The sequence below is a fragment of the Staphylococcus canis genome (assembly GCF_016238445.1).
GTDB classification, from domain to species: Bacteria; Bacillota; Bacilli; order Staphylococcales; family Staphylococcaceae; genus Staphylococcus; species Staphylococcus canis.
Map to the genome: position 1 here is coordinate 1 of NZ_JABANU010000004.1, position 57671 is coordinate 57671.

Here is a 57671-nt window from a genome sequence, read left to right on the forward strand (position 1 = left end):
ATATATAATTAATTATATATGATATAAAAATAAAAGGAATAAAAAACCCATTTTTTTTTTGACATATTGTTGTATTTGTCATTTTTTTAATGTATGATGAAAACGTTACCACCCTATGAACAGGAGGAAAATATATGAAAAGTCTTTTATTAAAAGGGTATCAAAATTATACATCTGCTTCAGAAATTCAAAAAAGTGCAATTGATAACAGTGAATTAGGTAATGTTGGAACTTCGCTTTCATTAAGTGTGACATATTCAGCATCTGTCTCTTGGACAGTTACTTGGAGTGTTTAATTTAGCGTATAAGTTTAATATCTAAAATTTTAATAGGGTGGTGACGTTTTGATTAATATAAACAGAGAAATATTTGAAATTTTAACGGATTCTAAAGTAGACCATAATCGACTAAAACGAATTATCTCTTCACAAAAAAGTCAGATAGAGTTTAAACAACTTATAAACATCATTACAATGATGAAAACTGGAGAGGTAATCTTTGAATTTAGTAAAAAAGACAATCAAATAATTATAAGAGATGGTAACATAGAGGGTCATTTAGATATATATGTAGATGAAAATGGGTTGCTGGATAAAATGCTTATATTTCCCCATACAGAACCTATATACAATATAAAAAGTTTCGAGCAATCCTTAAAATGCATAGATGTAGATTATAGCATTTTATTTTTACATAATAATTTAATATTTGAAAAAGATTCTAAAAAATCTATGGCTGTTTCTTCTATGATAAAAGTTATTCTTGCTGATTTAATCTATAGAAAAATTAAAGAAGGGGATATTTATCTAACAACAGAAGTATATATTTATGAAGAAGATTTAAGTGTTCTTAGTTCTGGTATTACTAAAGACGATGTTGGAAAAAAGTTAACTTTGAAAGATTTATTATTTAACATGTTAATAATTTCAGATAATACCGCAATGGATATATTGATAAGGTTACTATTAGAAATGAAGGAAAATGGAGATACTATCGGAATTATACCTACCAAAGAAATATATGGTAATGCTTGGTGCTACGATAATCAACATGAAAAAGTTTGGCGATTAAGAGCTTTAAGTGACGTGGCTTGGCATAAAGGTTTGGATTACTTTTTATCTTTAGAATCAATAAATAGTTCTCTGGATTATATATTAAAACAGGATTGGCTTCCTTGGGATGAACTAGATATAGATAATAATATAATTTATAAAGGAGGTTCTGCTCCAGGAGTATTATCATGTGCATGGGCCAATAGAGATTTTAAACAAAAGTTTAGATTTTTATTTTCTATCAATAGAACAACATCTTTCTCAATGATCGAGGAACTGTACATTTTTGATTGCGCTAATAAATTTATTCAAAATTATGTGAAAATAAATGAGGTGGAATAATATCATGCAAAGAAATCAACTTCGAGATGGAAGAAATATAACAAGTGTTGAATTAATAGACGGTAAGAAGTACTTTAAAAAGAAAGTTGTAGGTGTAGAAGAAGATGCGTCTAAAAGATATCAAAACCTTATAAATTGGGAAGAATTAAAACAATTTAACACAAATATACATAGTCCATCTTTATTGAAGAAAAATAAAGAGAAAAAAGAATTGGTTTATGAATATTTAGAAAATACAATATCACTTGAAGATATAATGGATAATAAAAACTCAGATAGCCTATTCTTAATTCGTAAAGCAACACAAATTTTAGTTGACTTACATAGTTTTGATTTTTCAAGAACAAATATTGAAATAGAAGTTTCAAAGGTTAATCGAAGAGACAATATACTTAATTTAAATAAATATGAATATGCTAGCTTTACGGGTGCTGAAATTGAACTGTTTAGTTTACTTCAAAATGATAAAGAGTTTATAAATGTTATTGATAAAAAAATTGATAATGAAAATTATACTTTTTGTCACGGGGATATTAGATTAGATCAATTTCTATTCGACAATGAAAAAAATATGTGGATTATTGATTTTGAAGAAATGTGCATAGGAGATCCAATGAGAGATTTGGCTGGAATAATAGGTTCCTTATACTTTAATAGTTTGCTTAAGACTTTCTCATCAACAACACAAGAAACATCAAATATAGCTGAAGTAGAAAGTCATTTTATTGATAAAGGAACTGTATATATAGAAGAGACTAAACCACTGTTAAAAGAGATTTTATCAACCTACTCTAATAATAGAGAAATTGATAAATTGAAATTATACACAAATATTGGATGGTTTATTATCGAAAGAATAATCAGTAGAGCGAAGTTTACATATCGGATGTCTCCCGTAGACAAAGCGATTTTAGGTATAGGAAGGGAAATCATAGTAAATCCATTAGAACTTGAAGATATGTTTAATTAAAGGAGGATCTATATGTATAAAAGTGTAAATTCTTTTGAAAGTATTGTGAAAAATATACAGTTAAAAGCAGATTTAGATGTAATTGAGATAAATGATAGTTACTACAAGGGAGTTTTAGAAAGACCTAAAGGTGAATTAATACAATGGTTATATTCAAATCTTCATATTGGAAATGAGAAGAAAAATGATTTTAAGAAAGTAAATAACCTTGACGGTGATATTTATAAAAGAATTAATGATCCTGGGTTAAAAGTAGATGCAACTTTGAAAAATATAAACGGAAATGATTACGTAGAGGTTCACGGTATTTTATTAAAAGAAAATATAAATAAGGATGGTACTGTAACATTACCTTGTTTTAGACCTAATTTAACTCCTGGTTTCTTTATGTTTGTACATACTAAAAATGGAATGCATAAAGGTGCGGTTACTCGTCATTATGTATATTCTGATAGTTCTGATTATGCTGTTGAATTATGGGTAGACTGTTTACAAGAATTAATAGATAAAAATATTGATTTTTCTGCGAAGATATTATCATCTGAAGAAAGTTATCCAAGGAATGATGCACTCGTTTTTTATAGTAGTGGTGATTCTGATGTTGTAGAAGAAATACTAAAGAAAAAAGTACAAAATAATTTTAAAACACCAGACAATCCGTCATTACTTGCAGAGACTGTTACAAAAAATTTATCGAAAGCCGATGAACCAATAAAAATAAATGGTATACAACAAAGCTTTGGAGAACATCGTTGTAATGCCATTGCAGATGCTATTCAAGACCATTTTGTTACAAGTGTAGATTTTGAATTGCTGCTAAAGCAAAGATTAAAAGCTTATAAAATTGATTTAAATAACCTATCTAAAAATACTGTTGAATAAAGGAGCTTAAAATATGGATTTAAAAATTTTAATACCTATAGTTATAATTGTTATTTTATATTTGATTTTCTTCTTTGCAGATTTAATAAAAGTTAAGAATACCAAGTATCTTCCTAAATGGGGATGGGGAATTATTATATGTATTTCTATTCCTCTAGGGGGAGTACTTTATCTTTTATTCGGAAAAGATAATGTGAGTGATTTACATGAATAATATCTTAGAAGTTAACAATTTAACAATGAGTTTTAAAAAGTTCAAAGCACTAAAGAATGTATCATTTAAGATATCAAATCATAATCAAGTTATAGGGTTGATAGGCCCTAATGGAGCAGGGAAAACTACTTTAATAAATACTATTTTAGGACAATTAAAACCTACTAAAGGAGATATTTGGGCAAATCAAGAAGATATTGCTTTTTGTCCCGATGTACCAATATTTGAGCCATATTTGACACCTATAGAAGTAATTCAACAAACATTAGAACTAAATGGAAAAAAATCTAGAAAATATAATCCAGAAATTCATACTATTTTAGAATCTGTAGGTTTGAAAAGATATAAAAATAAATTAGTCGGTCAATTTTCTAGAGGGATGAAGCAAAGATTAGGGATAGCTTCTTCTTTAGTTTTAGAACCTAAAATTATATTTTTAGATGAACCTACTAGTGCACTTGATCCATTTGGTCAACGAGATATATTAAATCTAGTAAGAACTATCTCAAAGGATAGAATTGTCATCATCTCGAGTCATAATTTAAGCGATATAGAAAAAATAGCAGAAAATCTAATTGTTTTAAGTCAAGGAACATTAATTTACCAAGGTCCTGTCAATGAGTTTGTCCAAAATGATAAAGAATACGTTTATTTAACATTATCTGAAAATGAAAATATCGAGGAAGTTAAAGCCGTCTTTAAAAATAATGATATAAAATACAATTTGACTAGCGATATGAATTTTCAATTAAAATCATCTGAATTACAGAAAATTTTTCTACTACTAAGTAAATACCCCAACATAATGAAAAAAATAGAAAGAGATAGTTTAGATTTGGATGAAGCATTTGAAAAAAGAGTAAAACAATTAATCGATTCTGTATAGGAGAGTTATTATGCTGAAATTAGAAATGTTATCATGGATCAGAAGTAAAAAGTATTTAATTATATTATTTATATTTATCTTTTCTGGCTTTTCATCTCCTCTAATCGCTTATTATTCTAATGACATTATCTCAAGTTTTAGTGGAAATGAATCTACTAAAATTATTGCTATGGACCCCAAATGGCAAGATTTAATCTCCTCTTATTTTAAGAATGCATCTCAGTTGGTTATGTTTATATGTGCTTACATAATTGCTGATAAATGTAGAATGGGAAAAGATAAATCAATTCAACTTTATTATAAAACAAGAGCAAAAAACTCTAGTAAAATATTTATCCCTAAATATTTTACTAGCATATTTATTTTAGCAATAAGTGGTATCATCGGTGGAGCGTGTGTTTTATATGTTACATGGGTCTTTTTTGATAGTGATATAGATTTCAAAAAAGTCATAGTTGCTTTAATAGTTCAATTAATTGGTGTATTAATATTCTCTACTATAAGCGCAACAATATCTTTTTGGATCAATTCGGCTTTTATATCTGCACTAATCGTAGAGGCTACCATACTTCTCGCTATTTTTTTTGATAGTATAGAAAAGTTTAAAGACTGGTCACCGACTTCATTATTAAAGCCTAATGATATACTTTTTAACAAAATAAATTATGAATTATTATTACAACATGTAGGTTTAGGGATTTTAATTAGTTTAGTTTGCATAGTGACTGTGTACTTTAAGCCGTTAAAGGTAAAAACAAAACGTAAGGAATGATACGATGATTGCCAGATTATCAAATGTCAAAAAGGAAATCAAAGGCCGACATATCATTGATGATATCACGTTTGAGTTAGAAGCGGGTTCGATTCATGTGATTTTAGGGCCTAATGGAGTCGGGAAAACGACAACGATTCGTTTAATGACAGGCTTACTAAAGCCAGATAGTGGAGACATCGAAGTATTACAACATAATAGTAAGCATCATGATTTTGATCGTGTGAGAAAGCATATCGGGGTACAAAATGATGGAAATCTTTATGAGAATTTGACTGTGCTCGATAATTTAAACTTGTGGGCTGAGTTTTATGAGGTCCCTAACGACAAAAGAGATCGAAATATCAAAGAGTTATTAACATTATTTGACTTAGACGATAGAAAAGATTCTCAAGTCGGAACGTTGAGTAAAGGGATGAAACAAAAGGTCTCTATCATTAGAGCGTTAATTCATGAACCACAATTGCTCATTTTAGACGAACCGACGTCTGGTCTAGATCCATCGACGTCAGAATTGTTAATCACACATATTCAAAAGATAGTGAGAGAAAAAGGAACGACTGTGTTCATGTGTACGCATCATTTACATGGACTTGAAGAAATTGCGGACCACATTTACATCATGTCTAAAGGGAACTTTATCGCTGATGGAGCGCCTAACGCTTTATTAAGAGAAGCATGGCCATATCACGAATTCGATATTGAAACAAGTGACATTCAAAAGACTGTCGACGATCTTAAAGATACATACACATTAGACGCTAATGAGGAATCAGTACGAATTCGACTAGACCAATATCGTGATATTTCGCAAGTGATTCGATACGTATTAAACCAAAACATTGAAGTCTATACGGTTATTCCAGTACAACATTCTATTAAAGAATACTATTTGAAAAAGTTAGGTGATCTCAATGCGCATCAAGTTTAACCATGTCAAAACTATCATCAAAAAAGATCTATTGGAGATGAAAAAGGATACTGGCACGTTGGCACCACTCTTAGTTATTCCATTTATATTTAGTGTGGTACTCCCGCTTTTAATCATTTTAGGAGGAAGTAGTAATGCGATGCTGAATTTTATCGGCGGTGTGCGCTTATTTACTGAAAAAGTTCCTAGTAGTATTTTACCAGCGGGATTAGATAGTAATGACAAAATTATTTATGCGATTTTGATGTATTTCTTTGTCCCTTTCTTTTTGTTAATTCCGGTTATTATCTCAACGGTATTAGCGGCATCAAGTTTAACGGGAGAAAAAGAACGTAAAACTTTAGAAGGGCTATTGTATACGCCAATTAATAATAAAGAATTGATGCTCGGTAAAATTTTAGCTGCAATGTTGCCAGCAGTTATAATCACTTGGATAGCGTTAATTGTGTACGGCATAATCCTTAATAGCTATTCATATAAAAGCTTTGATCAACTGATATTTCCAAATACAAATTGGATCATTATTGGGGTATTACTAGCGCCTTTAATTACATTTCTTTCAATCACGTTAGTATTATTCATATCTCACAAAGTTAAAACAAGTAAATCTGCACAATCTGTATCAATGTTATTAATGTTGCCCATCATTGGGGCGTTAATCTCACAAGCAAGTGGTGCGATTTTATTCGGTTACAAATTATCGCTCATTTTATTTATCTGTTTACTGATTATTGATTTAATCGCATATGTGCTGGTTTCTAAACAATTTAATAAAGAGAAGTTTCTGACTAATATGTAAAGGGAGGATTATATGAAATCATTAGCTATTGTAAATACAAACTTAGTTTCAAAAGAAGATGTATCGATGTTACCGACAATAAAGATTGCTGATTCTTCAGTTTCATGTGCTATAGTAGATGTCAAAAAGCCTAGTTTTGATAGTGTGAATGTAAAAAATGAAAATTATGTTTTAGTGAAAGTTGATGCTTTCTCGTGTAATTATAGAGATAAAGCTATTATTTTAAAGTCTGCTCTTAAAATGCAAGGAGATTTAAACTTTCAAGCAGCGCCGTTTTCATTTTTTGGATCTGACTTCGTTGCTACAATAATTGATAAAGGAAAATCAGTAACGGAATTTGAAATTAATGATAGAGTTATTCCAAATTGTGCATATCCGGAATCACCATTTCCTGGGGTAGCTCCAGGAGTAGTCACAAATGAAGCATCAAAAGGTTGGTTGCGTTTACATAAGTCGAAATTAATTAAGATACCTAAGGAAATGTCAAATGAAATTGCTGCTGGGTACTCTATAGGAGGTCAAACTTCTACTAGTATGGTAAGAAAGGTGAACTTACAAGATAATGAAAAAGCGTTAGTTCTAAGTGGTCGTTCAAATACGTCGATGTTTATTATTGATAAACTTTTATCTAAAAAAATTGATACAACTATATTAACAACATCTGATTGGACAAATGAAGAGAAGGCACTAGTATATCCTGCTAAAATTGTACATGTATCTAAAGGTGATACAAGATGGGATGAAAATTATAATTTAGATAAATATGACGCTGTGTTTGATCCGTTCTTTGATTTACATCTTTCAAAAGCTATAAAAGTTCTTAATAAAGGAGGAAGATACATTACTTGCGGCTACAAAAATCAGCATCATTATTTTAAAGAAAATATAGATAAATACCATAAAAATGATTTAAATGATATTATGTTGAAAGTAATGATTAATAATATTTCTCTTATAGGTAACTGTATTGGTACATCAAAAGATCTAGAAAACTCTCTGGAATCTTTTAATGCACAAACTTCTAAAGTACCTGTTGACAGTGTCTTTTCTATAGAAAAAGGTAATGAATTTATAGAAAAAACATATAATAATAATAAACGACTCGGTAAATCTATTATGATTTATTAACTATTAAGTATCACTTGATTTTTCATCAAATTTTTATACTAATTTAAATTTGACACGAAGATATTAAATATTATATAAATAACAGTGTTGAAAGTGAGAAGTACTAAGTTACTATTTTTTAGTGATTTAGTACTTCTATTAATTTAACTACTGAAATAATCGAAATCCAATATAAATAAAATAGGGATGCCTATAATAGCGATACTTACTAAAATTTGTCGAGATAATATTCATAAAGAGAGAGGTTTTATATGAAGTCCAAAGGATTTAATAGTATTTTACTTGGTATCAGTGCTCTAATTTCAGTATTGTTAAGTTTATTTATCGTAAAGAAAGTCAATAGTGGCAATCTGATGAATATGGTGATTACTTCAATAATTGCTATAGTAGTATTCATCATTATTTACGGTGTGTTGAATTTATTATTTATTCATTGATGTAAGAGTTGTATATGTGGTGGGAGGCTATAGACGGTGTTTCAAAAGCAGAATTATCGGTGGAACTCCACATCTTGATAAAATCAAACTACGATTTTACAAGCTGTTACGTTCTACTCTAATTCTAACCGCTTTTTCAACAACCTTAGTGATAGACGGAATTTCGAGAGCTGAATTCTCAACAGAACTTCGCAACGTGCAGGTGTTAAATGAACAAATGCGCTTAGACGCATTTGTAAGACCCACTAACGTCTGGAGGCTTAATATGGTTGGTGACCTTTAGATAAGAGACTCCATCCGAAGTGGTTCTTTAGAATTCAAAGCGCTCTCTCAATGACCTTTTATATGCGGTGGGAGGCTATAGACGGTGTTTCGGAAGCAGGATTCTCGACAGAATTCCATGAGACGCTAAAATTAAAAACCAATTTTTGCGTCTCTTTCCATTCTGCTTGAATCCTAACCGCTTCCTCAACAACCTTGTGCCATATGTAGTGGGAGGTGATGAACGGCATTTCGAGAGCTGAATTCTCAACAGAACTTCGCAACGTGCAGGTGTTAAATGAACAAATGCGCTTTTACGCATTTGTAAGACCCACTAACGTCTGGAGGCTTAATATGGTTGGTGACCTTTAGATAAGAGACTCCATCCGAAGTGGTTCTTTAGAATTCAAAGCGCTCTCTCAATGACCTTAGATGATATGCGGTGGGAAGTGATAGACGATGTTTCGGAAGTAGCGTTCTTGACAGAACTTTCGCTTCGCTTCAAAACTAAAAATCAGTTTTGAGCGTAGCTGTCGTTCTGCTCAAACGCTAAGCACTTCCTCAACAACCTTTTTTACTCGTCTTTGTGGTGCTTTTTGTGTTCGAGTGTGTGTTTGAACAGTGTGATTGTGCAGCCGACAATGATTGGAGTGAACAGTTGGTCTATTAGGTGATTCAACATGGTGTTCCCTCCTCTTTTTATTTCGTTTCGGAAATAAAATAGACGATACTGTATTTTATACTGAAGGGGTTGTGTGGGCAATGTGCGTTTTGTTTTTTAAATCTGTTAAATACATAGAAATACCATGGTTTGATGGCATTTCTATGTGAGATTGTTGATGTTGTGTATGATTTATACATTTTTTGGGGTTCATTATTGCTTTACTTTTTTAGCGAGTGCAGTGATGTAGTTGAAGAAGGCATCGTGCTCAACGTGGTGGATCAGGTTGATTGGACGACCGTGTTTATCGTCTTTGTATGTTCGACCTTGACTTGGACCCTTTGTATCTACAGACGCATATACTTGTTCTTTTTTTACGAGTCCTGGTTTTCCAACGTACGCTGTTGTAAGGACGTCCCATAAGAAATAGGTTGAGTTGGTTTGGAAATGGGTGAGGGGTGGGACTGCTGCGTAACTGACCCCTAAAAAGTCGACACCTGGATATTGGCGCTCATCTGCCCACATTTGACGAATGTCTAATGTGAGTGGGACTTGATTGGTGCTTTCTAGGGCGACCATATCTATTGGGATGTCAGTGTCAAATACAGTTTTTACAGCGTCTGGATCCCAAAAGGCATTCCATTCTGCAGTGCCGTCGTGTTCGGGTTCTTCAACGTTACCGCGTTCTAAAAAGGTACCGCCCATCCACACTAGGCGTTCAATGTTAGAGGTAATCGTTGGATCCATTGTGATGGCTTTGGCTAAGTCTGTGAGTGGTCCTGTAAAGAGTAATGTCACAGGAGTTGTTGCGTGTTTCACTTTCAAAATAATATCTTCATACGCTTGGTGTGGTGTTACTTGAGATTTTGTGCTTACACGTTCATTTAAAATAGGTAAAGCGTCCATGAAGAAAGCGTGCATGCGCCATTCTTTTGGAAATGGGTTTTTACCGCGTTCTTCTGAAATGGCCACATCGATAGGATAGTGCGAGAAGCGGTTAATGATTTTACGTGAAGCGCTTTCTGATGGTTCTACATAACAATCTGCTCCTATTGTACTGACGCCAATCAGTTTGATGTCTTCCATTTGTAGTAGTAAAAACAATGAAACAAGATCATCGACGCCACCGTCGTGATTGAAATAAATGTGATGCATAATTGCGTCTCCTTTTCATAATGTTCACTTCTATTGTAGGGAATTATTGTAAAAAGGGAAATCATTTCATGGAAAAAGAGATTGAGACGCTAATAAACGGAGGTCTCCATTATGTTTAGGCCTCAATCTCATATCAATGAGTTATTTAGTTTGAAGCGTTGTGTTGACGTTGAACGACTTGGTCTATCCATGCCACAATGTCAGATAAAATGATTTGATTGTAGCTGCTTTCGTTTAAAATTTCGTGAGCAAGCCCGTCATAAATACGTAATGCTTTATGTTTTGAGGCGATTTCAGAGTAGAATTGAATCGAATCTTTTGGATTAACAATGCCGTCGTCTTGACCGTGTAAAATTAAGACGTCATCTGTAAAGGCTTCAGGATGTTCTTTTAACTCAAGCACACCATCAATAATGGCATAAGTTAAGCCCATAGAGAAAGATTCTGGAACATAAGCATCTTGTGCGTAAAGTTCACGAATGACAGGGTCTGTACATACGCCGTCTCCTAATGCATTCGGAATATACGTATCACGCGGTGTTTCTCTATCACCATATGCTTCGGGCGCAAATTGATTATTGTCACGTGTTACAGCGCCTGATGTAATGATACCGTCTACATTCCCAGGATGACGTGTACCGTACATTGCGACTGTGTAACCACCCATACTATGACCTAATAAAAAGACTTTTCCTTCAAATGTTGCTTTAACATAATCCACAATTGCTTCTAAATCTTCAATAATTTGGTCTTTATTATCGTAATACATGGAACGGCCTTCTGAACGACCATGACCACGTTGGTCGTAACGAATAACATTATAACCACTTTCACTTAAAAATTGAGCCACATGATCATATCGATCAAGGTGTTCCGCTAAACCGTGAACGACAATAACGTTGACGGGTTCTAACGGGTCAGCGATACCTTCTAATGGTCGAGGTGGGTTCACTTTCGTGTACAGTGTTGTCCCATCTTGAGATTTTATATTTTGTAAGTAATTCATTTTAAAGCCTCCTTTAAACTTTATCCTACTTTTTATTATACGTGACAATGTTTGAAATGCGTAATAATAGAAGTCCTCAAAGTATCAATTAATTCAATTTTTAATAGAATGAATAAGCATAGTAAAAGCAAGTAAGGTATAATGGTTTGTGTATAAGGAGGTCATGAGAGATGCAGTTAATTTTTGATCCTAATGTGAACTTAATCTATCGTATTATTAGTGGTAGTTTCTTTGTGATTAATATTGTATTAGCATTTATTATTATCTTTTTAGAACGAGATCGTCGAGATGCAACGTCGACTTGGGCGTGGTTATTACTATTATTTATCATGCCAATTTTTGGTTTCTTTTTATATTTATTCTTTGGACGTGCGGTTGAACTTAAAAAGCATAAAGTGTATGGAAAAGAGATTGATGATGCGAAAGAACGTGTAAAATCTCAGAAGAAAGCGTTCCATAATGGGACATTTCATTCTGATCACACAGTTGTTCAAAATCAATCCGATCTTGTCCAATCGTTATTAGTTCGTGAGTCTAACTTTTTAAGTGAAAATAACCATGTGCGTTTGTTTACAGATGGCCATGAATTATTTGACCAAATGAAGCGTGACTTACGTGCTGCGAAAACATATATTCATATGGAGTTTTATATTTTAAATATGGATGGGCTCGGTACAGAGATTTTAGAGATTTTGCGAGAAAAAGCTGAAGAAGGATTAGAGGTCAAGTTACTGTATGATGCAGTAGGATCGAAACAACTGCGCAAATCGAAACTGAAAAATTTAACTGAAGCGGGTGCGAAGGTTGAAGCCTTTTTCCACGCAAAAATCATCCCATTTGTGAATTTCCGTGTTAATAACCGAAATCACCGCAAAAATGTAGTGATTGACGGTGATATTGGCTATGTTGGCGGGTTTAATGTAGGTGATGAGTACTTAGGATTAGATCCAAAAATGGGTTATTGGCGCGATACGCATTTACGTATTCAAGGTGATGGTGTGGATGCCTTACAATTAAGTTTCATTCACGACTGGAACTCTCAAGTTTCAAAAGAAAACGCGTTTGATTATGATGAAAAGTACTTTCCTAAAAATGCGCGTAAAGATGGCAATGTTGCCATGCAAATTGGGTTGAGTGGACCGAATGTGACGTGGCCACAATTAGAATTTGCGTATCTCAAAATGATCATGAATGCGAAAGAGACGATTCATATTCATTCGCCTTATTTCGTACCAGATATTGGCTTTGTTAATGCATTGCGCATTGCAGCTCAGTCAGGGGTAGAAGTGAATGTGATTGTACCGAATAAACCAGACCAGCCGTTTGTACATTGGGCGACGTTAACGACAGTGGCGCAACTGATGTATGATGGGGTTAATGTGTATACGTATGAAAATGGTTTTATTCACTCCAAAATGATGGTCATTGATGGTGAAGTCGCATCAGTAGGGTCTGCAAATATGGACGCGCGTAGTTTCAGATTAAACTTTGAAATTAATGCCATCTTATATAATCGTGACCTCGCAGCGACTTTAATTGAGCGATTTAATGAAGACTTAAAAGTATCCAAGCGTCTCACGCCAGAAGTGTACGAAAATCGTTCGAATTGGGTGAAGTTTAAACAGTCTATCGCAAAGCTTGTGTCGCCGATTTTATAATTATGAGTTGTGGCATCACTGTTGTTTTCGTGTCGTATTCATGCTAGTATGAAATTGTAACAATTTTATAAATTCTGCTAGGGGTGCTTGTATAAGCTGAAAGGAGCATCATGCTTCAACCCTTTGTACCTGATCTAGATAATACTAGCGTAGGGAAGCAAAGACGACCATGACGTATTCAGATATCTCATTAAAGTAAGTGGAAGGTCCATATCTTTAATTGAGGATATTTGTTCATATACAATCGTTTCCGTACGCATTCAGAGTAAGACTGAATGCGTTTTTTGATGGCATTCTATCATGGTGAAACCGTATACATAATGACAACGCTCGTTTGCGCTTAATACTTTAGTTCAGTCTACAAAGGTCGCTTATCATCACGCTAGCACATTTTAGGAGGCTAATGATGAAACAAGAAGAGATTGAATTAAAGAAAAATTTTCCAGCGAGTCGACGCATTTATAAGCAAGGTGAGGACGCAGATATTCAAGTGCCGTTTCGTGAAATTGAACTGTCTGAAACGATGACAGACAATGAAGTGCGTCAAAATGAGCCATTCGTTGTCTATGATACAGCAGGGCCATATCATGATTCGTCTTATGAAGTGGATGTGACAAAAGGATTGCCGCAACTTCGTAAAGATTGGATAGAAGACCGCAATGATGTGGAATATTATGAAGGGCGCCGTGTACAGTCTATTGATAATGGTTTTAAAAATGAAGGACATAAAAATCTTGTTGAACACCCATTTAAATATCAACCAAGACGAGCAAAAGCAGGACAAAACGTGACACAAATGCATTATGCCAAACAAGGCATCATCACAAAAGAAATGAAGTTCATTGCGACACGTGAAAATGTTTCTGCAGAATTTGTACGTGATGAAGTCGCAAGAGGTCGCGCGATTATCCCTAATAACATTAATCATCCTGAATCAGAACCGATGATTATTGGAAAAAATTTCCAAGTCAAAATTAATGCGAATATCGGAAACTCAGCCGTATCTTCGTCTATAGAAGCGGAAATTGAAAAACTTGTATGGGCTACTCACTGGGGTGCTGATACAATGATGGATTTATCGACAGGTAAAAATATCCATGCGACACGTGAATATTTAATTCGTAACTCGCCTGTACCAGTTGGAACGGTGCCAATTTATCAAGCACTTGAAAAGGTGAATGGTATTGCTGAAGATTTAACCTGGGAAATATTTAGAGATACTTTAATTGAACAAGCAGAACAAGGTGTTGATTACTTCACAATACATGCTGGGGTGTTATTACGTTACGTGCCGTTAACTGTAGACCGTTTAACAGGGATTGTGTCACGTGGTGGATCAATTATGGCACAATGGTGTCTTGCACATCACGAAGAAAGCTTTTTATACACGCACTTTGACGAGATTTGTGAGATTTTAAAACGCTACGATATCGCCATTTCTCTAGGTGATGGATTACGTCCAGGTTCAATTTATGATGCCAATGATGAAAGTCAAATTGCAGAACTGAAAACATTAGGAGAACTTACAGATATCGCGTGGGAACATGATGTTCAAGTGATGATTGAAGGACCAGGTCACATTCCAATGCATAAAATTAAAGAAAACCAAGATCTAGCAGATTACTATTGTAAAGAGGCGCCATTCTATACATTAGGGCCTTTAACAACTGATATTGCGCCAGCTTATGACCACATTACATCAGCAATCGGAGCAGCACAAATCGCAAGTCATGGTACAGCAATGTTATGTTATGTCACACCTAAAGAACATCTAGGTTTACCCAATAAAGATGACGTAAGAGAAGGCGTTGTAACATACAAAATCGCTGCACATGCAGCTGACCTTGCGAAAGGATTACCAGGCGCATCAGATCGTGATGATGCGATTAGTAAAGCACGTTTTGAATTCAGATGGATTGACCAATTTAATTTATCTTTAGACCCTGAACGCGCACGTGAGTATCATGATGAAACGTTACCAGCAGAATCGGCGAAAGTAGCACATTTCTGTAGTATGTGTGGACCAAAATTCTGTTCAATGCGCATTTCACACAATATTCGTGGTGAACATAAAGAAAAACTTGAAGGTATGAAAGAAAAAGCAGCTGAATTTAAAGCACAAGGCAGTAAAATTTATCATTAGAGTATAAAAACCATTCGAATCTCTCCATATTGTAAGCGAAATGATTTTGTTTAGTCAGATGGGGTATAATAGCTATAAGGAAAAGCGTCTAGAATGATAAAGAGGTAATATAGCTATTGAAATAATAGGAATGGATAGAGGGGTTAGACTACCGGCAACGTTCCAGGCAGTCTGACCTCTTCTTTAAATTAACTTAAGCATAGAGGAGTATGACATGAGCAAAGAAACACGTGACCTCATCATAGGTGCTGTCATTGCAATCATCATCGTTTTCATATTAAACCGATTTGTAATAACCCCGTATACTGTGACGGGTGAATCTATGATGCCAACTTTTCAAACGAATGATAAGGTGCTCGTGAGTAAACTATCGCATTATTTTTCGGATATTAAAGAGGGCGATATTATTGTATTTCACGAAGATCATAATCAAGACTTTATCAAGCGTGTAATTGGTAAACCAGGAGATACCATTGAATATCAAAATGACCAATTATATGTGAATGATAAACCAATTGATGAACCGTATTTGAATGAAAACAAACGTCATCGTAAATCTGAATTTTTAACGGAGAACTTTGATGTAAGTGATATTGAAGGTGCACATCACCAGTATCGTATTCCAAAAGATCATTATTTAGTGCTTGGGGATAATCGCATGAACAGTATCGATAGTCGACATCCCAATGTGGGTCTTGTCCCACAAGCGCACATCGTAGGTAAAGTCGTTATACGATTTTGGCCATTGAGTCGACTGACTTTTCGTTTTAATCCTGGCACTTTTGAGCTAGGTTACGTGTATTTTTATCATCAAAATGAGATTGTCATATTTTAAAATCTTAAATTTTGTATTTTTCTGATAAATCAGGGTAAGATAAATATAATAGGAGTAGAAAGGAGGAGATGATATGCGTAGAGAGGCACTGAGACAATTCAAAAATCGAAATGTCGTCGTTACCGGTAAAATCGAGTACGTGTGCTTCAAAAATAAGCTAGACCGTGAACATCGTTGCAAACGTAACGTTAAAATACTACTTAAAAACGTCCTTATATCAGGAGTAAAAGTCGATCATGTATGGTTACTGGAACAGAATAAATATTACGACACATCCCAAGAAATGTTAGGACATGAAGTGAAATTTAAAGCTAAAGTCATACCATATGTTAAATCACGACATGGTATATATGTGGAAGACTATGGCATTGAGCGGTCGAGTAAACTTTTACTTAAAGAAGTCTATGAAAAAGCTTGTAACTTAGGCGCTTGGCCTAAATATTCATTTTAAAATAATGGAGTATCAAATATGAAAAATCGAATGCGAGATAAAGCGTACATCGATTGTGAAGTATGACAATTTGTCTAAGTCACAATGAGGATGTACGCTTTTTTGTTTCATGTGAAACAACGACATGTCACGCTTAGGTCATTATTTAAGCGTTACGAAGTTTACATTTTTTTAATATAGCATTAACTTCTAGTTGATAAATCTCTAATAAAATGTAGTTGAAAATATGATATTAGGGAGTTAGTGAACAATGACATTTAAAAATCAATTATCTAAAGTGACACTTGCAAGCACATTAATCGCATCTTCATTACTAGGTGCTGTACAACCTTCATTTGCATCAATTTCTGATCAAAATGAGGCACAATCTCAAGATACAGTTGCAGCGTATGGTAACACGAAAAATCCTAAGAACGTCATTTTCATGGTGGGTGATGGTATGGGTCCATCATTCAACACGGCCTACCGTTATTTTAAAGATAATCCGGATACTAAAGAAATGGAATCAACAGTGTTTGATGACTATATTATCGGGACACAACGTACATATTCAGACGACCCAGAAGACAATGTAACAGATTCAGCAGCGGCAGGAACAGCATTAAGTACGGGCCACAAAACATACAATGGCGCGATTGGTGTAGATACTCAAAAACAATCATTAGAAACAGTATTAGAGCGCGCTAAAAAAGTAGGAAAATCAACAGGACTTGTTTCAACAGCAGAAGTAACAGACGCAACACCAGCTGTATACGCAAGTCACGTAGATGATCGTGACAAGAAAAATGAAATCGCGCAACAATATTACGACAATCAAAACGTCGACGTTATCTTAGGTGGCGGTGCAAAATACTTTGGTTCAGAAAACAATAATTTAAATCAAAAATTTAAAAAAGCAGGCTATGATGTAGTCACTTCCAAAGATGCATTAAGTCAAGCTAAAGGGAATAAAGTATTAGGGCTATTCTCAGATAAAAATATGCCACTTCAAATCGATGCGCCTCAAGATGACCCGAGCTTAACAGAAATGCAAGATGCAGCGTTAAAACGTTTATCACAAAACGATAAAGGGTTCTTCTTAATGGTTGAAGGTGCATCTATCGATAAAGCAGCACACGCAAATGACGTTACAGGTGTCATGTCAGAAATGGACGGATTCGCGTCAGCATTTGATAGTGCTATGGCCTATGCGAAACAACATCCGGATACACTTGTTGTCGCAACAGCAGACCACTCAACTGGTGGATTTAGTATTGGTAAGGATGACAAATACAAATGGGATCCAAAACCAATTCAAAATATGAAACATTCTGGTCAATGGATGACAGACCAAATCGCAAACGGTAAAGATGTTTCTGAAACAATCAATGCAGGTTACGGTAGTGCATTACCAGCTAAAACAATGAAAGCCATCGAAAAAGAAGCGAAAAAATTATCTAAAATTAATAAAGAAGATGAAAAATACGACGCACAACGTCAAAAATTACAAGATGCTATTCAAAAATCAATCAACGATCAATCTCTTACAGGATGGACATCATACGGACATACTGGTGTTGATGCAAACACATATGGTTATGGTCCAGGTTTAGACGCATTCAGAGGCAATATTGAAAACACAGACAATGCAAAAAATATCTTTGATTTCTATAATCAAGAAGGTCAAAAACAATAATAATAATTAAAAGTAAGTTCCATTAGAAACTAACGAAAGCTAAACTAAAGTGAAACTGGGCAATGGCATGATGACCATTGTCCAGTTTTCTCATATTCACTTTCCAATGGCAGCGTTCTAAGCTATAACCTCATCCTCCTCAAATCTTTTCAAGATTTAGCGGAGGCTTCTGTTATAGTACGAACGCTAACCGCCATTGTTCAGTTTTCTTTTTTTACTCGGCTTCTGTGATGTCGTTTGCGATGTCGTTGTAGTCGAGTTTTTTGTTAAGGTAGGTTGGATCGGTTGGTAGGTGTTGTTCGTAGATGTGGCAGTTTTGGATGCCGATTTCACCGTGTTCGATTTCGAAGTCTAGGATGTGTCCCATAAATGTTCCATCATCTGACATGAAGTGTGCGTGGAACCCTGCTGTGCCGATACCGTGATAGATTTCTGGTGTGAAGATTGCGACGATTGTGCCATCTACGTTATCACGTTCGAATTCTGGTTGTTTACGCGCAGATTCAATGAGTCGTGTGTATGGGGGTTCTTGTTTTGGTAAGATACGCATTTTCATGTGTTTGAATGCGCCTTTAACTTTAACGACAGAGAATAAGTTTTCGCTTAACATTTTAGAACGAATAGTGTCATACAGTTCATCAATTGTTGCGCCTTCTGTTTTGAAAAAGGTTTCAGGATCATATTTTGTAACGGTTGCATACGGTGATTTTTCTGAGCCAGTTAATGGTACCACTTTACCGTCTTTAGCATTAGAATGGAATGCTTTACCATCAATGAAAATGACTTCACCATCTCCACCTTCTAACGTGCCAATTCCATGATCTCCTTGTTGTAACAATTCATCGATTGTTGCTGTGCCCTCTAAAGCACCTGCCATTAATGTTCCTAATGTACTGTGTTGGTATAAAACATGATTAGCCACAAAAGTCCCTCCTAATATGGATAAAATAATTGTATATATCACTTTAATTGTAGGATTTTCCCTCATATAGCTCAAGTTTAAACTTTTAGATGGATCATTTATAATGAAAATAAGATTATTGCATTAGAAAAGAGGGAGACTAATGAAGAAACAAATTAGAGTAGTCGGTGCGGTGATTTTTGATGGGCATCACGTACTTTGTGCACAACGTAGTGAAACGATGAGTTTACCGCTAATGTGGGAATTTCCAGGTGGTAAAATTGAACAAGGGGAAACAGATGTCGAAGCGCTCAAACGTGAGATTCGTGAAGAAATGAAATGTGATTTAGAAGTGGGTTCGAAAGTAACAACAACAACATACAAGTATGATTTTGCGACGATTGAATTAACAACGTATCGATGTGCATTAAAAGATACGTTGCCAACTTTAACTGAACATAAGGCGATTAAATGGCTCGATGCTAAAGATTTACATCAACTTGAGTGGGCACCAGCTGATGTTCCTGCTGTTGATATTATCGTTAGTGAGGGGTAGCGTATGGAAAATTTAATACAAGATATTAAAGATTCATTACATAAAGGGTTCATCAACAAAGCGATTGAAAAAAGAGGGCGTTTTTTACCTAAGTTATTGATTAATACTGAAAGTGAAAATGTCTTAGCAACGATTATTGACGAATTATATAAATGTAAATCTTTCTCGATATCTGTAGCGTTTATTACAGAAAGTGGTTTAGCAAGTTTAAAAATGCATTTATATGAACTGGCACAAAAAGGTGTAAAAGGGCGCATTTTAACGTCGAATTATTTGTCATTTAATTCACCCAAAATGTATCAAGTATTATTAAAGTTAGAGAATGTAGAGGTACGCGTGACACGTGTGAGTGGTTTTCATGCGAAAGGTTACATTTTCGATCATGAATATCATACGTCTTTAATCGTAGGAAGTTCAAATTTAACGTCGAATGCGTTAAAGGTGAATTATGAACATAATATTTTATTGTCTTCTCATCGTAATGGGGATATTGTGGATAAGGTTAAAGATCAATTTGATCATTTATGGAACGAAAGTGATGTCTTAACACCAGAATGGATTGAATCGTATCGTCCTATTTACCGACCACGGACGTTCGAGAAAGTTCTAGAGGTTGAAAAGCAACAAGTCGAAATTCAACATCAAATTCAAACGGCACAAAAAATTGTGCCAAATCTCATGCAGGAAGAGGCATTAAAGTCGTTAGCAGAATTACGTGCACAACATGAAAAACGCGCCTTGATTATTTCAGCGACAGGTACAGGGAAAACGATTATGTCGGCGCTAGATGTCCGAGCATATCGACCAAAACGCTTTTTGTTCATCGTACATAATGAAGGGATTTTGCGTCGTGCGATGGAGGATTATCAAAAAGTACTGGCAGATGAACCGGCTTCAGCATTTGGTTTATTGACAGGCGGTCGAAAAGACTTAGATGCGAAATATATTTTTGCGACGATTCAAACGATATCAAAGCAAGAGATACATGAACAGTTGGGTCCAGATTATTTTGATTATATTGTGTATGATGAGGCACATCGTATAGCGGCTGAATCATATGGTCGTGTATTAGAGTATTTTAAGCCTAATTTCTTACTCGGTATGACTGCAACGCCTGAACGTAATGATACATTAAATATTTTCGAGTTGTTCCATTATAATATTGCATATGAAATACGATTACATCAAGCACTAGAAAATGACATGTTATGTCCGTTTCATTATTTTGGTGTCACTGATTTTGTTCTAGATGACATAAAGCGGGATGATACGGAGATGCTACAATATCTTACCTCTGATGAAAGGGTGCGTTACATTTTAGAACGTACACATTATTTTGGTTACTCTGGAGAGCGCTTGCAAGGATTAATATTTGCGAGTAATGTTGATGAAGCTGAAAAGCTTGCGACAAAACTGACAGAATTTGGATATCCTACTGAATATTTAGTTGGGAAACATACACAACAACATCGTCAAGAAGTCATACAACGTCTAAGATCTGGAGATATTAGTTATATTATTACAGTTGACCTCTTTAATGAAGGTATTGATATACCAGAAGTCAATCAGGTTGTCATGTTACGTGCAACGGAATCAAGTATTGTCTTTATTCAACAACTTGGAAGAGGATTGAGAAAAAGTGATAATAAAGATTTTGTGACTGTGATTGATTTTATCGGAAATTATAAAAAAAATTACTTAATTCCGGTTGCGTTATCTGGTGACCAATCACAAAATCGTGATAATTATCGTAAATTTTTGACGGATACGACAGTATTGCAAGGTGTTTCGACGATTAATTTTACAAACGTAGCAAAACAGAAAATTTTTGATGCGCTAAATGAGGCTTCATTAGATCATAAAAATGTATTAAAAGAAGCGTATATCACGGTCAAAAAACGTATCGGACACATGCCAATGTTAATGGATTTTATTCAGCAAAATTCGATCGATCCTATGGTTATCCTTCAGAAATACGGGAATTATCATAAATTTTTAATTGAAATTAATAAGACTAAGCATGTATTACCAAAAGACGCTGAACAAAATTTAACATTTTTATCTAAAGAACTTGGGTCAGGACTAAGAATTATAGAACAAGTGATGATTCGATATTTATTAAACGGCCCAGCAACTAAAGATGAGATTTTAAGACATGCACAGCAATTTGATAGCACTTTTTCTATAAAGGATATTGAAGGCGCTATTCGTATTTTAAGTTATACATTCTATGGTAAAGGGTTTAGTAAAACCAATGGTCCACCTATTATTGAGATTGAGGATGAAACACTACATCTGAATCAAGTTTTAACAAGTAATATGAAAAACCCAATTTTTAAACGCTATTTTGATGATATTATGAATTTCATCGAATATCATTATCATCAACGTCAATTAGGATTGAATCAACTTATCTTATATAACAAATACTCTAGATATGATTTTACACGAATCATGAATTGGGAGAAAAATGGCTCGAGTTATGTTTTTGGTTATACTGTTAAAAATAATGCCGTACCTATTTTTATAACGTATCATAAAGGTGAATCTTTTACTGAAACAACACGCTATTTAGATACGTTCTTAAATCAAAGCGAATTAAAATGGTATACAAAGTCTAAAAGGACTATAGAAAGTAATCAAGAAAGTCAAATTATTAATCATAAGGACAATAATTTAACACTTTATATTTTTGTGCAAAAAGAAGAAATGGAAAAAACAGATTTTTACTACTTAGGCACAGTACAAGTCATCGATAGCACAGTGGAAGAAACAACTATGGTTAATGGGGATGCGGTTGTAACGATGCACCTGGCTTTAGATACACCTGTACGTGATGATATTTATCGCTATTTAATCGAAAAATAACAAGGGGTGAGTGTGATGGCTGGTACGATTGAAGCATTGATGGTAGGTCATGTTAAACACCTAGGTCGTCCAGAAGCGAAAGATAAGCTTGAACAACCATGGACAACAGGTGCGTTTAAGACTAAAACGGATGAAGCGGTATGGCTGACATATGATGGTCTTGAAGGGGATGCTGTAGCGGATACACGCTTTCACGGTGGGCGTGAAAAAGCGTTGTTTGCTTTTGCGGTGTCACGTTACCCTATTTTAAGTGAACAGTTCGGACAAGAGATTCAAATTGGCAGTAATGGTGAAAACGTTGCGGTTAATGGTATGGATGAAACGACGGTAAATATCGGTGATGTTTATCAAATTGGAACAGCACGTGTTCAAGTGTCTCAACCTAGACGACCATGTTGGAAGCCTGGACGCCGGTTACGTTTGATTGAATTTGGTGCACACTTACAAAATACAGGCTATACAGGGTGGTATTTTCGTGTATTAAAAGAAGGTATGATTCAAAAGGGAGACACATTACAGCTACTTGAACGACCTTATCCGGAATGGTCGATTCAACGGATTAATCAATGTTTATATCACCAAACGACTATGAAAGATTTAGAATTGCTCTATCAAGCTCCATTTTTACCTGAAAACTGGCGCCTTGTGATAGAAAATAAGATAAAAGGTATACCCTCTGATGATTCACAACGATTGTACGGCCCAAATTTATAGTGCGAAATGACCTCAATAAATCGAGCATTTATTGGGGTTTTTTGTTGCTTCTCAAAATAAATATTTATTCATTTTATAAGAATAAAAATGCGCTATTAATAAAGTTAAATAAATTATTAACGTTATTAATGTAGTTTATAATAGCGTTTTATAGACGTTTTAGAATTGAGAAAAGTTATATATATTCAAAAGTAGCAAATAACACATATGTATGAAATTTGCATTAAAAATTATTTTTAGATAATGTTAAGCATGTATAAAAATGTGATTGAGTCCAGAACATTGTATTAGGGATTTAAAATAATATTTCGTACAAGGGGTGTTTTATTTTGCAAAAAAAGTCTAATCAAATGGACTGGTTTGTCTTTTGTGGTGCGGCACTTGTGTTACTCATCGCAGTTATACCGATGATGGTCTTTCCAGATCAAAGTCGCTCTGTCGTTATCGCAATGAATGAATTTGTGACGTCAAAACTTGGGGCTGTATACTTAGTTCTTGGTTTAGCCATTTTTGCTTTTGTAATGTATATCGCATTCGGAAAATATGGTTCTGTCACATTAGGCCGTGCAAGTGATAAACCAGAATTTAGTGACTTCGCATGGGCTTCCATGCTTTTTTGTGCAGGTATCGGATCGGATATTTTATACTGGGGTGTCATTGAGTGGGCGTACTATTTCCAAGGACCACCACATGGCGCAAAACCATTAAGTGATACAGCATTAGAATATGCGACAATGTACGGTATGTTCCACTGGGGACCGATTGCTTGGTCGATTTACGTTTTACCGGCGTTACCGATTGCGTATTTAGTATTCGTTAAAAAGCAACCAGTGTTCCGTATTAGTGAAGCATGTCGCCCAATTTTAAAAGGGCAAACAGATAAGTTTTTAGGTAAACTTGTCGATATTTTATTTATTTTTGGACTGATTGGTGGTACAGCTACATCACTCGCTTTAGGTGTACCTATGATTTCAGCAGGTCTTGAAAAGTTATTTGGCATTGATGGTCAAAGTATGCTCGTGAAAAGTATCGTATTAATTGGTATTACTATTGTCTTTTCATATAGTTCATATCAAGGACTCAAAAAAGGGATTCAAGTATTAAGTGACTTGAATGTGTGGTTATCATTCGTACTACTCGGATTTATTTTTATTGTAGGGCCAACTGTTTTCATTATGGAAACAACAGTCACAGGTTTCGGGAATATGTTGAAAAACTTCTTCCAAATGGCAACTTGGCTTGAGCCTTTCGGAGGATTAGGTAATCGTGAAGAAACAGGCTTCCCACAACAATGGACAATTTTCTATTGGGCTTGGTGGCTCGTGTATTCACCGTTTATTGGTCTGTTTATCGCCCGTATTTCAAAAGGACGTACGTTAAAAGAGGTTATTTTAGGTACAATCGCATATGGTACATTAGGGTGTGTGCTATTCTTTGGTATCTTCGGTAACTTTGCGGCGTACTTACAATTATCAGGTCAATTTAATGTCATTAACTATCTAAACCAATACGGCACAGAAGCAACAATTATCGAAGTAATTAATCACTTACCATTCTCACCTGTGTTAATAGGATTATTTGTCTTATCAGCGTTCTTATTCTTAGTGACAACATTTGACTCTGCATCATATATCGTAGCTTCAGCAACACAATTATCAGTTGACGAAGAACCATTACGTTGGAACCGTTTATTCTGGGCGTTTGCGTTATGTTTACTCCCATTCTCATTAATGTTAGTCGGAGGAGAAGAAGCGTTAAGTATCTTACAAACGGCTTCTATCGTCGCAGGTGTACCACTTATCATCATATTCATCATGATAATGATCTCATTTATGTACATCCTGTCAGGCGACCGCATCGCACTACAAACACGTGCAGAACGATTCAAACGTATCGAACGTCGCTCACTACGCATCCTTCGCGTAGGAGAAGACAAAGAAGACGATAATCTATAAAGAAAACTGGACAATGGCGTTTAGCGTTCGTACTATAACAGAAGCCTCCGCTAAATCTTGAAAAGATTTGAGGAGGATGAGGTTATAGCTTAGAACGCTGCCAGTGGGAAGTAGACAATAAAAGAAAATGGAAGAAAGGCGTTTAGCTTGCGTAGCCTAACAAACTTTACGCAATAAATTCGTCAAGAATTTTTGTGGAAAGCGCGTTAGGCCATAGCAAGTTGCCTTTCGTACATAGACAAAAGAAAACTGGACAATGGCGATTAGCTTTGATTTAAAGGTGAACGCATACAAAAAACGCTAGTGCGAAACTAGCGTTTTTTTTGATTTGAAATAGATTTATTTATTGTTATCACTGAATAAAAGTAATACGAAAAATAAAAACGGTATAATTTGAAATACACGTACGCTGAAATCATTGTGACCTACAATTTGAGGAACAATAATATAAAAAATAATTGCAGTAATCATCAATAAGACAAGATAAATTTTTCGTTAAGACAAGATAAATTTTTCGTTTTATACGCATACAATAACCTCAATGTGTCATGTAGAATTACGATTCATCTTTCTCAATTTCTGGAATTGGAAAATATTTGAAAATCTCACCAGTTTGAACAGCTTCGCTAATACGATCTAACCACTCATAATAGACGCGTGAGTGTTCCATATGTGATTTAATCGCAATCGCTTCTGCTTTTGTGTCAGCATCAACATCGTCAGCATTAATAATATGATCTATAATAGCTTCCGATTCACGTAAAGCGGCCATGTTAATCGTACTTTCACGCTTCCATTTTTGCGGGAAGAAGTTACTGAAAAACTCAAAGAAATCTTTTTCGGCTTCGAAGTGTTGTTTACGACTGCCTCTTGTAAAACGTTGCTTGACGATATCGAACTCTTGTAATTTTTTAACACCTGCACTCATGCTAGGTTTACTCATTTGTAGTTCATTGCGCATTTCATCTAAAGTCATACTATCTTCAAATAGCATGATACCGTATAAATTACCGACACTACGGTTGATACCATATAAGTCCATTGTTTCTGCAATTGAGTTAATTACGATATCTTTAGCTTCGTCGAGTTGAGCTTCATAAGATGATTGACGTGTCATTCTTACACCTCCTTAATTTCATCATAATCATTATTTAAATGCATTGTAGAAAAATGCGACATTATTAACATTCTGTCTAAATTAAATATCATTACTCATCGATTTTACAACTTTGTTAACAAAAAATAAAATGTTTTTAAGAGATTTAACGATAATTTCTTACATATCTAGGTTGAAACACTAGAGTTGACAGTTCAGAAATTCATGTGTTAGAGTTAGTTCATCAAATTCGTTAAATAAAAATTTAACAAACTTAACGGAGGTATCTTGATGGAACTTGTAAAGAATTTATCTCGTCGTCAATTCATTGATGGTGAGTGGGTAGAAAGTAGCAATAAAGCCACACGTAAAATTATTAACCCTTACAATCAAGAAGTAATTGTAGAAGTAGCGGAAGGAACAACAGAAGATGTTGAACGCGCAATTTTAGCTGCAAGACGTTCTTTTGATGACGGCGAATATGCGAATGAAACAGGCGAAGTCAAAGGTCAAAAAGTACGTGCAGTAGCAGACAAAATTAAAGAACACCGTGAAGAACTTGCAAAACTTGAAACATTGGACACAGGTAAGACGTTAGAAGAATCTTATGCCGACATGGATGATATCCATAATGTATTCATGTACTTTGCAGGATTAGCAGATAAAGATGGTGGAGAGCTTGTCAATTCACCAATTCCAAACACAGAAAGTAAAATCGTGAAAGAACCTATCGGTGTAGTTACTCAAATTACACCTTGGAACTATCCTTTACTACAAGCGTCATGGAAGATTGCACCAGCGCTTGCGACAGGCTGTTCAATCGTTATGAAACCAAGTGAAATCACACCATTAACAACAATTCGCGTGTTTGAATTAATGGAAGAAGTTGGTTTCCCTAAAGGTGTAATTAACCTTGTATTAGGTGCAGGTGCTGACATTGGTGACATCATGTCTACACATAAAGATGTAGATTTAGTGTCATTTACTGGTGGTCTACAAACTGGTAAACGCATCATGCGTCAAGCAGCAGACCATGTGACTAACATTGCACTTGAATTAGGTGGTAAAAATCCAAACATTATTTTTGATGATGCAGATTTCGAAGTAGCTGTTGACCAAGCGTTAAACGGTGGATTATTCCACGCAGGACAAGTATGTTCAGCAGGTTCACGTATTATCGTACACAACGACATTAAAGCAGACTTTGAAAAAGCTTTAATCGATCGCATTCACAACATCAAAATGGGTGACGGTTTTGAATCATCAACAGAACTTGGACCACTTATTTCTAAAGAACACCGCGATAAAGTTGAAGGCTATGTCGAAATTGCGAAAGAAGAAGGCGCAACAATTGCAGTTGGTGGTAAACGCCCTGAGCGTGAAGACTTACAAGATGGTTTCTTCTTTGAACCAACAGTGATTACAGATTGCGATACTTCAATGCGCATTGTTCAAGAAGAAGTATTCGGACCAGTTGTAACAATTGAAGGCTTTGACACTGAAGAAGAAGCTGTTCGACTTGCGAATGATTCTATCTACGGTTTAGCAGGCGGTGTATTTACAACTGATATTAATAAAGCAAACCGTGTAGCGAAAAAATTAAGAATGGGTACAGTTTGGATTAATGACTTCCACCCATACTTCGCACAAGCACCATGGGGTGGCTATAAACAATCAGGTATCGGTCGCGAACTGGGTCACCACGGTTTAGAAGAATATTTAGAAACAAAACACATTCTAACAAACACACAATCAGAACCTGTACATTGGTTCGGTAAACAATAATAAAACGTATGTATCATAAATAAACTATGATAAGGAGGACATTTCATGAGTAAGGCATACGATAAAATGTATGATTATATTATTATCGGTGGCGGTAGTGCTGGTTCTGTTTTAGGTGCACGCTTAAGTGAAGATAAAGATAAAAAAGTATTAGTATTAGAGGCAGGACGTAGTGACTACCCTTGGGATTTATTCATCCAAATGCCAGCAGCACTTATGTATCCATCAGGTAATCGTTTCTACGATTGGAAATACGAAACTGCTGAAGAACCACACATGGGAGGCCGTAAAGTCTTCCATACACGTGGTAAAGTGTTAGGTGGATCAAGCTCTATTAATGGTATGATTTATCAACGTGGTAATCCATTAGACTATGAAAAATGGGGTAAACCTGAAGGCATGGAAACATGGGATTATGCACATTGTTTACCATACTTCAAACGTTTAGAAACAACATTTGGTGCGGATAAAGACGATCCAATCCGCGGTTTAAATGGTCCAATTAAATTACGTCGTGGTCCAGCAGATAACCCGCTATTTGAAGCATTCTTCAATGCGGCTGTTGACGCAGGATATAAGAAAACAAAAGACGTAAATGGTTACCGTCAAGAAGGATTTGGTCCTTTCGACAGTCAAATTCATAATGGTCGCCGTGTGTCAGCATCACGTGCATATTTACGACCAGCGATGAAACGTAGAAACTTAACAGTTAAAACACGTGCATTCGTTGAGAAGTTACACTTTGACGGCAATCGTGTAACAGGTGTGACGTTCAAACGTAATGGCCGTTTACACAAAGTACTTGCGAAAGAAGTTATTCTTTCAGGTGGTGCAATTAATACACCACAATTATTACAATTATCAGGTATTGGTGATTCAGAACACTTACGTTCAGTAGGTATCGAACCACGCATTCATTTACCAGGTGTAGGTGAAAACTTCGAGGACCACTTAGAAGTTTATGTTCAACATGCAAGTAAAGAACCTGTATCTATGCAACCAAGCTTAAACAAATTAAGAATGCCATTAATTGGTTTAGAATGGTTAACACGTCGTACAGGTGCAGCAGCAAGTAACCACTTTGAAGGTGGCGGTTTCGTACGCTCTAATGATAAAGTGGATTATCCTAACTTAATGTTCCATTTCTTACCGTTAGCGGTACGTTACGATGGACAAAAAGCACCAGTTGCACATGGTTACCAAGTACACGTGGGTCCAATGTACTCAAATTCACGTGGACACTTAAAAATCACTTCAACAAACCCATACAAAAAACCAAAATTCGTATTTAACTATTTATCAACACCAGAAGACCGTCAAGAATGGGTTGAAGCAATCCGTGTTGCACGTAATATCTTAAATCAACCTTCATTAGATAAATACAACGGTGGCGAAATTTCACCAGGACCATCTGTTCAAACGGATGAAGAAATTTTAGATTGGGTACGTCGTGATGCAGAAACAGCATTACACCCTTCATGTAGTGCTAAAATGGGACCAGCATCTGACCCAATGGCAGTTGTAGACCCATTAACAATGAAAGTACACGGCATGGAAAACTTACGTGTTGTTGATGCATCAGTAATGCCAACAACAACAAATGGTAATATTCATTCACCAGTGTTAATGCTTGCTGAAAAAGCAGCAGATATCATTAAAGGTGTTAAACCATTAGAACCTGAATATGTAGATTACTATGTTCATGGTAAAAATGATCCAAATGATGGTACTGTTGAATCTCACTACTAAAATGAATTAAATCATATATAACAAATAAAACGATGATAAAGAGAAACATCGCTATTAAGATGCCTCTTTATCATCGTTTCTTTAGTTTCGATGGTGTTTTTTGTTTTGAGGTAGTGATTTAATCGCTTTATGCATTAAAATATAAAATAAAACGAGCGCAAATGAGATGACAACATGGCCTAATCCAGAAATACCTGCAAGTGCTGGGCTTGTTTCAAAGCCTTTAATTGTTGCGATACCATTAACGAACTGCATGCCAACTGTAATGATGACACCGGCATGGTATGCGTAAAAGAAACCATTAAATAATTTGCCATATTGCGTTAAGTGGAAGCGACTTTCTAGTAATAAGAAGATTAAAAACATCATTGTACCTAACGTTAGTAAGTGTGTATGTGTCACGTTAAGTTGTGAGTATCCACTGAAGTCATTTGCACGCGTCATTTCACGATAAAAAATACCACTTAACATTCCTAAAATGGTATATATCATTGAACTGTACATTAATCGTTTCATGAAAAATCCTCCTTAATTCATCATATTTTCATACTACATTAATAATATGAACTTAATATGAATTTTTAAACCTTTAAAAAGGGAATTACGATTGCACCTGTTTCAGATTCACCAAATTGTTTGCTTTCATATCTTTCGTCATGGTGTATGAGATACAGTCCATATGCGCAAAGTAAGGCATCAAGTTGATCCTCGATATGTTTTTTAGATTGACGTTTAAGTGTTTGCCAATCTGGATTGATGCGTGATGTATAACCATGAAGTTGAGCATGTTGTTCTAAATTGACTAATGCATCATGTAGTTTTTGAAGCCCCATTACTGCTTGTTTAAAGTTGACGCCTTTCTTTTCCTTATAATGGAATGGATAATCTGCTCTAAATAGGCTTGCGGTTATAGCTGTTGGAAAGGTTTCAACGACATAGTCTGATTGAGTATTAATATGTATCGCGACATCATCTTGAAACGATTGCTGAATCTGTGCGAGTAAGTCCGCACCACGAATACGTCCGAATGTTCGAGTTAAAAACAGTTGACTGACTTGAAAGGCACGAACTCGGTGATGATGAATTGTATCTTTAGATAATAGACGTTCTGCTTGTCGGGCACCTTTTTCATTCGGAACGATTAAAGGGGCATCAATTGCGATACGTAATGGACCGTTATACTGTTGAATCAATGAGATGAGTTCTGCGTCAGACCATACTTTAGCGTCCATATATTGAACGGTGCCGTGATGATCTATGACACAAACACCTGTTTCATTATGATCTGTCCATGCTAAATCAATACCGATATAGTGCAATGAATAGCCCTCCTTCATTATTTCCTCAATATTTTTTTAATACAGTATAACATCATCAGTTGAGTACGATAAAAAGAGACATCATCTAAAACTAGATAATGCCTCAATGATATTACCACTCTTTAATTTCTGCACGTTCACCTTTAAAATTATTTTGAGTTTGGTGGCGTTTAGCAAGTTCTCGCTCAACATCATCAATAGATATACCTTGCTCGTGCCATAACACTGATAGGTGATAGAGTAAGTCCGCACTTTCTGCAATGAGTTCCTCTTGATCCTGCTTCATTGCGGCGATGACCACTTCAAAAGCTTCTTCTCCAAACTTCTTAGTGATTTTTTCGATACCTTCTCGCATGAGGTAATTCGTATAGGATTGCTCATCTTGTTCAGCCAAGCGTGTTTTAATGCTATTCTCGACTTGCTTAAGATGGAACGGTATCTCTGTGTTAAAACAACTTTGTGTCCCTTTATGACATGTAGGGCCTTGTGGGTTCACAAAAAGTAATAGCGTATCATCATCACAATCCAAATGCATGTCGACTACTTTTTGAATATGACCAGATGATTCGCCTTTTTGCCATAATCGTTCTTTAGAGCGAGAATAAAACCATGCCACACCGGTTTCGATTGTTTTTTGAAATGCTTCTTCATTCATATACCCTAGCATTAATACTTGTTGGGTTTCCGCATCTTGTAATATTGCAGGTAATAGTCCTTTTGAAAAGTCAGGATTTAATTCCATCTGACCGGGACACCTCCTTGTTGAAGTTCAGTTTTAATCTCATTTACTGTTGTTTCTTTATCATGTAAGATACTCGCTGCAAGCCCTGCAGAAACGTTTGTTGATGTAAATAACTCAGTAAAGTGACGCGCGTTTCCGCCACCACCAGAAGCAATCACAGGAATATTTACGCGTTTTGCGATTTCGTTCAAGTGGTGAATATCAAAGCCTTGTTTCATACCGTCATATGCCATACTGGTTACAAGTAATTCTCCTGCACCTAATGCTTCTACTTGTTGAATCCAATCATAAACACGGACATCTGTACGGACTTTTCCGCCATGTGTACAACAAAAATAATCGTCTAACGCTTCATCATATTGACTGTCTATCGCAATACAGATACATTGTTTACCAAATTTGTCACTCGCTTCTTGAATAAGTTTTGGATTCTTTAATGCAGCAGAGTTTAAAGAAACCTTATCTGCACCATGTTGTAAAAGTTGAGAAATATCATCAAGTGAAGCGATACCGCCTCCAATTGTTAATGGAATAAACAGTTGCTCTGCAGTACGTTGAATAATATCTAGAGTAAGAGCGTGTCCATTTTCTGTTTTAGAAATATCAAGAAATACCAATTCATCTGCACCTTCATTATTGTAATAAAGGGCTAAATCGACTGGATCTCCAATATCACGAAGGCCTTTAAATTGAATGCCTTTTACGACGCGACCATCTTTAACATCGAGACAGGGGATAATGCGTTTTTTTATCATTCGAGTCCCTCCCAAAATGAAGGTTGATGTGCTGCTTTACCTACGATAGCAGCATGAACCCCAATAGATTCGAGTTGTTTCAAATCATCTTGATGACGTATGCCCCCAGAAGCAATCACAGGGATATCGACAGCACGTACTAAAAGTTCTGTAGTTTCAAAGTTAGGACCACTCATTTTACCGTCTTTTGAAATATCAGTATAAATAATGCCACCAATTGGATAATGAGCTATTGTTTGAGCAAACTCTATCAAATCAAGGTCTGTTTCATCAATCCAACCGTTCACTTTAATCATACGATTGTAAGCATCAACAGAGACATAAATTTTCCCAGGAAATAAATGGCTCATCTGTTCTAGCCATTTTGGCTCTTGTATTGCCTTTGTCCCCACGATGCAGTAATCAACACCAGCAGAAAAATAGGCACGTAAAGCGTCTTCACTACGAATACCGCCACCCACTTCTACAGGCTTATCAGTTCGACGAATCAGTGATTCAATATAGTTGGATTCGACAGTAGATTGATTTTTGGCGCCTATTAAATCAACGATATGAATGCGGTCAACACTATCATATTGGCTATAACGCGCGATACTTTCTTCAGCTGAAGTCGGCATTTTTTCAGAGGTCTCGTACTGTCCTTCTGTAAGACGTACGCTTTGCCCCTCGATTAAGTCAATGGCTGGCCATAGTTTCAACATGTGTAAAGCCTCCTTCTAAAGCTTTTTTAAGAATAGCTAATCCATGATCACCACTCTTTTCCGGGTGAAATTGAATGCCAGTGTAGCGTCCATGCTGGATAATACCTGGAATATTTGTGCCGTAAGCGGCATACGCAACGACCTTCTCGTCCATAGGTGCTTGAAAGCTGTGCACGAAATAAACGTCGTGTTCTATCTCTTTATCGTCACTGATTAAAGTGTTCCAACCAAGGTGTGGAACAGTATATGGTGTTTCAATCGGCTTAATATGCCCAGGAACAAGTCCGAGTCCTGCAACATGTCCTTCAGCACTACTTTCATACAACAATTGCATCCCTAAACAAATACCAATAATCGGCTGCTCGGTTGTTTTAAGATAGTCTTCAAGTTGATAATGTTGAATATTTTCCATGGCCACTTTAAAATGACCCACTCCTGGTAAAATAAGCATATCTGCTTCGGCCAGTTGTTTAGAGTCACGTGTTAAAACAACATCATAGCCTAAATACGTCACAGCTCGTTTGACGTTGAGCACATTACCTAAACCGTAATCTACAATTGCAATCATTCAATCACACCTTTCGAAGATGGAATGCGCGCTGTCTCAGATGGTGTGAAGGCTTGTTTAAATGCACGCGCAAATGCTTTAAATATCGCTTCGATTTCATGATGCGTATTGCCTTGATGTAATAAGTCAATATGCACAGTTAAACGTGCATTAATGACAAGCGCTCTGAAAAATTCTTCAACGAGTTCTGTATCAAATGTACCCACTTTTTCTTTACTGAATTGCGCATTGAAATGTAGGTATGGTCGGCCACTTATATCTACAACAGCACGTGCGAGTGTTTCATCCATTGGTAAATACTGTGTGCCGTAACGTTCAAAATGGGGTTTGTCCTTAATCATTTTAAGTAATAATTGACCGAGGACAATCCCAATGTCTTCTGTTGTATGATGATCATCGACCCAAGTGTCACCATCAACGTCAATATTTAAACTTAAGCCACTGTGAAAGCTTAAAAGGGTTAACATATGGTCTAAAAATCCTACACCTGTTTGAATATGACTTGTTGTACCTTCAGCAATTTCAATTGAAATTTTGGTTTCTTTCGTCTCACGATTGATTTGATACGCCATGACGTTCACTCCATTCTTTCACAGCTGCTTCAAAAGCGTCTAATTCTTCATCTGTTGCGATTGAGTAACGTACGGATTCTGACATAGGGTATTCTGTTTTTGGATCATAAAAACGAGCATGAAAACCTTTTTCTTCTAAATAATGGCCAAGGTCTTCTGCTTTTTCGCCTCTTGTGAGTACAAAGTTTGTATCACTTGGAAAGACTGTCATATGTGGTTTGGCGTATGTGTTTAAAATATCTCTAAGGCGCTGACTGAGTGCGCGTTGATGTTCGACAAACGCTTTAGTATCGTCTTGATTTTCAAAAATCTGTGTCGCAACCGCAAGTGTTAATGATGTGAGTGGATATGGGTGCTCAATCTCTCGCATCATCGCAATCGTTTTTTCAGTACTGATTAATACACCTAAACGTAACCCGGCAAGCGCAAATGCTTTCGATAATGTACGCATCACAATGACATGATCTTGAAGTGGAATATCAAGTGGTGTTGAAAAATCAATATACGCTTCATCCACAACTAAATAACCATTAATTTTTTTCATTGTGTCCGCTAGTGCTTCAACATAAGATTCATCAAAACGGTGACCTGTTGGATTGTGTGGATTACTAAAAATAAAGAAACTTGGTTGAATGCGTTCGATTTCAGCTTGTACTTTTTCAAGAGGGAATGTTAAATCTTCTGTTGCTTCAATAAAATAAATCTCACGATCTGTTTGATTAGCGTAATCTTGATACATGAAAAAGTCAGGATTAAACGTTAAACATGGACCTTCTGGCATATGGAACATTAATTTTTGAATTAATTCATCTGAACCGTTACCGCAACAAATTTGATTCATATTTAAGTTTTGATAATATGCTGCATAAGCGCGACGGAAGCGGTCGTGTTCTTCATCTGGATAGTGATGGAAGTTACTAGAAGTGATAATTTGTGCAAGTTGTGTATCATCAAGTGGTTTTATCGGACTTTCATTTTTATTCATGCGTATCATGATTAATTCCTCCTTTACGAATAAGTAATGATTGTTGATGGTTAAATAGTGCTTCATCTTGAGCGATACGTGCTGCATTTTGATATGTTTTAGCATACGTTTCAGGTGATAGGTGAATCACGGTATGCTTCGTTAGAAAATCATTCACAGATAGACCATGTTGAAAGCGCGCAGTACGATTGGTTGGCAGAACATGGCTCGGCCCCGCAATATAATCTCCCATAGCTTCTGGTGCGTAATTGCCTAAAAATAGACTACCAACATAATGGATATAAGGGATATAGGCTTTAGGGTCGCGTGTTTGAATGGATGCATGTTCTGGCGCAATTTCATTCATGACATCACAACTTTCTTCAAAGCTTTGTGTATGAATCAAGTAATGATGATGTTTTAAACTTTCTTGTAATATCGCCTGTCGTTCTGTTTGTTTCGCAAAAGAAGCGATGCGTTCTTCTAAGTCTGTTAAGAGCGCTTTATCTGTAGAAATGACAAATGTGCGTGCTAATTCATCATGCTCTGCTTGAGCGAGCACATCATAAGCCACTGCATCTAAATCACATGAGTCATCAATGATTAAGGCAATTTCACTCGGCCCTGCAATTTGGTCGATACCGACTGTACCGTATAGTAACTTTTTAGCATAAGCGACATATTGATTTCCAGGGCCAACGATTTTATCAACTTTTGGAATGCTTTCAGTACCAAATGCGAGTGCTGCAATACTTTGTGCACCGCCAACTTGATAGACACGATTTACTCCAGTGATATAACACGCAGCAAGAACGCTTTGTGCAATACCATGTTCTTGTGGGGGTGTCACAACAGTGATGTTTTTCACACCTGCCACCTTTGCAAGCGTTGCGGTCATTAAGACTGTAGAAGGGTAGCTCGCTTTACCACCAGGGACATAAATACCAACAGAGTGGATAGGATGATAGACTTCATACATTTCTTCTGAGTCGTTACCATTTTTATAACGGATACGTTCTTGGTACGTTTTGATGCGTGTGTAGCTTTGTTCTAGCGCTTGTTTGAGTTCAGGGTCTAAGGTTTCATAAGCTGTTTGAATGGCATCTTGAGGGACTTCAAGTTGTGTAGTTTCAACTCCATCGAACTGAACGTTATAAGCCTGTAGCGCACGATCGCCCTCTTCCTTCACGCGCTCACAAATTGCACTAACGCTATCATGTAATGAGAAATCAAGTGGTGCTGTAGATTGATATGTTTGTAAAAAAGTTTGAGTATTATACATCAATAATGGACACTCCTAACGTGTGAATAAATGCATCGATTGCTGCTGATTGTTTGAAAAAACTTTGTCGATTAGTAATAAGTTGTGCTTGAATGTCTGTGATCGTCTCTTTTTCTACAAGGCCATTTGAACGTAACGTTGTCCCTGTTTGAACAATGTCTACAATGCCATCAACCATGCCGACAACACACGCAAGCTCAATGGATCCTGATAACTCAATACACTTCACATCACGACCTGTGCGTTTAAAATAATCTTGTGCCATTTTAGGAAAAGATGTCGCTATCGTTTGATATGTGTTTGTATCGTCAAAGGATGCCACAGCTAAATGACACTGACCGAACGGAAGTGCTAACAACTGATTGACATCATACTGTTGCTCATTTAAAATGTCGCTTCCAGTAATACCAATGTCTGCGATACCTTGTTCGACATAGATAGGTACATCTTGGCCTTTAACAAATAAAAAATGATAGTCATCCGTTTGAATTTGGAGTTGACGATCTCTTGATTCTAATGCTTGAACGAGATCGGTCTGATTTTGCTCCTCTAAATATGCGATAAAGCTTTTGAGCAAGCGTCCTTTAGCTAATGCGATAGTAAGCACAAAGATTCCTCCTTTATAGTGTTAAACCGAGTCCAAAACCTTCTAGACCATTGTCGTAATAGCCACCTGATACGACACGTTCATCTTCTAAATAAGCTTTGACAAATGTTCCTTTATAATAAGAACGTGGTGCCATCGGTGTAATATCGAGATGAATATCCGTCAATCCGAGTGATTTAAAGAATGATGCCCAACGATTTAAGCTACTCACTAGACTGTGATCAACGGTATATAGTTCATTTAATGCATCAAGTTGTTTGTGTGTTGGAGTTAGCAATAATTGAACAATTGGATGTTCAATGCCTAATTGCTTTTTGAGCTCTGAAATATTGCGTTGTGTAATTGCGGTCAGTATCGCTTCGGTTTGAAATTCAGGTTTTAGTAATAAATCGATGAGCTGGTAATGACCGATAACTACATATTGAATAGCGGTATTCATCTCAGATTGGATATAGTGATTGAAATGTTCGAATGCTTGATGAATATCTTGAATAGTAGGGTCATAACATTCGATGCCTAATTGTGTGCGTACGTTTTGATGACGTACGATAGGACCACTATACGCTATCGATTGTGCTTGAAGCGGATAGTTTTGATAGTAACGTACCAATTGATCTGTAAAATCATTGCGTAACGCATAGAGTTGGTCATGGTTTTGCCAGATGCTACGTTCGTCCATTTGTTTTAAGTCATCTGTTGAAAGTTGCGACCATTGTAATGTTTCAATAAAAGATGTATCGATTAGGGTATACCCTTGATTTGAAAAATATTTTAAAAATTGTACTTCAAGTGACTTTAATTCAAGCGGTGATTCCATATATACGCCCTCGCTTTCGTTCTCTACCGAACTAAAGTGTTTTTTAGAATAGGGTAATGATAGCATAACAATAATCAGATTTCAACAAATTATCAGAAAATATAAATGAGACTATCACATTTTATTTTTATAAAGTTATGGATGACAATACATATTGAAATAGAAATGTCCTACATTTTTATCATTTATTATAGACCAAATTAGCATTTGATAAACATATTTTGCTTCTTTCAGAATTATTTTATCGCTTAAAATAGCGTTATAATTCAGGCTTTTTTTCAAATCTACATCCTAATAGTCATTATAGTAATATATCAAATAATCGTATTTTAACTATTCTAATTGTATAATTAATGATGATGGATAAATTAAAAATAAGGAGTATGTCATATGAAATATGAAAAATATATTGATCATACGTTATTAAAACCAGAAGCAACTCGTGAACAAATTGACCGTATTATTGACGAAGCGAAAACGTATCATTTTAAATCTGTTTGTGTGAATCCAACACATGTCGCATACGCTTCTGAACAGTTGAAAGACTCAGATGTTTTAGTATGTACCGTGATTGGTTTCCCACTTGGCGCATCAACGACAGAAACAAAAGCTTTTGAAACACGCGATGCGATTGTGAAAGGCGCGGATGAAATTGATATGGTGATTAATATTGGCGCTTTGAAAGATGGGCGTGATGAAGTGGTACAACGTGATATTGAAGCTGTAGTAGAAGCTGCACAAGGTAAAACCGTCAAAGTGATTATCGAAACAGTATTATTAACAGATGACGAAAAAGTGAGAGCGTCACAACTTTCGAAAGCCGCAGGTGCACACTTCGTAAAAACGTCAACAGGTTTCGCAGGTGGCGGTGCCACAGTTGAAGATGTGAAGTTAATGAAAGACACTGTCGGTGATGCTTTAGAAGTAAAAGCTTCAGGCGGTGTACGCAATTTAGAAGATTTTCAAGCGATGCTTGATGCCGGCGCAACACGTGTAGGTGCGAGTGCAGGTGTACAAATCATGCAAGGCTTAGAAGCAGATACAGATTATTAATAATCAAGGAGTGATTGACATGACAAGACCATTTGAACGTATCCACTTAATTGTAATGGACTCTGTAGGTATTGGCGAAGCCCCAGATGCGAAAGACTTTAATGATGAAGGTTCACATACGTTAAAACATACGCTAGAAGGATTTGACCAAACGTTACCATCATTAGAACGTTTAGGCCTGGGTAATATTGAAGACTTACCGGTTGTGAATCGTGTCGACGACCCAACAGCGTATTATACGAAGTTAAGCGAAGCGTCAGTGGGTAAAGATACGATGACAGGACACTGGGAAATCATGGGACTGAATATTAATAAACCGTTTAAAGTGTATCCGAACGGCTTTCCAGATGAGTTGATTCAAGAAATCGAATCTGTCACTGGACGAAAAGTGGTCGCAAATCGCCCAGCTTCAGGGACTCAAATCATTGAAGAGTGGGGCGAACACCAAATGAAAACAGGTGACTTAATCATCTATACCTCTGCCGACCCTGTTCTTCAAATTGCGGCACACGAAGATATTATTCCACTTGAAGAGCTCTACGACATTTGTGAAAAAGTGCGTGAGATGACGAAAGATCCGAAATACTTAATTGGTCGTATTATCGCACGTCCTTATGTGGGTGAACCCGGTAACTTCACACGTACAAGTAATCGTCATGACTACGCGTTAAAACCGTTCGGTCAAACGGTCATGAATACGCTAAAAGATGCGGATTATGATGTGATTGCGATTGGTAAAATTAACGACATTTTTGATGGTGAAGGTGTTACAGAAGCCATTCGTACGAAAAATAATATGGATGGTATGGACCAATTGATGAAAGTTGTAGACAAAGACTTTACGGGTATGAGCTTCTTAAACTTAGTAGACTTTGATGCGCTGTACGGTCATCGTCGTGATAAACCAGGTTACGCGCAAGCGATTAAAGATTTTGATGAACGTTTACCAGAATTACTGGACGCGTTACGTGAGGATGATTTACTCATTATTACAGCGGACCATGGTAACGATCCGACAGCGGACGGTACGGATCATACACGTGAATATATTCCAGTCTTACTTTACAGTCCGAAGTTTAATGGTGGTCGTGAACTGAAAGGGGATACGACATTCAGTTCAATCGGTGCAACGATTGCGGATAACTTCGGCGTTCAATTACCGGAATTTGGACATAGTTATTTAAATGAATTGAAATAAAATGAGAGAACTTTCGGAGCAAGGAGATATGATTTGCTTCGAAAGTTTTATCTATTTAGTCTAATTTAGAAATGAAATTTTAAAATTCTAAAGTATAACTACCGATTCATGTGCTAAAATGATACATAATAAGTTTTATTCCATAAACTTTCTATTCTATTTAATATAGACCATGCTAGAACATAAAGAGGGTGCAACGATGTTTAACTTAACGATATTACTCCTTGAACGTGTGGGTTTAATTACTATTTTGGCATATCTTTTGATGAATTTATCCTACTTTAAAAATACGATGAATCATCGTGACAGTTGGCGCTCGAAACTAGAATTGTGTGTCGTATTTGCGCTATTCGCGATTATGTCGAACTTTACAGGGATCGTCATTCGAAATGGTGACATCTTATCTAGTCAGATTTATTTTCATCTTGATGACGATGTTTCACTTGCGAATACACGCGTTTTAACTATTGGGGTCGCTGGTCTGGTTGGTGGTCCTTTTGTTGGTGCTGTTGTTGGGATTATTTCAGGTATTTTTCGCTTTTACATGGGTGGTGCCGAGGCTTATACGTACCTCGTCTCGTCTCTATTTATCGGTTTAATTGCAGGTTATTTTTGTCATTATTCTCGTCAAAATAGACCTTATCCATCTGTTAAAGCGAGTGCGTCTATAGGGGCATTTACAGAAGTCATTCAGATGATTTGTATTTATTTCCTTGCTGCAGATAAAGGACATGCGATTGAATTATTACAATTAATTGCCTTGCCGATGATTATCGTCAATAGTAGTGGAACAGCGATATTCATGTCCATTCTGATTTCCACGTTAAAACAAGAAGAACAAATGCGTGCCGTGCAAACGCATGATGTATTACAAATTACCAATCAAACCTTGCCTTATTTCAAAGAAGGTTTAAATCAGCATTCAGCAGAACACGTAGCAACGATTATTAAAGATTTAATGAAAGTCTCTGCGGTTGCGATTACGAGTCAAAAAGACATTCTTGCGCATGTTGGTGCGGGGAGTGATCATCATGTGCCGCAAAAAGAGATTGTGACGCATCTGTCAAAAACAGCCATGCAAAGTGGTGAGTTGAAAGAGGTTCACACGAAAGAGGAAATTGGATGCCCACATCCGAATTGCCCATTACATGCGGCGATTGTGATTCCGTTGAAAACACATGGAACAGTCATTGGAACGTTAAAATTATACTTTACGAACCCTAATGATTTAACGTTTGTTGAACGACAACTTGCAGAAGGCCTTGCGAAGATTTTTTGTAGCCAGATTGAACTGGGTGAAGCAGAGACGCAAAGTAAGTTGTTGAAAGATGCTGAAATCAAATCCCTACAAGCTCAAGTGAATCCGCATTTTTTCTTTAATGCCATTAATACTATTTCGGCTTTAGTTCGAATTGACAGCGAAAAAGCACGCGAATTGTTGTTAGAGTTGAGCCATTTCTTTAGATCAAATTTACAAGGGTCGCGTCAAAATAAAATTACGCTTGAAAAAGAATTAGGACAAGTGTCAGCGTATTTATCTTTAGAACAAGCACGCTTTCCAGGACGATTTAATGTTGATTTTGATGTAGCAGATGAATATATGAATACATTAGTACCTCCATTTGTCCTTCAAATCCTTGTTGAAAATGCATTAAAACATGCATTCCCAAATCGAAAAAAAGACAATCACATTATGGTCTCTGTGCATAAAGAAGCAGAAGGGTTAAAGCTGAGTGTTAAAGACAATGGTCAAGGTATTCCGCGTGAAAAGCTTGCAGTATTAGGTCAAAAAGTTGTGGAATCTGAATCTGGTACAGGCAGTGCGCTCGAGAATTTAAACCTACGACTTAAAGGACTGTTTGGCAGTGCATCAATGTTACATTTTGAATCAAATGCATCTGGTACAACGGTGTGGTGTAAACTCCCTTATGAGAAGAAAGAGGTGTAAATGATGCGTATTTTAATTGTAGATGATGAGCCTTTAGCGCGAAATGAATTAATGTATTTATTAAATCGCATTGGTGGATTCGAAGCTTTGGATGAAGCCGAAAATATTTCAGAAACGTTAGAGGCTTTGTTAATACATGACTATGATATCGTCTTTTTAGATATTAACTTAATGGATGAAAATGGTATTGAACTCGGTAAAAAAATTCAAAAGATGAAATCACCACCGATGATTATATTCGCGACAGCACACGATCAGTATGCGGTTCAAGCATTTGAACTCAATGCGACAGATTATGTGTTGAAGCCTTTTGAAGAAGAGCGTATAAGACAAGCCATTGATAAAGTTAAAACGCAAACGCCAGAATGGAAGCGACCTAAAACGGTTCAATCTGCACCTTTAGAACAAGCGTTACCGGTTGTTATTGATGATCGCATTCAAATGTTAAGTCAAAGTGATATTATAGGGTTTAGTGTTAATCAAGGCGTTACAACCATTTATACTGTAAATGGTGAATATGAAGTTGGAGACCCGTTAAGCACGTATGAAAAGAAACTGAATCCTGATTATTTTTTAAGGATTCATCGTTCAAATATTATTAATAAACATCATGTTCAAGCAGTCGAACATTGGTTTAATTATACCTTTATGGTGACGTTGACGAATAATGTAAAAATGCAGGTAAGTCGCTCTTACATGAAAGATTTTAAAGCAGCGATTGGGATTGGTTAATTGAATTGATTTAAACAATAGAGAGTGGTGTGACAGCACTAAAAATGGTGCTGTGATTCCACTCTATTTTTGTGCATTTCACATCTTAAATTTTGCATTTCGGAGTGAAAACGGTTTATAACTTATTTTTCATACTATAATTAAGTTAATCAATAAGCCACTAGGAGGTCGGGAAAATGAGAGAGAAAAAAGAAAAAACGTACAGCTTTTTACATCAAGTTTTAGTAATGGGGATTGTATTATTTATTTCTAAAATAATCGAATCCTTCATGCCAATACCAATGCCAGCTTCAGTGATCGGACTTGTATTACTCTTCATCTTATTATGTACAGGTATTGTAAAACTAGGACAGGTCGAGTCAGTCGGTACGGCGCTTACGAATAATATTGGATTCCTATTCGTACCTGCTGGTGTATCTGTTGTCAATTCGCTCGGGGTTTTAAGTCAAAGTCCATTTTTAATTATTGCTTTGATTATCGTTTCAACAATTTTATTACTCGTATGTACAGGTTTCGCATCACAATTGATTATGAAGTTTACAATGCGTACTGCTAAAACATCAGAGAACTCAACACAATCTCAAAAATCATCACGTAAAATGAAAGGAGCGCACACTCATGTATAGTCATCTTGCATTAGACACACCGTATTTCGGGATACTGTTATCAGTAATACCGTTTCTAATTGCCACATACTTATTTAAAAAAACGAACGGATTTTTCTTATTCGCACCCTTATTTGTCGCGATGGTTGTGGGTGTAGCATTCCTATACTTTACAGGTATTCCTTATGAAAACTACAAAATAGGTGGAGACATCATTAACTTCTTCTTAGAACCTGCAACAATTGCATTTGCCATTCCACTTTATAAAAAGCGTGATGTACTGTTGAAACATTGGCATCGTATTTTAGGTGGCATCGGTCTTGGTACAATCTTAGCATTAGTTGCGATTTACTTTATTTCAAAAGCGCTACAATTCGGGGATAGCATTATCGCATCAATGTTACCACAAGCTGCTACAACAGCAATTGCTTTACCGGTATCAGAAGGGATAGATGGTATTAAAGAATTAACATCATTAGCTGTTATTTTAAATGCCGTTATTATTTATGCATTAGGTAATAAATTATTGAAGTTTTTCCGAATCGAAAATCCAATCGCAAGAGGGCTTGCGTTAGGTACAAGTGGTCATACACTCGGGGCTGCAGCTGCTAAAGAGCTCGGTCAAACTGAAGAGTCAATGGCGAGTATCGCGATTGTACTTGTAGGGGTAGTTGTTGTAGTCGTTGTACCAATACTGACAACAATCTTCTTCTAACAGAAACTGAGAATTAATAAAAATAATATAGATATTTCATCATTTCAAATTAAACGCAGAGTGATAGGGGACATGCATTAAGTAACCTACTCATTCTGCGTTTATGTTTGATGTGAAAGTTGAAAGTGAAAAAGATATAATAAAAGAAAAGGGGATAGAGCGATTGGGAAATTAGAATGAACCTACCCAATCACTTTGTCACAAAAAGGGTGAGACTATTGAAAAAATTAGTTCAAGATAAGCAACAATTTTTGAAAGATATGTTAGACGGTTTAACACTTGCAAATCAAAGTATCGAAGTCATCCATGACACCATTGTCGTACGTCGTGCTAAAAAGCAATCTGGTGTCGCGATTGTTTCAGGTGGTGGTAGCGGGCATGAACCTGCTCATGCAGGCTACGTTGCAGAAGGTATGTTAGATGCGGCTGTGTGTGGGGAAGTTTTTACTTCACCAACACCTGATAAAGTATTAGAAGCAATTAAAGCAGTAAACACGGGTGACGGTGTATTATTGATTATTAAAAATTACGCAGGCGATGTCATGAACTTTGAAATGGCACAAGAAATGGCGCAGATGGAAGGGATTGACGTTGAAACAGTTATTGTGAGAGACGATATTGCGATTGAAGACGTTGCGCAACGTCGAGGTGTAGCAGGTACCGTTTTTGCGCACAAATATGCAGGTTACCTTGCGGATCAAGGTGCCTCACTGCACACCATTCAATCTAAAGTAGCAGACATGCTTGAAGGTATACGTTCGATTGGTATGGCACTCACACCGCCAATGGTGCCAACAACAGGAAAATATGGTTTTGATATTGATGAAAAAGACATGGAAATTGGCATTGGAATTCATGGTGAAAAAGGATTGAAACGTATGCCTATCGCTCCAATTCAAACGATTACCGACCAACTTGTTGAACGTCTCGTGAAAGAAGTAGAATCAGAAAATGTCATTGTTATGGTTAACGGCATGGGAGCTACACCACTGTCAGAACTCAATATCGCAACAAAATATGTAGCAGCATCGCTTAAAGCTCAAGGCAAAACAGTCCGATCATGGTTCGTTGGTGACTACATGACGTCTTTAGATATGCAAGGCTTTTCAATCACATTAGTACCGTACGATGAAGCCATTCAAGAAGCATTTTTTGCACCAACAGCAAGTCAATATTTTACACATTAGGAGTGAAACTTTATGGATAAAGGAACACTTAAACAACGCTTATTAGAATTAAAAACAACATTTCAAGAACAAGAAGAGGCATTAACAGAGCTTGACCGTGCAATTGGAGATGGAGATCACGGGGTTAATATGCGTCGTGGATTTGAAGCATTAGCAGAAAAGTTAGATGATAGTTCTATTGAGAACATCTTGAAATTAACAGGTATGACGCTAATGTCAAACATTGGTGGCGCATCTGGTCCGTTGTATGGATTCAGTTTTGTGAAAATGTCTCAAGTTGCACCGACAGATGATATCAACCATGAAGATTTAGTACAATTGTTAACCGCATTCTCAGAAGCTATTGCACAACGCGGAAAAGTCTCACTCAATGAAAAAACAATGTACGATGTGATTGAACGTGCACGTCAAGCAGTTGAAAATAACGAAACCGTAACACTTGAAACGTTACAACAATTTGCAGATGATACACAAGAGATGGTCGCAACGAAAGGTCGCGCTGCTTACTTTAAAGAAGATTCAAAAGGCTATATAGATCCAGGTGCGCAAAGTAGTGTATACATTTTAAATGCATTGATTGGAGAGGATTAAGATGACAGCACTAGTGATTGTGAGCCATAGTGAGCAAATTGCGGCGGGAACACAAGCTTTATTAAATCAAATGACAGAAGGTGTCGATGTCATTACGGTTGGTGGCAATCAAGGTGAAATCGGTACATCCTTTGATGCGATATCAGAAGTCATCAATCAACTTGAAGATGATGCCATATGCTTCTTTGATATCGGCTCATCTGAAATGAATCTTGATATGGCAATTGAAATGTATACAGGATCACAGCGTATCGAAAAAGTAGATGCGCCCATTGTAGAAGGTAGCTTTATTGCAGCTGTTGCACTGTCAACAGGACAATCTATGGATCAAGCCATTGCATCTGTATACGATACGTATTCGAAATAAATAGTCCTCTGTCCAATGAGATTGGTCAGTATTATTAAGGAGGTTAGGCAAAATGTTGCTTAACTTCCGTTTTTTTTATTTGAAAATGAACAAATGCGCTCGCACGTATTTGTAAGAACCACTAACATCTGGAGTCTTAATGTGGTTAGTAACCTTTAGATAAGAGCCTCCATATGAAGTGGTTCTTTAGAATTCAAAGCGCTCTCTCAATGACCTTGGTGATAAACGGCATTTCGGAAGCAGCGTTCTCGTCAGAACTTTCGCTCCGCATCAAAACTAAAGAACAGTTTTGAGCGTAGCTGTCGTTCTGCTCAAACGCTAAACACTTCCTCAATGACCTTGGTGATGAACGGTGTTTCGGAAGTAGCGTTCTCGGCAGAACTTTCGCTTCGCTTAAAAACTAAAGAACAGTTTTGAGCGTAGCTGTCGTTCTGCTCAAACGCTAAACACTTCCTCAACAACCTTGGTGATGAACGGCATTTCGAAAGCAGGATTCTCGACAGAACTTTGCAACGTGCAGATATTAAATGAACAAATGCGCTTGGATGCATTTGTAAGAACCACTAACATCTGGAGGCTTAATATGGTTGATAACCTTTAGATAAGAGACTCCATCCGAAGTGGTTCTTTAAAATCCAAAACGCTCTCTCAATGACCTTTTGCCATATGCGGTGGGAGGCTATAGACGGCATTTCGGAAGCAGGATTCTCGACAGAATTCCATAATGCTTAAATCCTAAGGGCTTCCTCAATGACCTTATGCCATATGCGGTGGGAGGCGATGAACGGTGTTTCGGAAGTAGCGTTCTCGGCAGAACTTTCGCTTCGCTTCAAAACTAAAGAACAGTTTTGAGCGTAGCTGTCGTTCTGCTCAAACGCTAAACACTTCCTCAACAACCTTGGTGATGAACGGCATTTCGAGAGCTGAATTCTCAACAGAACTTCGCAATGTGCAGGTGTTAAATGAACAAATGCGCTTAGACGCATTTGTAAGACCCACTAACGTCTGGAGGCTTAATGTGGTTAGTAACCTTTAGATAAGTGACTCCATCCGAAGTGGTTCTTTAAAATCCTAAGCGCTTCCTCAATGACCTTATTTTTTTACGAGTTGTGATTTGAGGGCGATTTGGCCGATGCCTGGTATTTTGCAGTCGATGTTGTGGCCGTCTTCGGGTTCGATGAGACGGATGTTTTTGATTTTGGTGCCTTGTTTGATTGGTGTTGAGGCACCTTTGATTTTGAGGTCACGGATGACTGTTACGGTGTCACCGTCTTGCAGGATGTTTCCGTTGGCGTCGCGTACAATTGCGGCTTCGTTTGCTTCATCCATTGAAGCTTGTGTCCATTCGTGGCCGCACATTGGGCATACATAAGATGTACCGTCTTCATATGTATATTCTGACTGGCATTCTGGGCAATTTGGTAGTGTTGTTGTCATTTTATTTACCTACTTTCTTAAGTACTTATGTATAATCTAGCACAGTTAAACAGTTTTGTATGCATGAAAACGTTTAACGTGATACGATGAAAGGGAATACAGCACAAAATTTAAAACGACATCACATTAAAATGAAAAGGGGTATGTCAAGATGTCAAAGTTAGAAGTTTTAAATCCATCAACAAATGAAGTAATTAAAACGTTAGATTACACAACTGATGAAGAAGTTAATACGTTAGTTGATCGCGCTTATGATGCATTTCAAACGTGGCGTAATGTAGATGCACATGAACGTTCAGAATTAATTTCAAAATGGTCAGCATTAATTAAAGAACATCGCGATGAGCTTGCGCGCTTAATTACATTAGAAGGCGGTAAACCATTCCCAGAAGCACAAGGTGAAGTGGATTATGCGGTGGCTTATGTTGATTGGTATGCAGGGGAAGCAAAACGTATTTATGGACGTACAGTACCAGCTAATACACCAGATAAAAAAATTATTATCGACCAGTTTCCAGTAGGTGTGGTGGGTGCGATTACGCCATGGAACTTCCCAGCGGCGATGATTACACGTAAAATGGCACCAGCACTTGCGGCAGGATGTACAATTATTTGTAAGCCAGCGACACGTACACCACTGACAACGATCCGCCTTGTTGAGTTAGCGCATGAAGCGGGCATTCCTGAAGATGTTGTATCTTATATCATTGCAGGTGGTAAAGATGCTGGAAATTACTTTACGCAAAATGAAAAAGTACGTAAAGTGACGTTTACAGGTTCAACACCAGTAGGACGTAAATTAATTTCACTTTCTTCAGACCACGTTAAAAACATCACAATGGAACTGGGTGGTCTTGCGCCATTAATTGTGCATAAAGATGCAGATATCGATCATGCAGTAGAACAAACTGTTGCTACAAAATTTAGAAATGCTGGTCAAACTTGTGTTTGCGCAAACCGTATTTATGTTCATGAAGATATCGCGGATGAGTACGAAGAAAAATTAATTAAAGCTGTACATGAACTTAAAGTCGGCGATGGGTTCGATGAAGGGGTTAAAATTGGACCATTAATTAACGAAAAAGGTGTTGAAAAAGTCCTTGACCATATCGATGACGCGGTTAAACACGGAGGTAAGTTATCTCGTCCTCTAGAAGAAGTAAAAATGGGTGGTAATTTCTTAAAACCTGTTGTCATTACAAATGCGAACCAAGATATGAAAGCGATGCATGAAGAAACATTCGGTCCTGTAGCGCCAGTAATGCGTTATAGTGATTTAGACGATGCGATTCGCTATTCAAACGATACTGAGTTTGGTCTTGCTGGATACTTCTTCACAAATGACTACCGTACAGGTCTTTACATTTATAATAACTTAAACTACGGTGTTATTGGTTGGAACGATGGTTTACCATCAGCGGCACATGCGCCATTTGGTGGTATGAAAGAAAGTGGCTATGGCCGTGAAGGTGGTAAAGAAGGTATTGAACCATACTTAGAAACAAAATATTTATCAGTTGGTTTAAAATAGTATAGCGCTCAATATCGTGTAACTTAAAATATCAATGTAGATGGGATACTGCTTCAGATTATTAGTGTTGAAGCAGAAATATCCCATCTTTTTTGATTTTAATATATAGTTTAAAATTAATGGATAGAGGTTTATAATAAATGTGTATGACAACGAAAGGATGAATGTCATGATGAATAAGCAAAATCAACGCCATGTCAACACGTTACGACGATGGACATTGACGACAACTGCCGCATTTTTAATTGGTACACTAGCCACACCAGTGCCTTATACTGCGGTGCATGCAGAGGATAGCTCAGAAACAACAGATACGGTAAAAGACCAATTCGATGTTGCGAAACAAGAAATTAATGCGTTACCTCATTTAAATACAGATTATCAACAGTCCTTTTTAACTTTGTTACGTACACATCAAGATTCTCCTTCAACACTTGATACAATTGTAGCTGAAGCTCAAAAAGCAGATACAATGGCAAAATCAGCATCAACAGAAAGTACAAAACGACCACAAGTAGATACGATAGATCAATTGATTGAAAAGTTGAATGAAAAAGTTGATACACATCAACAAGAAAGTACTGAGACGCCAACGACTGAAGACGCAAAGCCTGTGGATGAGCTTAACGCGATATTACATCCAAATGAACAAGAAACAGTGACGACAGATGAATCTGAAACATCAGAACCGTCATCAGAAACGACGGATACAGTAGAGCGTCAGACGGAAGAAGTACCAACTTCTGAAGCAACGACTGAAGCGACTACCAATGAAGCAGTTGATTCGACAAAGGAAGTTCAAACTAATGAGGGCACAACAACGGCTCCTAAAACGATAGTGGATTCCAATCAAAAAATCACAAATGATAAGGTGACACAAAAAGTCGAGCATGTGGTCAATGATATCGTGCAACAACAAGAGGCAAAGGATAACTATTATGAGTCTAAAACGAAAGCGTTAGAAGACCTAAAAGATACATTTAAGCAGAAATCGAACATAGATGACACTCAGAAGGCGAAAATTGAAGAAAGTGTCGATACACTACAAAACAAATTAAATCAACAAAATGATTCGCTGTTGCGTCAATTAAATGCATCATCAGATAAACACCAAGCGACGGAACAGATTTTAAATCAATTTTTAAATGCGCATGCGTCTAAACAACTAACTGATAAAATATTATCTGGTGCATCATCTAATCAAGATATTGCCAATCGTATTCAACAAGAACTCGGTCAGTTAGGTCAAACGTCGAGTGATGATTTGTTGAAAGGAATGCTTGAAAATACGGACAAGCGTCAGCAATTGGTGGAAAATTTACTTGCGACACGCTTAGATAGTGAACAAGCGAAACAATTAGCGCAATCTATAATGCAAGGTCATCCTTCAAATGATACGATTGTCGAGCGTTTAAAAGCGAATTTCAATCAAAATGGCCAAGCGACAAGCGATGATATTTTAAATGCGTTATTGAATAATTCAGATCGTAAAAAAGAGGTTATTGAAGCAATACTCGGTGCGAAGTTAAATACTGACCAAGCACGACTGCTTGCTGAATCACTAGCAGACGATATTCAAAGCGCAAGTGATTTAATTGGATTCATACGTGGAGAGTTAAATACTAAAGCGAATGATTTAATTTCAATACAAGAGCATGTGAAACAAGCACGTGAAAAGGCTCAAAATCGTTTAGATTGGATATTAGCGCCTTTACAAGGATTACCTGATTTAAATTTAGATTCGAGTTCGAGTGGATTACAATTACCGACGCCAAGTACGAATGAGCGCTATCAAGATTTATTAAATCAAGGTGGTTCTAGGTTAGGACATCTAGGTAGCGGATTATTTGAACATGATTTCGCACCAAAACCTACAATTGACCCAAATCAACTCATCGGACAACATACGAATAACGGTTTACTTGATCAATTATTTGATGAACAAGGGAACTTACGTTTACCTGATACAGGTACAGTTGCCAAGTTCTCATGGCTACCGATTGGATTAATGATGGTCGCAATAGGGACTACATTGATATGGTTTAAACGTCGTAAACAGTAATTAAAGTACAAAGGGGTTCCTTTGTCTCAAAAAACGCCACAACATTAAAATCGATGTTGTGGCGTGTGCTTTTTATTTGCCTTTAATATAGTCTAATGATTGTGCAGTTTCAGCGTCGATTGTTCGGTAAGAGATGACACCTAATCCTTTGACGTTTGATTCAGAAATCACAATTGATCCATCTGAATTTACTTTTTCAACAAAAGCGACGTGACCGTAGTAACGGTCTGCCCCGAGTGTGCCTGGAGTAAAAACAACGGCTGAGTGTTTAACTGGTTTTTCAGAGACGCTATAGCCTTTAACGAGTGCAGAGTACGTCCAATCTTTCGCATCCCCCATATCTTCAGCGATGTTCAAACCAAATTGCGCGAAACGATGGTACACATACCATGTACATTGGCCATATGGATATGCCGCCTTACCTTGGACTGAGAATGGTTTAAATGTATGATGCGTTGCGTCATTTTTTGAAACGTCTTTTGATTTTAAAAGTTTTGGCATACGTTTTTGATCGAAACGGTCTAAATCATACGTACGAATGAGCGCTTTGAGTTTTGTATCATAATTTGGATCGGTCGCATAAGTGCCGACAAGTGCCTCAGTTGCAGAACGGTAACTCATACTTTCGCTTTTCCAAGTGTCTTTATAAATATGAGGATCACCATCAATGCCATGTTTCATGAGTTGTGCGTAGTCATTAAGAGAAGCTTTGACATTAGGGTACTTGCGAAATGATGCACTAATCTGATACATATTGTGCCCATTAGATTCTAACGTATCAAATGTCGATGACTGGCCTCCATAAGCGCCTTTCATACCAAATAAATTATAATGTGGTGCTTGAGAGAGTGCGCTACGCCCAGAATCTGACTCAAGAATCGCTTGAGCAATCATAACGGATGCATAAAGATCGTGCTTTTGACCAATATCATGTGCATCTTTTGCGATAGTATTCACAAATTTACGTGTAGATTCATTTGAGACAACTTCATAGTCAGCATTTCCATTTGTTTCTGGAAAAGTTTGGAAGAGTGTTGTCTGACGTAAATCTTGTCCTCGTTTATCTCCTTTAAAAGATTGTTGAGGTGCTTGTGATGGCGTATCTTGTAATGTATCAAAATCTGGAATTTGTGGGTTATTAGGCTCTGATTTTTTAGAATCTGATGTTTCATTTTGTGCTTGATAATCCTTATGCGTTTCATGTGCTTTTTCACTATATTCGTCTAATAATGCGCTAATCGTAGCATCTTCTGTCAAACTATTATCTGATGAGGCGTCTTCTGTTTGTTGAGATGATTCAGTTGATTGAGCGTGCTCCTCAGATGATTCTAGCGATGCGTGTCCTTCAGATGAAGAGTTAGCGTCCTCTTCAGAAGTCGAAGGTTCCTCTGTAGAAGTGATATCCTCTGATGAATCTGTTTCTGTTGATGGTATTTCCTCAGTAGTATCCTGTTCATCCGTCAAAGTATCATCGGCTATAAATTCCTCTTCTGTTGTGTCTGCAGTCGAGTCTGTCTCAGGTGTTTCTGATGTCTCTTCTGAAATATCCAGCTCACCAGATAATATCGCATTCAAATTATCAAAAAAGTTGCGATTATCAGGAATATTGTATGACGGTGTCTCTTGTGACGGTGTTTCTTCGGATGAAAGACTTGATACTTCAGTCGTATCTGTTACGGTGTCAGTGGTCTGTGATGATGTGTTTGTTTCATTTGAAGTAGCTGATTCGGTTGACGAACCAGTGTTTATAGTTGATTCAGTCTCAGTTGTACGACGGTCATTCAAAACAGTGTCGAATAATGACGATTGACGTGGCAACTTAAATGGTGCAAAAAAGTCTATATGATAACGCGATGGCTCGTTTGATTTCGCTTGATGTTCAGATGTTCGATGCGGCTCGGTAGATTGTGTTTCGTCAGTAGATGTGTCCTCTGATTTAGGACGTTCAGTTGACGACGTTTGACTACGAGAGCCTTTTTCTTCGGTCGATGGCGTTTGTTTTGTTTTCACATCTTGTGTTGATTCAGATTCTGTTGTGGCTTGAGCGAGACCTGATATAAAAGATGGCAATATTAAACTCGTCGATAATACACCGACAACAATATATTTTGATTTCAAGATAATCCTCCTATTTTTAGTGATTTCAAAATAGCTTTATCTCTATGTAATGCATTGAAAGTGTTGGTATAATGAATAACATTTAAAGATACTATACAAAATGGCAATGAGATTGATATACTATGTTAGGTTATCTTATAAAGTTGATAATTATCAACTAAAATTACTTGGCGAATTCAAAGTTATATTAGCCAGTTTACATGATATTGATTGAATAATAAAGTTTATATTGAGCGTGTATAATGATTATGACAGCATTACGTCCAATCATGTTATTGTATAGCGTCAGTTGTGATTAAAAGAGAATTTGGATGAGGTGAAAGTATATGAAAAATGCTATCAAGCTGTTTATGATGGATATTAAAAAGATAGCAAAGACACCCGGCGCCATCATCTTAATTGCAGGACTCGCAATTTTACCTTCATTTTATGCGTGGTTTAACTTAGAAGCAACATGGGATCCGTATTCCAATACAAACCATATTAAAATTGCGGTAGTCAATGAAGATGAAGGAGACATCGTCAAAAACAAGAAAATTAATGTAGGAAATAAAATTGAAGACACTCTACGGAAAGATGATCACTTTAATTGGCAATTTGTCAGTCGCGAAAAAGCAGATCACGATTTACGAATGGGTAAGTATTATGCTGCCATATACATTCCGAAACCATTTACACATGAAATTACAGGAACATTGCGTAAAGAACCACAACAAGCGAAAGTTACATACAAAGTCAATCAAAAGCTTAATGCGATTGCACCTAAAATGACTGATGCCGGTACAAGCGAAATTGTTAAAAAAGCGAATGATAATTTTAACGAAACCGTGACAAAAGTTTTATTAGAGCAAGCAGATCAGCTAGGGATTAAACTAGAAGATCGAATCCCAGCTTATGAAAAAATACGAGATGGTATTTTTACTGCGGAAAATGCATTACCTAAAATTGAACGCTTCCGTCAAGCTATTATTTATTTAGATGATCACCAAGACGCACTTGATCAATATGCTAATGAATTTAGAAATCTTGAAAATTATAAAGGCGATGCAGTGCGTGCAACAGAAAGACTCAATCAACTGAATGCAAGTATTCCAGCGATTAATGAACGTGCACAATTGATTGTGGATTTAAATCGCTTTATGCCTAATATTGAACGCGCATTACAAGTTGCAAGTGGTGTTCAAAATCGTTTTCCAGCGATTAATAATGGAGTGGATCTCGCAATTGCTGGAACAGAAAAAGGTTTGAATGATTTGAATGCTGCGAATGAACGATTACCTTTAATCGAAGCAAGAGTGAACGCTTATGGTGAAGTGATAGACCGTGCTCAAACAGCGAATAATGACTTTGCGAATGATGTGCAAAATAACGGCATTGCGACAACGCCACAAAGTCACGACGGTACGGGTTACCAAACTACACAACTGAGCACTTCTGATAATGCACCACTTGCGCCTCTTCCAGAAGGTCATGTGATTTCTGAGGAAGAGGCATCGTCACTTACTTCTGCCTATTATGATGCGATGAGTGGCGTAAATCAAACGGCAAAAACGCAAATGGATGCGACTCAACAAGATTTAAAAGCAGCTGAAACATTAAGTTACGGTATCATCAGTTCAAATCACCCAGAGCAGTTTAAGCAACCTTTAACACATCTGATCGCACGAATGAATAGCGCGAATAAATTTGTACGTGATTATCGAGACTTTCTATCAAAAATCGAACAGACAGAAGGCGTTGATTTAACGACTGAACAGCAGAAATTAAAAAATACACAAGAAGACCTCCTTCAAATTACGAAGAAACTAAATGCATTAAACGATGCACTAGTGGCGGGGAACTCTGGTAAGCAAGAAGCAGCTAACGTTGTGAATGGCTTAAGCGATATTAAACAACGACTAGATACTGCGAAATCAACCATTATCTCTGATATTGCTGATACTTTACTTCAAATTTCAAACGGTGTCGGTACAGCGTTGAATCGTGGTGAGACAACGATAGATAATGTCCAAACGCGCTTACAAAATGTTCAAAACATTATTCGAACAGGACAAAGTATCTTAACAGAAGGACATGAGCGTCTTACAAGACTCAGTGAGGTGTTACCACAAGTCGAAGCAACGTATGTAGATGCTATGGCGATTGCACAATCCTATTTTCCAAAATTTAAGGAAAACGTGGCACAAGCATCTAACTTTGTTCAAAATGACTTACCACAACTTGAAGCTCGATTGAATGGTGCAACGAATACAGTCAATGAGACGTTACCTGAGCTTTTCGCGCGATATGATCGATTACGTCAAATTCTAGATGCTAATCAACCTCAAGCTAAAGCAGCTTTAAGTAACTTAGCTGATTTTGCGCGTAATGAAATGCCAAATGTTGAAAAAGATCTTGAAAAAGCGAATGATATTTTTACAGAACTTGATAAAAATAATACGTTACAAGAGATGATAGATTTCTTAAGAAACGACCTTAAGAAACAAGCTGGTGTCATTGCGAATCCAATAGATATCCAACAAGAGAATGTTTTCCCTGTAAAAGATTATGGTTCTGCAAGTACACCATTCTATACGGCACTTGCAATTTGGGTTGGTGCGTTACTACTCGTGAGCTTATTGTCGGTAGATAATAAACACGAAGCATTAAAGCCATACTTATCTGTACGTGAAACATATCTTGGCAAAATGGGGCTTTTTGTGACAATGAATGTGATTCAAGCATTGATTGTATCTATTGGAGATATAGTTTTATTAAAAGCTTCTATTGAATCTGTCGCTTTATTTATCGCGATTTGTGTGTATTCTGCAATCATCTTTATGACGATTGTCTACACATTAGTATCATTACTCGGAAACCCTGGTAAAGCGTTAGCGATTATTATTCTTGTCTTACAAATTGCTGGTGGGGGTGGAACTTTCCCAATCGAAGTAACCCCAGCGTTTTTCCAAGCGATTCACCCATACTTACCGTTCTCTTATAGTATTGATGCACTGCGCGAGGCAGTAGGGGGACCGATACCTGAAATATTAACGTATAAAGTCTTAACTCTTGGCTTATTTGGAGTAGGGTTCTTCCTGCTTGGTATTATTGGTAAGCCTTATATTAGCCCATTAGCACAAACACTTGCCGATAAAGCAGAAAAGAGCGACGTTTTAGAATAAAACATTAACAAAAATTAATGAATCGATGTATAGACTCAGATCGTATATTTGGAAAAAATTTTTCAAATTGCTATCTGAGTCTTTCTCATTAAAGGAAATGGTGAAGCTTTATTTGTTTAGAATATTTTGAAATATCATATAAAAAATCAAATCATTTAAAGATCATCTTCAATAGTATATAATACATATCAAGATACTAGGGTATAAAGAGGCGAATATAAATGGAATTCTTGAATGTCTTTAAAAAATGGGCAGATGTCTATGATGAAACAGTTTTTAATGCGCATGATGACAATGAGTATAAAGATGTTTTTAAAGGATATAACGAAATGTTAGATAAAGTGGCAACGTTATCTTCAGGACGTATCCTTGAAATTGGAGCTGGAACTGGTAATTTAACTGAGCGTTTACTCGCACAACATGAAGCGGTGAAAGCGATTGATCCATCTGAAGAAATGCGTAATATTGCAAATCAAAAGTTACCCCAACCTATACAAGAGGGTCACTTTTTAGATGTGCCTTTATCACATCAAGTAGATACGATTGTATCGACATTTGCATTTCATCACTTAAAGGATGAACAAAAACAAGAAGCTCTTGTTTATTTAAAGCAATTTTTAGCACCACATGGAAAAGTAATTATGATTGACACTGTATTTGATTCGTTAGACAGTAAGGAACAGTATATCAAACGGTATTTAGAACGTGGCTATTTGAATCTTGTAGAGGATTTGAATACGGAATACTATACAAC

Annotated in this window: 51 protein-coding genes and 1 riboswitch (1 of these 52 running past the window's edge); of the genes, 34 read left to right on the forward strand and 17 right to left on the reverse strand. The window is 36.6% G+C overall.

The window, feature by feature from the left end:
- Positions 1-134: 134 nt before the first annotated feature.
- From HHH54_RS02090 to HHH54_RS02135, 10 genes are read left to right on the forward strand one after another with little or no spacing between them, the layout of a single operon-like run.
- Complete coding sequence (locus HHH54_RS02090; RefSeq protein ID WP_198617182.1) at positions 135-296, forward strand: hypothetical protein; 162 nt, start codon at positions 135-137, stop codon at positions 294-296.
- A 48-nt stretch (positions 297-344) separates the two neighbouring features.
- A complete protein-coding gene (locus HHH54_RS02095; RefSeq protein ID WP_198617183.1) occupies positions 345-1394 on the forward strand; it encodes a serine hydrolase in 1050 nt (349 codons plus the stop codon).
- 4 nt (positions 1395-1398) lie between these two features.
- Positions 1399-2364, forward strand: a complete 966-nt coding sequence (locus HHH54_RS02100) for a phosphotransferase (RefSeq protein WP_198617184.1) — start codon at positions 1399-1401, stop codon at positions 2362-2364.
- A 12-nt stretch (positions 2365-2376) separates the two neighbouring features.
- Positions 2377-3246: a T3SS effector HopA1 family protein gene (locus HHH54_RS02105; protein WP_198617185.1), complete on the forward strand. Its 870-nt coding sequence runs from the start codon at positions 2377-2379 to the stop codon at positions 3244-3246.
- Positions 3247-3259: 13 nt separating this feature from the next.
- Entirely contained in the window at positions 3260-3460 is a 201-nt protein-coding gene (locus tag HHH54_RS02110) for a negative regulator of sigma-Y activity (RefSeq protein WP_198617186.1), read from the forward strand.
- Positions 3453-4346 carry an ABC transporter ATP-binding protein gene (locus HHH54_RS02115; RefSeq protein ID WP_198617187.1) on the forward strand — a complete coding sequence of 298 codons (894 nt, stop codon included), beginning with the start codon at positions 3453-3455 and terminating at the stop codon, positions 4344-4346. The genes HHH54_RS02110 and HHH54_RS02115 overlap by 8 nt, the downstream gene beginning before the upstream one ends.
- Positions 4347-4356: 10 nt before the next feature.
- On the forward strand, positions 4357-5118 hold the full coding sequence (locus HHH54_RS02120; RefSeq protein WP_198617188.1) for a hypothetical protein: 762 nt from the start codon (positions 4357-4359) through the stop codon (positions 5116-5118).
- Positions 5119-5122: 4 nt separating this feature from the next.
- Positions 5123-6049 (forward strand): ABC transporter ATP-binding protein, encoded by a 927-nt coding sequence (locus tag HHH54_RS02125; protein ID WP_198617189.1) that lies wholly within the window; start codon positions 5123-5125, stop codon positions 6047-6049.
- Positions 6033-6848, forward strand: coding sequence for an ABC transporter permease (locus tag HHH54_RS02130; protein WP_198617190.1), 816 nt, complete (start codon positions 6033-6035; stop codon positions 6846-6848). The genes HHH54_RS02125 and HHH54_RS02130 overlap by 17 nt, the downstream gene beginning before the upstream one ends.
- 12 nt (positions 6849-6860) lie before the next feature.
- A complete protein-coding gene (locus HHH54_RS02135; RefSeq protein WP_198617191.1) occupies positions 6861-7976 on the forward strand; it encodes a zinc-binding alcohol dehydrogenase family protein in 1116 nt (371 codons plus the stop codon).
- 1572 nt (positions 7977-9548) lie between these two features.
- On the opposite strand, the gene HHH54_RS02140 is transcribed toward HHH54_RS02135, so the two are convergent.
- Both HHH54_RS02140 and HHH54_RS02145 read right to left on the reverse strand, forming a co-directional pair.
- Positions 9549-10490 carry a nucleoside hydrolase gene (locus tag HHH54_RS02140; protein ID WP_198617192.1) on the reverse strand — a complete coding sequence of 314 codons (942 nt, stop codon included), beginning with the start codon at positions 10488-10490 and terminating at the stop codon, positions 9549-9551.
- A gap of 145 nt (positions 10491-10635) precedes the next feature.
- Entirely contained in the window at positions 10636-11496 is an 861-nt protein-coding gene (locus HHH54_RS02145; protein ID WP_198617193.1) for an alpha/beta hydrolase, read from the reverse strand.
- A gap of 170 nt (positions 11497-11666) precedes the next feature.
- Between HHH54_RS02145 and cls the strand changes: the two genes are divergently transcribed.
- The 5 genes from cls (at position 11667) to HHH54_RS02170 (ending at position 18258) form a co-directional block, all read left to right on the forward strand.
- Positions 11667-13154 carry a cardiolipin synthase gene (gene cls, locus HHH54_RS02150; RefSeq protein ID WP_198617194.1) on the forward strand — a complete coding sequence of 496 codons (1488 nt, stop codon included), beginning with the start codon at positions 11667-11669 and terminating at the stop codon, positions 13152-13154.
- 69 nt (positions 13155-13223) lie between these two features.
- A riboswitch (TPP riboswitch) is annotated at positions 13224-13327 on the forward strand.
- 233 nt (positions 13328-13560) lie between these two features.
- Positions 13561-15297, forward strand: coding sequence for a phosphomethylpyrimidine synthase ThiC (thiC, locus tag HHH54_RS02155; RefSeq protein WP_198617195.1), 1737 nt, complete (start codon positions 13561-13563; stop codon positions 15295-15297).
- Positions 15298-15511: 214 nt separating this feature from the next.
- On the forward strand, positions 15512-16132 hold the full coding sequence (gene lepB, locus HHH54_RS02160) for a signal peptidase I (protein WP_198617196.1): 621 nt from the start codon (positions 15512-15514) through the stop codon (positions 16130-16132).
- 73 nt (positions 16133-16205) lie between these two features.
- On the forward strand, positions 16206-16583 hold the full coding sequence (locus HHH54_RS02165) for a hypothetical protein (protein ID WP_198617197.1): 378 nt from the start codon (positions 16206-16208) through the stop codon (positions 16581-16583).
- 250 nt (positions 16584-16833) lie between these two features.
- Entirely contained in the window at positions 16834-18258 is a 1425-nt protein-coding gene (locus HHH54_RS02170) for an alkaline phosphatase (RefSeq protein WP_198617198.1), read from the forward strand.
- Between the two features lie 214 nt (positions 18259-18472).
- Here the strand turns inward: HHH54_RS02170 and budA are convergent, their stop codons facing one another.
- Positions 18473-19180: an acetolactate decarboxylase gene (gene budA / locus HHH54_RS02175; RefSeq protein ID WP_349771826.1), complete on the reverse strand. Its 708-nt coding sequence runs from the start codon at positions 19178-19180 to the stop codon at positions 18473-18475.
- A 142-nt stretch (positions 19181-19322) separates the two neighbouring features.
- On the opposite strand from budA, the gene HHH54_RS02180 reads away from it, so the two are divergent.
- The 4 genes from HHH54_RS02180 to HHH54_RS02195 all read left to right on the forward strand — a co-directional run bounded on the left by HHH54_RS02180 (position 19323) and on the right by HHH54_RS02195 (position 25252).
- Positions 19323-19715, forward strand: coding sequence for a (deoxy)nucleoside triphosphate pyrophosphohydrolase (locus HHH54_RS02180; RefSeq protein ID WP_198617200.1), 393 nt, complete (start codon positions 19323-19325; stop codon positions 19713-19715).
- A 3-nt stretch (positions 19716-19718) separates the two neighbouring features.
- Positions 19719-22583 carry a DEAD/DEAH box helicase gene (locus HHH54_RS02185; protein ID WP_198617201.1) on the forward strand — a complete coding sequence of 955 codons (2865 nt, stop codon included), beginning with the start codon at positions 19719-19721 and terminating at the stop codon, positions 22581-22583.
- A 15-nt stretch (positions 22584-22598) separates the two neighbouring features.
- Positions 22599-23297, forward strand: coding sequence for an MOSC domain-containing protein (locus tag HHH54_RS02190; protein WP_198617202.1), 699 nt, complete (start codon positions 22599-22601; stop codon positions 23295-23297).
- A gap of 350 nt (positions 23298-23647) precedes the next feature.
- On the forward strand, positions 23648-25252 hold the full coding sequence (locus HHH54_RS02195) for a BCCT family transporter (RefSeq protein ID WP_198617275.1): 1605 nt from the start codon (positions 23648-23650) through the stop codon (positions 25250-25252).
- A 556-nt stretch (positions 25253-25808) separates the two neighbouring features.
- On the opposite strand, the gene cudC is transcribed toward HHH54_RS02195, so the two are convergent.
- Positions 25809-26369 carry a choline uptake/conversion transcriptional regulator CudC gene (gene cudC, locus HHH54_RS02200; RefSeq protein WP_198617203.1) on the reverse strand — a complete coding sequence of 187 codons (561 nt, stop codon included), beginning with the start codon at positions 26367-26369 and terminating at the stop codon, positions 25809-25811.
- Positions 26370-26639: 270 nt separating this feature from the next.
- Between cudC and betB the strand changes: the two genes are divergently transcribed.
- Positions 26640-28133 (forward strand): betaine-aldehyde dehydrogenase, encoded by a 1494-nt coding sequence (gene betB, locus HHH54_RS02205; RefSeq protein WP_198617204.1) that lies wholly within the window; start codon positions 26640-26642, stop codon positions 28131-28133.
- Positions 28134-28178: 45 nt separating this feature from the next.
- Positions 28179-29882 carry a choline dehydrogenase gene (gene betA, locus HHH54_RS02210; RefSeq protein WP_198617205.1) on the forward strand — a complete coding sequence of 568 codons (1704 nt, stop codon included), beginning with the start codon at positions 28179-28181 and terminating at the stop codon, positions 29880-29882.
- Between the two features lie 81 nt (positions 29883-29963).
- Here betA and HHH54_RS02215 read toward each other — a convergent pair whose 3' ends face one another.
- From HHH54_RS02215 to HHH54_RS02265, 11 genes are all read right to left on the reverse strand, one after another.
- The gene (locus HHH54_RS02215) at positions 29964-30398 is read right to left on the reverse strand and encodes a DUF2871 domain-containing protein (protein ID WP_198617206.1); all 435 of its coding nucleotides are present in this window, start codon (positions 30396-30398) and stop codon (positions 29964-29966) included.
- Between the two features lie 65 nt (positions 30399-30463).
- Complete coding sequence (locus tag HHH54_RS02220) at positions 30464-31201, reverse strand: DUF429 domain-containing protein (RefSeq protein WP_198617207.1); 738 nt, start codon at positions 31199-31201, stop codon at positions 30464-30466.
- A 112-nt stretch (positions 31202-31313) separates the two neighbouring features.
- Positions 31314-31943 carry a bifunctional phosphoribosyl-AMP cyclohydrolase/phosphoribosyl-ATP diphosphatase HisIE gene (gene hisIE, locus HHH54_RS02225; protein ID WP_198617208.1) on the reverse strand — a complete coding sequence of 210 codons (630 nt, stop codon included), beginning with the start codon at positions 31941-31943 and terminating at the stop codon, positions 31314-31316.
- Complete coding sequence (gene hisF / locus HHH54_RS02230; protein WP_198617209.1) at positions 31934-32698, reverse strand: imidazole glycerol phosphate synthase subunit HisF; 765 nt, start codon at positions 32696-32698, stop codon at positions 31934-31936. The genes hisIE and hisF overlap by 10 nt, the downstream gene beginning before the upstream one ends.
- Complete coding sequence (gene hisA / locus HHH54_RS02235) at positions 32695-33399, reverse strand: 1-(5-phosphoribosyl)-5-((5-phosphoribosylamino)methylideneamino)imidazole-4-carboxamide isomerase (protein WP_198617210.1); 705 nt, start codon at positions 33397-33399, stop codon at positions 32695-32697. Before hisA ends, hisF begins: the two co-directional genes overlap by 4 nt.
- Positions 33374-33967 (reverse strand): imidazole glycerol phosphate synthase subunit HisH, encoded by a 594-nt coding sequence (hisH, locus tag HHH54_RS02240; protein ID WP_198617211.1) that lies wholly within the window; start codon positions 33965-33967, stop codon positions 33374-33376. The genes hisA and hisH overlap by 26 nt, the downstream gene beginning before the upstream one ends.
- Complete coding sequence (gene hisB / locus HHH54_RS02245; protein WP_198617212.1) at positions 33964-34539, reverse strand: imidazoleglycerol-phosphate dehydratase HisB; 576 nt, start codon at positions 34537-34539, stop codon at positions 33964-33966. The genes hisH and hisB overlap by 4 nt, the downstream gene beginning before the upstream one ends.
- A complete protein-coding gene (locus HHH54_RS02250) occupies positions 34517-35533 on the reverse strand; it encodes a pyridoxal phosphate-dependent aminotransferase (RefSeq protein WP_198617213.1) in 1017 nt (338 codons plus the stop codon). Before HHH54_RS02250 ends, hisB begins: the two co-directional genes overlap by 23 nt.
- Complete coding sequence (gene hisD, locus HHH54_RS02255) at positions 35517-36785, reverse strand: histidinol dehydrogenase (protein WP_198617214.1); 1269 nt, start codon at positions 36783-36785, stop codon at positions 35517-35519. Before hisD ends, HHH54_RS02250 begins: the two co-directional genes overlap by 17 nt.
- On the reverse strand, positions 36778-37392 hold the full coding sequence (hisG, locus tag HHH54_RS02260; RefSeq protein WP_198617215.1) for an ATP phosphoribosyltransferase: 615 nt from the start codon (positions 37390-37392) through the stop codon (positions 36778-36780). The genes hisD and hisG overlap by 8 nt, the downstream gene beginning before the upstream one ends.
- A 13-nt stretch (positions 37393-37405) precedes the next feature.
- Positions 37406-38209, reverse strand: a complete 804-nt coding sequence (locus HHH54_RS02265; RefSeq protein WP_198617216.1) for an ATP phosphoribosyltransferase regulatory subunit — start codon at positions 38207-38209, stop codon at positions 37406-37408.
- Positions 38210-38599: 390 nt separating this feature from the next.
- On the opposite strand from HHH54_RS02265, the gene deoC reads away from it, so the two are divergent.
- The 9 genes from deoC (at position 38600) to dhaM (ending at position 46605) form a co-directional block, all read left to right on the forward strand.
- Positions 38600-39262, forward strand: a complete 663-nt coding sequence (gene deoC / locus HHH54_RS02270; protein WP_198617217.1) for a deoxyribose-phosphate aldolase — start codon at positions 38600-38602, stop codon at positions 39260-39262.
- 19 nt (positions 39263-39281) lie between these two features.
- Positions 39282-40460: a phosphopentomutase gene (gene deoB / locus HHH54_RS02275; RefSeq protein WP_198617218.1), complete on the forward strand. Its 1179-nt coding sequence runs from the start codon at positions 39282-39284 to the stop codon at positions 40458-40460.
- A gap of 199 nt (positions 40461-40659) precedes the next feature.
- Positions 40660-42408, forward strand: a complete 1749-nt coding sequence (locus HHH54_RS02280; protein ID WP_198617219.1) for a sensor histidine kinase — start codon at positions 40660-40662, stop codon at positions 42406-42408.
- A gap of 3 nt (positions 42409-42411) precedes the next feature.
- Positions 42412-43140, forward strand: coding sequence for a response regulator transcription factor LytR (locus HHH54_RS02285; protein ID WP_198617276.1), 729 nt, complete (start codon positions 42412-42414; stop codon positions 43138-43140).
- 176 nt (positions 43141-43316) lie between these two features.
- Positions 43317-43766, forward strand: a complete 450-nt coding sequence (lrgA, locus tag HHH54_RS02290; RefSeq protein ID WP_198617220.1) for an antiholin-like murein hydrolase modulator LrgA — start codon at positions 43317-43319, stop codon at positions 43764-43766.
- Positions 43759-44460 carry an antiholin-like protein LrgB gene (gene lrgB, locus HHH54_RS02295; RefSeq protein WP_198617221.1) on the forward strand — a complete coding sequence of 234 codons (702 nt, stop codon included), beginning with the start codon at positions 43759-43761 and terminating at the stop codon, positions 44458-44460. Before lrgA ends, lrgB begins: the two co-directional genes overlap by 8 nt.
- A gap of 218 nt (positions 44461-44678) precedes the next feature.
- Complete coding sequence (dhaK, locus tag HHH54_RS02300) at positions 44679-45647, forward strand: dihydroxyacetone kinase subunit DhaK (protein WP_198617222.1); 969 nt, start codon at positions 44679-44681, stop codon at positions 45645-45647.
- A 12-nt stretch (positions 45648-45659) separates the two neighbouring features.
- Positions 45660-46238: a dihydroxyacetone kinase subunit DhaL gene (dhaL, locus tag HHH54_RS02305; RefSeq protein ID WP_198617223.1), complete on the forward strand. Its 579-nt coding sequence runs from the start codon at positions 45660-45662 to the stop codon at positions 46236-46238.
- Between the two features lies 1 nt (position 46239).
- Positions 46240-46605 carry a dihydroxyacetone kinase phosphoryl donor subunit DhaM gene (gene dhaM / locus HHH54_RS02310; protein WP_198617224.1) on the forward strand — a complete coding sequence of 122 codons (366 nt, stop codon included), beginning with the start codon at positions 46240-46242 and terminating at the stop codon, positions 46603-46605.
- Positions 46606-47697: 1092 nt separating this feature from the next.
- On the opposite strand, the gene HHH54_RS02315 is transcribed toward dhaM, so the two are convergent.
- A complete protein-coding gene (locus tag HHH54_RS02315; RefSeq protein WP_198617225.1) occupies positions 47698-48042 on the reverse strand; it encodes a zinc ribbon domain-containing protein YjdM in 345 nt (114 codons plus the stop codon).
- 151 nt (positions 48043-48193) lie between these two features.
- Here HHH54_RS02315 and HHH54_RS02320 point away from each other — a divergent pair, with 151 nt between their 5' ends.
- Positions 48194-49573: an NAD-dependent succinate-semialdehyde dehydrogenase gene (locus HHH54_RS02320; protein WP_198617226.1), complete on the forward strand. Its 1380-nt coding sequence runs from the start codon at positions 48194-48196 to the stop codon at positions 49571-49573.
- Positions 49574-49742: 169 nt separating this feature from the next.
- Positions 49743-51635, forward strand: a complete 1893-nt coding sequence (locus HHH54_RS02325) for a hypothetical protein (RefSeq protein WP_198617227.1) — start codon at positions 49743-49745, stop codon at positions 51633-51635.
- Positions 51636-51707: 72 nt separating this feature from the next.
- Here HHH54_RS02325 and HHH54_RS02330 read toward each other — a convergent pair whose 3' ends face one another.
- Positions 51708-53753, reverse strand: coding sequence for an amidase domain-containing protein (locus tag HHH54_RS02330; RefSeq protein ID WP_198617228.1), 2046 nt, complete (start codon positions 53751-53753; stop codon positions 51708-51710).
- A 326-nt stretch (positions 53754-54079) separates the two neighbouring features.
- Here HHH54_RS02330 and HHH54_RS02335 point away from each other — a divergent pair, with 326 nt between their 5' ends.
- Positions 54080-56917, forward strand: a complete 2838-nt coding sequence (locus HHH54_RS02335; RefSeq protein WP_198617229.1) for a YhgE/Pip family protein — start codon at positions 54080-54082, stop codon at positions 56915-56917.
- 221 nt (positions 56918-57138) lie between these two features.
- Positions 57139-57671, forward strand: the 5' portion of a protein-coding gene (locus HHH54_RS02340) for a class I SAM-dependent methyltransferase (protein ID WP_198617230.1). 100 nt of this gene lie beyond the right edge of the window; 533 of the gene's 633 nt are visible here — the first part of the coding sequence; its start codon is at positions 57139-57141; its stop codon lies beyond the right edge, outside the window.

Excerpts from the sequence above, each read along its gene's own strand:
- HHH54_RS02090 (WP_198617182.1), top strand. The coding sequence starts at position 135 with ATGAAAAGTCTTTTATTAAAAGGGTATCAAAATTATACATCTGCTTCA.
- HHH54_RS02100 (WP_198617184.1), top strand. The coding sequence starts at position 1,399 with ATGCAAAGAAATCAACTTCGAGATGGAAGAAATATAACAAGTGTTGAA.
- HHH54_RS02105 (WP_198617185.1), top strand. The coding sequence starts at position 2,377 with ATGTATAAAAGTGTAAATTCTTTTGAAAGTATTGTGAAAAATATACAG.
- HHH54_RS02110 (WP_198617186.1), top strand. The coding sequence starts at position 3,260 with ATGGATTTAAAAATTTTAATACCTATAGTTATAATTGTTATTTTATAT.
- HHH54_RS02115 (WP_198617187.1), top strand. The coding sequence starts at position 3,453 with ATGAATAATATCTTAGAAGTTAACAATTTAACAATGAGTTTTAAAAAG.
- HHH54_RS02120 (WP_198617188.1), top strand. The coding sequence starts at position 4,357 with ATGCTGAAATTAGAAATGTTATCATGGATCAGAAGTAAAAAGTATTTA.
- HHH54_RS02125 (WP_198617189.1), top strand. The coding sequence starts at position 5,123 with ATGATTGCCAGATTATCAAATGTCAAAAAGGAAATCAAAGGCCGACAT.
- HHH54_RS02130 (WP_198617190.1), top strand. The coding sequence starts at position 6,033 with ATGCGCATCAAGTTTAACCATGTCAAAACTATCATCAAAAAAGATCTA.
- HHH54_RS02135 (WP_198617191.1), top strand. The coding sequence starts at position 6,861 with ATGAAATCATTAGCTATTGTAAATACAAACTTAGTTTCAAAAGAAGAT.
- HHH54_RS02140 (WP_198617192.1), bottom strand. The coding sequence starts at position 10,490 with ATGCATCACATTTATTTCAATCACGACGGTGGCGTCGATGATCTTGTT.
- HHH54_RS02145 (WP_198617193.1), bottom strand. The coding sequence starts at position 11,496 with ATGAATTACTTACAAAATATAAAATCTCAAGATGGGACAACACTGTAC.
- cls (WP_198617194.1), top strand. The coding sequence starts at position 11,667 with ATGCAGTTAATTTTTGATCCTAATGTGAACTTAATCTATCGTATTATT.
- thiC (WP_198617195.1), top strand. The coding sequence starts at position 13,561 with ATGAAACAAGAAGAGATTGAATTAAAGAAAAATTTTCCAGCGAGTCGA.
- lepB (WP_198617196.1), top strand. The coding sequence starts at position 15,512 with ATGAGCAAAGAAACACGTGACCTCATCATAGGTGCTGTCATTGCAATC.
- HHH54_RS02165 (WP_198617197.1), top strand. The coding sequence starts at position 16,206 with ATGCGTAGAGAGGCACTGAGACAATTCAAAAATCGAAATGTCGTCGTT.
- HHH54_RS02170 (WP_198617198.1), top strand. The coding sequence starts at position 16,834 with ATGACATTTAAAAATCAATTATCTAAAGTGACACTTGCAAGCACATTA.
- HHH54_RS02180 (WP_198617200.1), top strand. The coding sequence starts at position 19,323 with ATGAAGAAACAAATTAGAGTAGTCGGTGCGGTGATTTTTGATGGGCAT.
- HHH54_RS02185 (WP_198617201.1), top strand. The coding sequence starts at position 19,719 with ATGGAAAATTTAATACAAGATATTAAAGATTCATTACATAAAGGGTTC.
- HHH54_RS02190 (WP_198617202.1), top strand. The coding sequence starts at position 22,599 with ATGGCTGGTACGATTGAAGCATTGATGGTAGGTCATGTTAAACACCTA.
- HHH54_RS02195 (WP_198617275.1), top strand. The coding sequence starts at position 23,648 with ATGGACTGGTTTGTCTTTTGTGGTGCGGCACTTGTGTTACTCATCGCA.
- cudC (WP_198617203.1), bottom strand. The coding sequence starts at position 26,369 with ATGACACGTCAATCATCTTATGAAGCTCAACTCGACGAAGCTAAAGAT.
- betB (WP_198617204.1), top strand. The coding sequence starts at position 26,640 with ATGGAACTTGTAAAGAATTTATCTCGTCGTCAATTCATTGATGGTGAG.
- betA (WP_198617205.1), top strand. The coding sequence starts at position 28,179 with ATGAGTAAGGCATACGATAAAATGTATGATTATATTATTATCGGTGGC.
- HHH54_RS02215 (WP_198617206.1), bottom strand. The coding sequence starts at position 30,398 with ATGAAACGATTAATGTACAGTTCAATGATATATACCATTTTAGGAATG.
- hisIE (WP_198617208.1), bottom strand. The coding sequence starts at position 31,943 with ATGGAATTAAATCCTGACTTTTCAAAAGGACTATTACCTGCAATATTA.
- hisF (WP_198617209.1), bottom strand. The coding sequence starts at position 32,698 with ATGATAAAAAAACGCATTATCCCCTGTCTCGATGTTAAAGATGGTCGC.
- hisA (WP_198617210.1), bottom strand. The coding sequence starts at position 33,399 with ATGTTGAAACTATGGCCAGCCATTGACTTAATCGAGGGGCAAAGCGTA.
- hisH (WP_198617211.1), bottom strand. The coding sequence starts at position 33,967 with ATGATTGCAATTGTAGATTACGGTTTAGGTAATGTGCTCAACGTCAAA.
- hisB (WP_198617212.1), bottom strand. The coding sequence starts at position 34,539 with ATGGCGTATCAAATCAATCGTGAGACGAAAGAAACCAAAATTTCAATT.
- HHH54_RS02250 (WP_198617213.1), bottom strand. The coding sequence starts at position 35,533 with ATGATACGCATGAATAAAAATGAAAGTCCGATAAAACCACTTGATGAT.
- hisD (WP_198617214.1), bottom strand. The coding sequence starts at position 36,785 with ATGTATAATACTCAAACTTTTTTACAAACATATCAATCTACAGCACCA.
- HHH54_RS02265 (WP_198617216.1), bottom strand. The coding sequence starts at position 38,209 with ATGGAATCACCGCTTGAATTAAAGTCACTTGAAGTACAATTTTTAAAA.
- deoC (WP_198617217.1), top strand. The coding sequence starts at position 38,600 with ATGAAATATGAAAAATATATTGATCATACGTTATTAAAACCAGAAGCA.
- deoB (WP_198617218.1), top strand. The coding sequence starts at position 39,282 with ATGACAAGACCATTTGAACGTATCCACTTAATTGTAATGGACTCTGTA.
- HHH54_RS02280 (WP_198617219.1), top strand. The coding sequence starts at position 40,660 with ATGTTTAACTTAACGATATTACTCCTTGAACGTGTGGGTTTAATTACT.
- HHH54_RS02285 (WP_198617276.1), top strand. The coding sequence starts at position 42,412 with ATGCGTATTTTAATTGTAGATGATGAGCCTTTAGCGCGAAATGAATTA.
- lrgA (WP_198617220.1), top strand. The coding sequence starts at position 43,317 with ATGAGAGAGAAAAAAGAAAAAACGTACAGCTTTTTACATCAAGTTTTA.
- lrgB (WP_198617221.1), top strand. The coding sequence starts at position 43,759 with ATGTATAGTCATCTTGCATTAGACACACCGTATTTCGGGATACTGTTA.
- dhaL (WP_198617223.1), top strand. The coding sequence starts at position 45,660 with ATGGATAAAGGAACACTTAAACAACGCTTATTAGAATTAAAAACAACA.
- dhaM (WP_198617224.1), top strand. The coding sequence starts at position 46,240 with ATGACAGCACTAGTGATTGTGAGCCATAGTGAGCAAATTGCGGCGGGA.
- HHH54_RS02315 (WP_198617225.1), bottom strand. The coding sequence starts at position 48,042 with ATGACAACAACACTACCAAATTGCCCAGAATGCCAGTCAGAATATACA.
- HHH54_RS02320 (WP_198617226.1), top strand. The coding sequence starts at position 48,194 with ATGTCAAAGTTAGAAGTTTTAAATCCATCAACAAATGAAGTAATTAAA.
- HHH54_RS02325 (WP_198617227.1), top strand. The coding sequence starts at position 49,743 with ATGATGAATAAGCAAAATCAACGCCATGTCAACACGTTACGACGATGG.
- HHH54_RS02335 (WP_198617229.1), top strand. The coding sequence starts at position 54,080 with ATGAAAAATGCTATCAAGCTGTTTATGATGGATATTAAAAAGATAGCA.